Origin of the sequence: Paenibacillus shunpengii (assembly GCF_042684905.1) — a bacterium.
Taxonomy (GTDB): Bacteria; Bacillota; Bacilli; order Paenibacillales; family Paenibacillaceae; genus Paenibacillus; species Paenibacillus shunpengii.
This window is the reverse complement of the sequence record NZ_JBHUMJ010000002.1, coordinates 1,771,766-1,829,436: the sequence shown is the minus strand read 5'-3', so window position 1 is coordinate 1,829,436 and position 57,671 is coordinate 1,771,766. Positions and strand designations below refer to the sequence as shown.

The window sequence follows — 57,671 nt, the reverse complement described above, 5'->3', positions numbered from 1 at the left end:
TCACCATGGATGGAATGGCATTAGGCAGCATGATTCTAAAAAAGGTTCGACCAATACCTGCTCCGTCTACGTAAGCGGCCTCTTCCACTTCCTTAGGGATCCCTCTAAAGAACTGACGGAAGATAAAAATATACAAGCCTGCCTTAAGCGAATTGGCTGTCACTGCCGTAAGTATGAATGGCCAATACGTGTTGAGCAAATTTACGGGTTTGCCAGTCATAATGGTCATCAGACCCAACAGGTCAAAACTTTTCAAATTAAGGTATACCGGAATAAGAATGGTCGTAGGCGGGACCAGTATCGTCAGGATTACTCCTGCGAACAGCCAGCCGCTGCCCTTGAATTTCAAACGTGCAAATCCGTATCCTGCAAGTGCGCAGGATGCCGTCGTTAACAATGTCGTTGTGGCAGAGAGTGTAAAAGTGTTGAACAGCGTTTCCCAGTAGTCCATGACTTGAATCGCCTGTTTAAAATTCTCAATGGAGAAGTTCTGAGGAATCCACACAACTACCGCAGAATAAAGATCAACCTTATCCTTAATGGAAGTCGAAATTTTCTGGAATATCGGGAAGAGGATAACAAAGGAAAGTCCGGTAATTAGAACAAAGCGGATCATGACCCACAGCCAGCCCTTCCAGTGCTCCAGCGATAATAATCGTGATGTCTTCACGCGGGACATCCTCCTTTTTAATCTTGATAGAACACACGTTTCGAAAAAATAACCGTTACGATTATTAAAATGATAGCGATAGCCAGGAAGTAGACCCATGCCATGGCAGAGCTTAAGCCAAAGTCGAACTTAACGAAGCCGGTCTCCCGAATCAGTTCCGTCATGGCATTATTGGCAAATGAATCGATAATGGTATAGATTGCATTGACGAAGATCAACGGGCTGACCATTGGAAAAGTAATTTTCCAAAACGCTTCGTAGCCGGTTGCGCCTTCGATCTTCGATGCCTCATACAATTGAGGCGAGATGGTTTGAATGCCTGCCAGAAAGATCAGAATCTGTACGCCGGATTGACTGACAATCTGATAGATTCTATCTACCGCGCTGCTTAAGTACGTGACGATCCATTCACTTACACCTGCATCAAGCATCAATTTCTCCAGTTCCAACGTGCCGAGCGAGCTTCCGCCCGTGCTGTTCTGATTAACTGCTTCAATTAAACTGGTGCTCTCCAGTGACATAATAACGCCTGATGCCAGAATAACCGGCAGGAAAAAGATAGATCGTGCCAAGGCCCTGCCCCTGAATTTCTGATTCAGGATGACGGCAAGGAACAGGCTGAATATGATGATAAGAGGCACGTTGACAAGTACGTCTGTTACCGACTCAATCAATGCACGGTTGAAGCTGGTATTAACGGTGAGCGCTTGAATATAATTGACGACACCGGTGAATTGAATCGCTATGCCTTCCGCATTAGCCTGAATCGTACTCATGCTGTAACGCAACGAAGCCATTAGAGGAATGAAGAAGAACAATACAAATCCAATAAACCAAGGCAGTACGTAGATTACGCCCCACAGGGCTTTCTGCTGAGCATACGTGCGATTTCCCCATTTCCATTTCAGAAGTGTCTTCAGAGCTGCTCACCACCAGTCACGTAACTAAGAGCTTTTACGGTATAGTTCTCCACATCCACGGGGAAGTCATTGTAATTGACGATAGCAAACCCTCCGCCTTCATACGTTGTCCGAAATACGCCTTCCGCGAGGGATTCATGTGACTTCATTGAACGCCCGGCAAACGGAAGGTTCGCCTGATTGACCTCGTTGTAAATTTGGGCAGCTAGGTCGATCCACTGCTCATAATTTGACGCATAGAGGTGATCGTAATCGGTCTCTTTCACAACATGATTCGGGGCGTTGAACCAGGCAAAGTAAGGACTCGCTCCATATTCAATCAGCTTCAGGACATATTGTCTTGCGTTCGTATAGGTGGAGAGATTGTATGGAGTGCCGGTATAGCTGATGCTCCCATGCAGAACGAGCTGATAGAACGGAATCTCTTCATCTTCCAGCTTAAAGCGGCTGCTTGTCATAGGAGCATCTGTCAGGTCTGTTACATAAGGCAGCGCGTAGCCGTTTCCGCCATCCGCAACAACGGAGCCCGCCTGCTGTTTAATCTGTTCGAGTGCCTTGGTTACGACACTAAGCGATTGCGTTCGATCGAGCAGCTTCTTCGGATTCATGTCACTGTTCAACTGTTCTGCCAGATCCCTAAGAGAAAGTCCATCCATCGGAAGAGGAGCTGTATCCTTCAGCATCTCTTCCGTCAATTCGTCTAGTAAATTGGGAGAAAGCACATAGGATGGAGATCGATCCAAGTTACGCCGCTGTCTTGCCGGGTCCATAGGGTAGATGACCGCTGGTTCCTGTGTTAACGTTCGTGAAGCTTCTTTAGATGGTCTAAAACCTTTTTTGGATTGTACACTCAACATAGCAACATCCGGGTAAAAGCCGATCCCCGACTCTCGTGTAAAGGAGCTGAATTCGCGCATTCCCTTTTTCCCGCCAATAGCACGATCCACGTTAATGGAGTCCGGCATCCGATGATAAAGACCGTCATTAAACCAACCGGCATAGCGAACTTGAATGTTGGACACCTTCTTTTCTTTCAGCGCGGAGAGTATATTTTGAGCTTCGTCAAAAGTAGTTAATGCCTCCGTAGAATCATAAGGAATGCCTAATATATGTTGGCGAGTGGACATGCCGCCAAGCAGTTTAAGATAAAACGGAAGGCTGTTCTGCTCTCTACTGGTCTTGGACTCGGGCAGACCGCCCGTTTGCAGCAGATAATCTCGATAGAGAGAGGCCAAGCCCGAGTAAGATGCCTTCTCTGCGCCGACAAAAGCATACCGAACGACGAAGTCGGATGCGGTCGGTTTGGCCTGGAATTTCGGAAGCGTTCGTACCATGTCACTTGCCTGAAGCGTTACATCGCTCTTGTTCACCACATAGAAGCTCGGATATACATTGTTGTAGCTGTTTAGCTTGCCGCTAATATCAGCATTGACAACCGCAACAGCATCTCCTTCCTCAATAATCCCCAGAAAAGCTCCTTCTTCCCGAATCAGTCCAAAGACGGGCAATCTGGCTTTAGCTTCATTTGAGCTGACTTCGCGAACCTTCATTGTCATATCCGGGCCGTAAATATCTTGCTGATACGCAGGATACTGGACTTTGCCATTATTAAAATGAATCAATGCCCCAGAACCATCTGGTACAAATATGGAGCCTTCTTCATTTGAACCACCGGCTCCGAAATAATCCAGAACAGAGATCGTGTTAATCGGATATTCTTCTGGAAAATGAATTCCGGAGGAGGGTATACGTACAAGCAGATCCTCACCGTCCAGTTCATATTCCATGGTGAGCATGAACAGTCGCGGCCCGCTCTGCTCAAGCTCAATCCCATGCTCGGTATGGTCCTGTTCCAGATCTTCTTCCGTATAGCCGGCTGTCTCAAAGGCTTTTAAAGCTCTGGAAAGCTGAAGTCCTTGCAGCGCCTTATCATTTCGAGTGTAGATTCCTTCTTCCTTGTCTTCTGTATAACCGATTTTTAATGTACGCTGCCCAGCGCTGTCGAGCTGGGAGAGCAGCTTCTGCTCAAATCGTTCTTTGCTGATCTTCACTGGCAAATCTTCAATGGAGCGTTCAGTGCTTCCGAATTGATAATGAACCTGAACTCCGTTATCAATCGCTTCATAACTTACCTGCTTGTGTCCAACACTATCCGTGTAAGAGTTTACGGAACTGCTCTGACCCAGACTGTTAAAGAAGCTGAGTCTTGTTTGCGATGAGAGAAGATCTTTGTTAATCCCGGTTGCGATTCCGTCCTTGTCACGATCAGCTGGGTTGCTTCGCCATATTTGACCGCTCTGTTTGTGAAGAACTGCAATCTCAGCAGTCTCTTCGTGAATGAACAGCTGAAGCGAATTATTCTGGGCGATTCCAAGCATGCCTGAAAGACGAGCATCGCTGAAAGACGATATCAGTTTTTCTCCGGGAGGCAGGGAGGGAACCTCAGCTTGGTCAACAGTAGTCGCAGTCTCACGGACCTGCGAAGCTGGCGAGATTTGACAACCACTGAGAAGCAGACTGCCAATGAGCAGCATTCCGCTGATTCTTTTGGCTACGGCATATTTCATTGTATATCTCCTCCTTCCTTAGCCCCGAAGCACTAATTCCTGATAAATAGTTACAACAAAGGAAACGATCTGCTGTACAAGGCTAAAGAACAATAGGCACAGAAATGCCATAAAGGCCATAGCAACTAGGGTGAGCAGCATCGTCAGCACCGTTTTGGCCGGCGTATACTGGTGGACTGTCATATTTCCCACGAATAACAGATATAACGTCCAGCCGACTGCAAGTGCGTTAGAGAAGTAATAAAATGCAGTTTCCTGTGCGGAAATGACGAGACTCAGCCAAATCCATGGAAAATGAATGAGAAACAGCGGGACCAGTGCAAAACACGTAGACATAAAAATTTCAGAGAATTTACCTTCCCCGTCCATAAGCGTGGTTAAAGACCAATTGGCAATACACCAGAACAGCACCGGAATAATGACATATACCATTTCAAGCAGGCTGTTCAGATACTTCGGATTGTTGAAGTTAATGAGGAAACCGCTGTACTGGGCATGCAAAATTTTGGTGATAACCAAAAGTACTAGAATGAGGTATGCAATCAGCAGTGTTGTTTTCTGATTCCGTTCGTATTTCAGTTCCCAGTATCCATTGAATGGATGAAATATCAGATGCATGGGGTACTGATATAATTGCTTACTTGACGTCTGCATTCGCTGTCCTCCTTTTTTGTCTGCGAACAATGATGACGGTGACAAACGCAGCTGCAGCCAGGAATAAACCAGACATCATCCATGAGAAATGCTCACGCATCAATTCTTTGCGAAACAAAAGAAAAGCTTTGGAATAGCCTTGGCGCTCCATACTCCGCTTAAAGTATTGCGCAGAATCCTCATACTCCTTCTGGCGAAGCAGCGCTTTGCCGATTCCCGCATAGGCATACTCCAGATTGGCATTCATCTCAGCAGCTTTGGCAAACATGACCGAGGACTGATCTTCGTCGCCGTTATAATAACTGCGTACCGCTTCATGCAGCGTGCGCCCGTACTCCGTCGTTTGAAAGACCGTAATCTCGCCGAGCGACTTATCGAGAACGAGCATGCGATCGCCCGAACGTTCCAGAGCCACAGGTGTATTGAACTGACCCCGTCGGTTGCCAATACCGCCAAATATATGGAGCAGATAACCGTCGCCATTGTAGGTGAATATTCTTCCCATGTTGGAATCCAGCACGGAATACATGTCACTATCACCAACATCAATATCAATCAAGCGTGATGGTCCGGCTTCGTTGGTGTACACTAGATCGCCCTGAGGCGGCTGATAGCCCTCTCTGCGCAGGATGTCTGTTCCCTGTGCATTCAGCTTCTTGATAGAATCTTTACCGCCATCGCCGCTTGTGGCATAAATGAAGCCTTCTTCATCCATATCTAGATTGGTAAATTCCGTCGGGGTAAACATGACCATCTGACTGCGCTGCTCACGGGTAGCGAATCGTTTCCACAAATACTCCACCGGATCAACCTGAACCCTGTTTGCTCCGATAAAGGAAGAGAAGGTGCCATCGGCGCTGAACTCCATAAATCCATCAAAAACGCCTTCGGCCATGACGTAGATTCGTTCCCCCTTGTCCATGACGATCCGTAACGGTTTAAATATAAAATCCGTCTTTAACAGATCCGATTTCGGTTCAGCCACAATCTTAACCAGTTGCCCTTCCTCATCTAGATGTACAACCCGGTGATTATCTGAATCGGCGATAAGCAGGTGACCTTTATTCGTAACGTACAGCCCCTGGGGATTATTAAAATATTCTTCCTTGCCTTCCTGTTCAAAGGAGTCAATTGTTCTCACCAGCTTGAAAGTGTGGTCCATTTCAATAACCCGGCCATTGCCAGAATCCAGTATAAAGACGTGTTGATTCTCTGTTACATGCATATCGCTCGGTTCTTTGAAAGGGACCGTGTTCAGCTTCTTGCCTGTGATGATTGCGGTTGCCTCATATGCCGCTGGAGCTGGAACGGTATCGCCCCAGTAGGAATAATGGTAAGCATCTGAATTGGTGTCTGCACTTACGTAGGATGCTTCTTGACTGAATAACAGGAGGCAGACTATGCCCAAGATGATCACTTTATGTTTTTTCCATATGCTTTTCTGCACGTCGCTGCCTCCTTTCTACTCCTTCATGCCCGAAGTGGCCATGGTCTGCATGACGCTGCTCTGGGAAATGACGAATAGGGTGATGGGTACAATCATGAGCAGTAAGGCAACAGCAGCCCCAACTCCCGCTCTTGCTATCCCTCCCTGAACAATCTGACTCAGTGCATAATGCAGCGTTTTGAGATTTTCACTGTAAATGAAGCTCCCGCCATCCGTGCCCCAGAGCGCAGGGAACTGCAGAATCATGAGCGTAAGCCAGGCCGGTTTCACATTGGGCATCACAATGCTCCAGAAAATTCGGTATTCACTCGCTCCATCGATCTTGGCTGCCTCCAGCAATGCATTAGGAATTTGCTCCATAAACTGCTTCATTAAGAAGAGTCCTAACGAGAAAGCGAGCGAAGGCACGATAATGGATGTATGCGTGTTAATCCAGCCAAGCCAGGACATGACCATGTAGTTCGGAATCGACGTTACGTGAGGAGAGAACATCAATGATAGAATGACAATCGTAAACAGCACTTTTGACCCGGGAAAACGATATTTGGCCAGCGGATAAGCTGCTGCAGAAGCAAGGAGAATATGTCCTGCTGTTCCCACTAGCGTTATAAGCAGCGTATTCGCGATATACCTTGATAAGGGAACCCAGGAGTTGCCCATCAGATTAATCAAGTCTGTAAAATTCTCCGTCGTCGGATTATTCACCCAGAAGCGCGGCGGAAATATAAACAGCTCATCGAGTGGCTTAAAGGCATTGTTTACAGCATAGATTAGCGGGAGTATCATGAATGCTCCAAACAGAGCCAGCAGTGCAAATAACATCAAGCTAACGGTAAATGACCGGTTAAGTCTCTTCGGCATACCAAAGACGCCACGTACTATGCTAGTCATTGTCATTCACCTATCTTTCTCAGCATTTTTTGCGTCATCACATTCGTTCCCAGCATAAGTACAAAAAGAACTGTAGCAATGGCTGAAGCGTATCCCATCTCGAAGCGAATCGTACCAAAATCCATCAAATGAGTGACGACCGTATGCGCCGCATAGTTTACACTTGGGAACCCTGCCAGCGCGATCGAAATTTCTGCCACAGCGAAGGATGCCGTAATCTGCATCACCGCACCAAACATCAGCTGCGGTCGCATCGAAGGCAGTGTAATGTACCATAGCTCCTGCCATCGGTTTTTGATCCCATCCACGGTGCCGGCCTCAACAAGCGAACGATCAATATTTTGAAGGCCTGCAATAAAGGCCAGGAAGCTGGTCCCTAGACTGAGCCATAGCTGCACAATAATGACGATGGTCAGCACGTACCTTTCGTCTGCGAGCCATTGAATGGGTTCCAGAATAACGCCAAGGCGCATCAGGAAACCATTCATGTATCCATAGCTGTCACCAGAGAAAATAATAAGCCAGATGAAGAAGACGTTTCCCGATATGGATGGAGCATAGAAGACCAGCGTCATCACCGCCCGAATCTTGGGGGAAAGTTCATTGATAATCCAAGCAAACAAAAAGCAGGCGATATAACTGACAGGGCCCGTAATTACTGCAAAAAGCAGTGTGTTCTTCAGTGCAATCAGAAATACGTCATCGTTCAGGAATAGCCGCGAATAGTTCTGCCATCCGATAAAACGCGGCATTTCCAGCATATTGAAGTGAAAGAAACTCAAGGCAAGCGAAATGCCCACCGGTATGACAGTAAACATGAAAAAGATGATCATGAACGGTGCCATCAATACGTAATAGTGTCTGCTGAGGTATAAATCCCGTTTCAAAAGGGACCACCAGCCCACCTGACGCGTATGAATGGCAGGAGCGGCTGCCGTCTTGGTTGTTTTGGCTTGCAACCGTTACCCTCCCTTCCTTCTATTTCAGATTAAATTCCTTGCGTTTAAGCTCAATCTCTTCATCGATATACAGTACATAGTCCGACAAAGCCTCACGTGGATTTTCACTGGCGTTGACGACCTTGCGGAAGGCATTGTCAAGATGCCGGCCTGTAAAATAACCTCCAGGAAGCTGTGGGATACCTTTCACCCATTCCCACTGCTTTTCCAGGTTTTGATAATCTTTCACTGGCCAAGGCAACTGCTCCAAGGCTTTGATGTTAGCCGTTGGATAACGGGCAGCAGCCCCCATAAGGCCTTCCATTTCTCTTCCGTATTCGATCTGCGTCTCTTCATCGGTCCACCACTTCATAAATTTCCACGCAGCCTCCTTGTTGGCGGCATTTTCAAGCATCATCACTGCACTGGTACTACTCGCTACCTCATGTCTGATCGAACCATCCGGGAGTTGTGTACCCGGAACAATCGTAAAGTCCCAAAGGTTACGTATTTCCGGAGCCATGACGGTAAGCATGTTATATGTGGTGTAATCAGCAATTCCTATCGGCATCTCCCCGGTACGAAAACGGTTGGGGAAATCAGCCTTAAGCGGAAACTTATAATTGGTATAGAACTGTGTCCAGCGTTTAAAAGCATCCATCGAGATTTCCGAATCCAGCGCACTTTTTTTCTCGTCTTCGGTATAAAAGGTGCCGTCATTTTGGTATAAGAGCATGGCAAAGGTTGCATTCGGTACCAAATTGGCATTGTTCAGGGTATCATCAATGGGCAGATAGAACTCCATGTTATGCTTTTGCAGTACTGAGATGGTGTTATATACCTCCTCCCACGTCTGCGGCGGTTCCAGGCCAAGCTCGTTTAGAATATCTTTGCGGTAGAAGAGCATAGGAAATTGCTGCTGCTCCGGGAGTGCATACACTCCATCGTTGTAGCGGTAAGGTGTTAAGCCGCTTTCGCGAAACCTGCCCGAAATCTCTTCGAAATCCGGAAACCCACTTAGATCAGCTGCTGCATTTCTCATTGCATAATTTACCGGGATGTCTTCCCCCATTTGCATGGCTACGTCTGGTCCCTCCCCGGCGAGTGTTGCAGGCAGTAAAATGTTAGGCGGAACCAGACGCAATTGCACTGAAATATCGGTATCGGGGGTAAAGGAATCGTCAATCATTCCTTTCAGCACTTGTGCTTGATCTCGTCCGGTCGTAATCCACACGGTGATGGAATCTTTCTTACGCTCCACATTGCCAATGCTGTCGTAATCTTCGGTATAAGAAGCGATATATGCGCCCAGCTCGTGCTTGACCTGTTGAATGGCGGTTGCTTCCGCCTCCGGTAATTCCTCATCAGGCGGTGATACGACAAGGTAATCGATTGCAATCGGTTGTTCACGGACCATCAAAATCCAGGTGCCGAGACCACCTACATTGATTTTGAACGTATCCAGCCTTTTAGGTACCGTCTCTGGTCTAGCTGCCATATCCTCAAGCTGGACCACCATGGCATTTAGTACTGCGACCTTATCACTCTGCTCTCCCGTACTCTTTTCCAAATAGTCTGCAACCGAGCGAAGGGTATCTGCCTGCCGCTCAAAGACCTCGGTCATCTCTGGAATTCGCTGCTCCAACTGATAATCCCGGAGTGGATCCGGCTGATTAGAGGTGATCATCAATATTTTGCGATACATCTCGTTCAGTTCCAGCACACTGGATTCCACGGTTCTAAGCAGCGGAGCAATGTCCCCTAGCGTGACCGTTAACCGTATTCGATGTTTGCCCTTTTCAAGATGGAACTGATAAGGCTCATCCTCTTCGACACCCAGCGCGTGAGTTTGCCAAGTTGGGCTATAGTTAAACCTGATGCGCTTCATTTCCTTAAAGGGAACTTTGCCGTTAATTGTTAGACTGCGGGTGGCGTAGATCCCTCGTAATTGATCCTGCTTCACTTTGAACGCCATTTGATACAGCCCGTCTTCAGGTACATCAATTTCCCACTCGATCCATTCACCAGGCAGCTTCCAGTTCATACCACCAATGGCGTTCATACGAATTTTAGATGCGTGGTATGGCTCAAGCGAAGGACTAGATCGATCCGAGATGGGCGCAAGCGTCGGCGACGACTTACTTACCGCATCTTCCCCTTGTATCTTAAGAAGGGAGGCGCTCGATTTTTTTAGGCCGAGCGAATCATAGGTCTTCTCCAGCTCTTCATAGGACGGGACATCCCCTTCCTGGTACAATTCAATATAATCAATGGCCATGTTTTCTCTTAACGAAGTAAGTGATAACTGCTGGCTGCCCTTCTCAAAATAAAATTGATATGGCTCCTCGAAGTAGCCTGCACTATCCTTGAAGGAAGCAAGCTGCCATTCAGGCTGTTCCACTTGTCTCGGTTTGAGATCGTTTCCGCGATCATCCTGGCGTATGTTTTCTTCCCGATTTCCCCATACTCTGTCAAACAGGAGAGCGTCAGCTCCCCTGAAAGGAATTTCTCCGTTTATCTCAAGCCTGCGTTCGATCCCCGAGCTCTTACCTTCAACAGGATAATAATGAATGCGGATGTGATACAGACCACTTACCTGAACTGGAACATCCCAGCGAAGGGTTCCTCTTTCTGGCGTAATTACGGCGCTGCCCTCCAAGCCGGCATAACCTTGTACGACCTCGAACTCCCCGCCATCACTCTGAGCATACGATTCGCCTTCAATGCGAACCATTTCATCAGGTCGGGCCGTGTTGGCATGGGTAGTCAGATAATGCTCATAGCTGTGTTCATCCTCGCTGCCCGATACCGCTTCAAAATCCTCAAGCGCATGTAGCGTTCCCGGCCTGCGATCCTGCGATGGATATAGGGTCCATATGGAGAGCGCCAGGGCCAGGACAAGTACCACGATGAGTCCCTTATTCTTACGTGACCGCATGTTCCAATGTATCCCCTTTCCTTACTGCGTGTTATTTGTATACCTCATCAATTGCGGCCTGGAAAGGTGCCTTGTATTTCTCAATCAGGGTTGATACGGACACACCCTCTTTGAGCTCTGCATCAAAATCCCAATATGGTAAGGATGGGAAGGTGTTGTGGTCAAGAACCAACATGCCCTCTGCCACCATTCTCGCATTATTGATATCGGCTTCATCGATCAGATAGGTCTCCAGTGTGGATTGTTCAGGGTATTCATAAATGGAATCAATTTCATTAATTTTCTCCCAGATGTACATCAACTGTTCCGGATTCTCCACAGATTTCGGAATGGTCAGAGCTTGATAACGTGATTCACCTGAATGATAGGCCGAAGCGCTAGGTCCTTTTGGAAACGGCAGAAAGCCGATGTCATAATCTTGCATATCTGTCATAATACCTTCAACCTCATACATGGCACCTGCATACATGAGCGTATTACCTTGGCGGAAGAATGTGGCGGGCTCTGTCCAGTCACCGCCTTCAGAAGCTCTGCCGACCTTCTCTGTTGCCAATTTGGAGAGGAAATTCAATGCCTCTTTCGTCTTAGGATCTTCCAGGTTCTGTTTATCCTCTTTTGTCAGAGAAGCTTCATTGGAATACAGGATCGGTTCGAGCAGGCCCGTTTGTGCCAATCCCCAGGTATCGAGCTTGCCATCGTTATTTCGATCTTGATTTGCTTGCTTGGCTACGTCGATAAACGTATCCCAGTTCCATTCATCTGTATCCACATATTCTTGCAAAGGCTTTAAGCCGAGCTCCTGCATTAATGTACGGTTATAGAATATCCCATTGATGAAGGAGGACTTATCCTCGGTAAATCCATACCCCTTGCCTTCATATTGCATGTACTCCTTAGTGGTTTTCTGATTAAATACCTTGTCATTTTTGATATACTCATCCACCGGCCACAGCAGATCCTGCTTGGTCAAAGCCGGTATAGCGTAGTCTTTGCCCAGTCTTACAATATCGCCGAGCGGTTCCCCTGCCATCAGTGAAGCGACCACTTTCTCTTGATACTCCCCGAAATCAATCGAAATATATTCAATTTCGAAGTTATGCTTCTTCTTTAATGCTTCCAAATTCTCAATCCGTTGAATGTTATCTGGGTTGTTATCTGGGATTTGCATATCCCACCAGGCAACGACTTTAATTGTCCTTCCCCCCAAGTCAAAATCCATCTCTGGTGTCGACGTTTCGTTCTTTGATTCCTCTTCGGTAGGTGTTTGTTCTGCAGGTGGAGATTGTTCTTCTTGAGTCGTCTTCGTCTCCGGTTCTGGCTGCGCGCTGGGAGCAGGGCTGCATGCTGTAATCAGCAGCATAACCGCAAATACCAAAATCATTAACTTAAGCAAGTTTTTTCTTCTCATCGTCTTCCCCCTGTTATCATTTGCTCTCAAGTTTATCTCTTAAATGAAAGCGCAAACAACCTGACGAAATACAGATGTTTATCCTGGCAGATTATAGATAGGTGTCCTAAACCCGGAACAGCGGGAGGAATGAATTTCCAATTGGTAAAGAAATGCTTATTCAACAAAAATAAGCATATTGTATGCGCTTTCTTTAATTAACATAATAGTTTTAAGCTATATTTCAGTTGATCCATGGATACCTAATTCAAGAGAAAGTGAGGTATTGCTTCGTGCATCAAATTCTACTTGTGGATTACAGCCGTTATTTGTACAAAGAGCTGGAACAACTTCTACACCACAGCCAATTCCACTATACAATCAGAGATTGTGTATTCTCCTCTTCTGCTGCCCTAGCTGCAATAACGAAGAAAAATTATTCTGTCATTGTCGTGCATACAGAGCGTTGTGACACCGCTGGTTTATGGTTATGCCATAACATACGCAAGATCAGTCAAATTCCGATCCTCCTGATCGGTGGAAGGGATCACTTTAGACTTGTACGTAAAGCATTAACTTACCAGGTGAATGATTATCTCCCTTTTCCCGTCAGTCTCACTTCTCTGCTTCACAGTTTGCATGGGCTTAAAACCAAGCTGGATACAGAGTATGCAATAAATACATCACCTCTTCTTCACCCTATGGATATGAGAGGCAAGCGAATGGATTCTTGTCATGTGATACATGTCGTCAAGAGCTATGTGAGGGAACATTTATGTGATGACATCACGTTGAAGAAAATCTCCGACATGCTGCATTTCAACTGTGCATACCTTGGACAAAAGTTCAAGCTGGAGGAAAAGATGTCTTTCAATGATTACATGCTGCAGCAGCGAATGGAGAAGGCAAAGCTCCTCTTGTCATCTACCCGTCTGCGAAATTATGAAATTGCCTTAGAGGTAGGTTACAAAGATCTCGATTGGTTTTATAAAAAGTTTAAAGCGTATACCGGATCAAGTCCCAATGCCTATAGAAGACAAACGATCCACACCGCCTAGAATCAATTCTCCTTTCCTATAGGACTCCCGCGTCATCAAAAAAAACCACAGGGTTGCCCCCGTGGTTTTATTAATTAATGTATGCTGCTCTCGGTATTCAACTAACCTTATCTAGCGTATTAACAGTGATTCACGATACTCCTGAGGGGTCATGCCCGTTAGTTTCTTGAAGAGGCGTGTAAAAGAATGAGCTGCCTCATAACCCACTCTTATCGCAATTTCACGTATCATAAGATCCGTATTCTGAAGCAGTTCCTTCGCTCTTCTAATTCGGCAGTCGTCAATAAACTCAGACAAGTTTGTCCCCTTCTCTTGCTTAAACAACCGTGACAAGTAGGATGGGTTAAAATGATGAAGCTCAGCCAGTCTCACAAGCGAGAGGTCTTTTTCAAGATTCTCCTCAATGTAACTGCACAAGGAACGGATCGCAACATTTGAACCTTCCTGTTCATTCGATCTCTTGAAGTGAACCAATTCTTCAGCTGCATGATACAAGTATTGCAATGCATCTTTCCTACTGGTAAACTCTCCTAAATGAAGTAAGCTTCGTTGATCTTCAATATTCTGTTGAATTCCCCACCGATGGATCGTCGAGTGTAATAGCAGCGCTAGATTATAGTAAGTTTCCATGGCTCGCTCCATCGTAATATCGTGCTGCAGCAATTCTCCTGCAAGCTCCTCAAACATGTCATAGAATGGCTGGATACGTCCCGTTTCCAAATATCCAGACATAAGCTCAATCTTGCTTGATATCCGCAGAGGTTCTTTTGTGAATCCAGTTGAAGGAGCTGTGTGATTGTCTGTTAGCACCATGGATATGTTATCGCCTGTATTCATCCATTGAAGCAATCTTAAGCGTTCATACTGTCTAGTGATCTCAGAAAAACGGCAACTTCGCCCGCTTAATGTAAATGCGATGGATACGCCAAGTGAAGCCATGCATGCATTCTGCACCAGCTCCAGTGTACCCTCAAGGAATTTTACTAAGGCATTGTCCGCCGTCCCGTCTTCACGTTTCGTCTGAAGCAGCCAGATCATATCACCATAATGGTCTGTAACACTAGCGTTCACCGCATGCTCTTGCATGAACGAGGATCCAATGATCCGCACTGATTCTTGAACTCGTTCCAGATCAGAACTCGTTTCAAGCGGGGCGTTTAATCGACCCAAGACCATATAAATTGGTCTGGCAGCCTGCAAATCAAGGTTTCGCTTGTTCAATTCATCTTGCAAATCGTTTGAAGTACATGTAACAGCGGTGCTATCCTGAAGAAGCCTGCGTACAAATTCCTCCTGCCGGATCACTGCAAGTTGAGAGGTAACTTCGCGTGTTTGTTTAACCAAGTCTAGCATACTGTAACTCCGACGAATCTCTTCCAACACTTCTTCAACAACAGACATCACCTTGTTATATCCTTCCGTTTTGAGCAAGTAACGTACATTGGGTAGCTGCAGGGCTCGATAGGCATAATCAAAATCACTATGTCCTGTCAGAAAAATGACCCGGCATGTCGGCCAATAGTTCTGAATTTGTTCTGTAAGCTCAAGACCACTCATACCCGGCATTCGGATGTCCGTCAAAATGATATCGATTCGAGTACGCTGCATCCAATTCAAAGCCTCCACTGCAGAATAGGCCTTGCATACGTCAAGCTGGTCTGGCATAAGCCTGGCAAAGGTTTCATAAAGACTATCGGTGATAATTTCCTCGTCATCCACAATTAAAAGTCGATACATCCGTTAACCCCTTCCTTCGCTCGGATTCGAATTGTGACTTTCAATCCCTGCTGCTCACCTTTTGCTAGGAATAGGCCGCATCCTTTTCCATATGTGAGTACTAATCGTCTATGGATATTCATTAATCCGGTCATTTCCTCTGAGCCATCGTCTTGTTCTAATCGCTCTTGGAGACTATGAATATGGCCATCATCCATTTCACTCCCGTTGTCTTCCACCGTAATCTCGGCATATTCATCTTTGAGGTTAAAGTGAACGATAAGAAGACCCATGGTCGTTTTCTTTTCAAGACTGTGCTCATAGGCGTTTTCAATAATGGGCTGTATGATAAGCCTCGGCACCTGCATATGTTCCATCTCAAGCGGTAAGGGTCCAAAATCAACCTCAATCCGCCTGGAAAATCTCAACTGCTGGATTTCGGTATATATTCTTGAATGCTCAACTTCTTCTTTCAACCTAACATGGTCTGTTCCGTTCCGGGTAATGAATCTGAAATATTCCCCAAGCATGTTAGTAAACTCTTCAATACGCTCTGTTTCCCCTGTTCTTGCGAGCGAATTAAGGATAAAGAAGCTATTGTATAAAAAATGAGGATTGATTTGCGATTGAAGCTGTTTTAACTCCGCACGCTGCATCATCATTGTTTTTTTAAAATCCCGGTCAATTAACAATTGGAGATTTTCTATCATCTGATTGAATCGGGAGTAGAGGAAGCCGAACTCGTCTTTACGATGGTGTACGATAGGAATATCAAGCACACCTGCCTCCATTTTTTTAAATCTTTTGACCAAAAGAAGCAAAGGGATGTGTATTAGCTTGTAGCTTGAATAGAGAAAGGCTGTGATCGCAACGATTGACGTTATTGCAAACAACCAGGCCCAATGATAGAACTTGCTTAGGGGTCTGGTTACAATTTCTTCCGGTATATACGAAGCCACGGACAGGCCGAGAGACTCCAAATGGAACTGAGTAACTTTATACCTATTTCCATCCACTTTCATCCAATCATCGTCAGCTGAGGCCTTGGCACGATGCTCTCGGTAATTTGAAAGAATCACATCGCTGTTTGGCTGCTTATCTGTAATGGCATGTCCCGTTATGTCCTCAACTAGAAATGTAACGCTCTCTGGGTACAAATTAAGCCTAGATAGTTCGTTCTGAAACTGCTCTGTATCCAGCTCCACTTGTATCACAAACAGCGCTGGTTCACTTTTCATACCTGATAACCGAACGGCACTTAAATTCATCGTGTTATCTTTTATGGTAAATCGTGTACCTTTTCCCTGCTTGCCTGAACTGAAGTATTTATACGAACTCTCATTGAATTCATCGACTCCCATAGTGGATGAGATGCTCTTACCGACTGCAGGGATATGAATATTAACATTTTTGATGTAAGCACTGCTGTTCTTAAAAGCCGCCAGTCGTTCCGTTAAGTAATTCAACGTGTCACGTCGTTCCACCTGATCCATTATATCCCATAGAATCGCGAGCGTATTAAGTTTACGATCTTCAGCAATATTAAATTGCTGGAGCTCGATCCATTCCATTTCCCTCTTCAACTCGACGACATACTGGTTTAATCCTCTTTCTGCGGATAAGGATATTTCCTGGCTAGCATTATCATAGCTCCAGTTATACAGGTACACGCCTAGAAGAATAAGTGGGAGTACGAAAGCCAGGTAAGTGATGACTAATCGTGTGAATATACTGCTAAACCTTGATTCAGCAGGTATTTTCAATGCATTCACATCCAATGCAAAATTGTAGGAATATTTCTTCGTAAGAATATGATATCAATTATGCTTAATGCTCCTGAGTCACATGGGTTCTGAACCATGAGTTAACTTCCGCCGAGATCTGATCTCCCCCCAATTGGAGCCAGTTCTCTACAAACCGATCAAACTCTTCTATAGGCCTTCCGAGAATGATGTTCATATAGGCCTCAAGCTGAAGGTCACGGAGTATGATCTGCCGATCAACCATCGTATCTGTCACTCCGCCTGTGAACTGATCATACAGCAGTTGATCGTTCTTCTCGTACGAATCTGCTATGCTAAAAGCACCGGAAGGCCCGTAAGTTTGTTTCCATCCCCAGCCGCTATCTACACCCTTCGAATCGTAGGCAGCGATTCGCTTGTGAATTACAAGAGCTTCATCCTTTAGGCCTGTGAAATCTCCTGTAATTCTGGCATCACGAATTTGCTTGTATGCATCGATATTTTTGTTTCCGGGGAATGGAGTTACAGGAGATAACTTCCATACCGCTCGGGAATCATCGTTGTAGTAGGTCTCATACTCTGCATGTTCGCCCCAATTCGTGTCGAGATGAAGATTCATCATCTTCACTACCGCTTCTGGATTAGAGAATCCTTTTCTTACGGCAAAGTATTGCCCTGTATTAGATCGAAGCGGAACGAAGAGGCTTCTTCCGGATTCCGCTACTATGGGATAAGCCTGCCATTCAGCACTTGTATCTGTACTCCGGCTGCTCTGAAGCATAAAAGAAGTCCATTGTTCCCCATAGAGCATGCCGATTTTGCCATCCTCAATCAGACGCAGCTCCTTGCTTCCATTTTTGTATCCGAAATCCGGATCCAGTTGACCTTCAAGATACATAGTCTGCAATGCTAATAGAGCTTCGCGAACTTCCGGTTGTATCCCGCCATAAACAAGATTGCCTTGTGAATCTTTAATCCATATATTTGGATAAGCCCCGTATCCGGCTATGAAGCCCTCAGCCCCCATGACGGGATCCCATAAATGATTCGTCAGCGCCAATCCATAAGTATCCTGCTCACCATTTTCGTCGGGATCAAGTTCTGTAAACGCTTTCGATATTTGGAGTACGTCTTCCATGGTTTCAGGTGGCTGCAAGCCTAAACGATTTAGCCAGTCCGTTCTAATCCACAAGTATTGCGCAGTTTCAATGGATGAAGATGATTCTGGAATCGCCATAAGTTTACCGTCAATGGTGGCAGCGTTTAATGCTCCACTTCCTTCGGCTTCCAATATATCTTTTGTAAGCGGAGAAGCATACCTCTGATACACTTCAGTCAAGTCTTCAATCAAATCGGCGTTGCTTAATTGCCTAAGCTGATAAGGATTGACTTTGACTACGTCCGGGAAACGCCCAGAGGCGAGGGAGACCCCCAGCTTCTGATTGTATACATCTCCGCTTGCAATCCAGTCATAGCGAATCTGAATCCCTAATTCTTCCTTGTACAAACGAGTCCAGCGATTATCCAGCAATGTCTCACCAGGCAGCTCACTAATCATTTGTTGAAGTTCATCTTCCATTTCTCTAACAAATGAAACCTCGATGGGAGGAGCGTACTTTTCTAATCCATCAGATTCTAGAATTTCCGGTACATCTGACTGTGATCTGTGTTGTTCTATACTCCTCCCGTTGTGATTTGCTGGAATGCACAGAACCAAAAAGAGAATGAAGATTCTTCCAGCTATATCCTTCCATCTCCTATTCAAGACGACATTCCCCCCAAATTCTGTCGGAATGACCATTTCACTATGCTGCATCATCTACATTGTACAACAACTTACACCTATTGAGTACGACCCAAATCATCATTCAGGATAGAATCCTGCTCTCATGAACTTATGGCATGATTACGCTGTATTCAAAATTTGAAAAGTCTGCTCTGCCTCCAATTACCTCTGTTGAATAGATAAACAAACCAATCCGGCAACCCATAAAATGATCCAGCTTGTAAATCATTTTGTGGGTGATGCCTAAGCTTCTCCACTCCGTCCCATCCAAATAGGCAAAAGAGCATTCGTCTTGATTATCTACAAAATGACCGTAGGCTTTTAATGCAACCACTGGATCAGCTACTGGAATACGCGCATACTCCGTGGCAGGATTCTGATCAATCAAATTGCCGAATATACTTGAGTCCTCACTGCTTCTAGCATGCATGACCAAGTAAAATTGGTCTTCCTTCTTCGTAAGGGCGATCATACCGTATGTACCGATCAGGAAGCATATCCCAGCGTAATCCCCGTTATTCAGACCGCTCCCATCAAGCGTGACGGCTGCTTCACAAGCAGGCCCCATTGAACGCTGGGTCAGCGTATTTACGGCAAATGTCAGATTCGGACTGATCTGGCCAGTCCAGACCCGATAAACTCCCGGTGTGTCCGTTACAGACCAGAGGTTCTCATTAGGCGTATGATTCCATTGCCAAAAATCACGAAGTCGTATTCTCTCATCCTCACCAGTAACATAATGGAATGAATCGCTTCCTATCAGAGGCTTGTAACAATGCTCTGGTCTGGTGCTCTGGATATCTATTAGCTTCGGTGCTTCGTTCTCAAACTCTGGAACACCGTTATTAAAACGAAGTGGGACCAATACAGGGATGCGGCCAACAGCTCCATGATCCTGAAACAGCATCGAATACCAGTCACCATCTGGTGAATCTACGATCCCTCCTTGTGCTATACCGGAATTGAAGTACCCCATATCATCATTGAATACGTCTCCACCAGAAAAGCTTCCTTCCAGAGAGTCTGCCATATAATAGGCCTGTGTCCTCCGTCCCGTCGCCTTCGTTATGTGAATTAAAAACACGTAATATTTCCCATTGATCTTATAAAAATGAGCCCCTTCATAACCGAGGTGATAAGGCTGCTTTTCTTTTACAATGAGGCGCTGTATCCCGTCTGGCTTAGGTCCTCTCAGATCAGCATTTAATTCGGTCAGATAGATCTCGGCATTGCCGTGCACAAGATAAATCCGGTCATCTTCGTCAAAAAACAAGGAGCAGTCATGATAAAAACCATCCACATATTGCTTCTTCCATGGGCCCAATATGGATGTAGAGGTGTACAAATATGTCTTTCGCGTATCATTAGCGACAAAGATGACGTAGAACTTTCCTTGATGATACCTGAGGGATGCGGCCCACATGCCTTTGCCATAAATATGTTGACCGTTCTGGAGCTGCTGTGCGGGAGTGCTGTCCAGTTCGTCATATACATAGGTTGCTATCTCCCAATGGATCAGGTCATACGATCGAAGGATGACACAGCCCGGCATCATATGCATGGTTGTACTTACCATGTAATACGTATCTTCTACGCGAATTACGTCAGGATCAGGGTAGTCAGCCCATATAATTGGATTCGAATACATACTTTCATAACACCTCATTTTATTCTAATTTAGAAATCCACTTGACGTTGACCAACTACAAGTGCTGCAATAAACAATAACCTTCTCTGCACGTATCGCCAAGGCAGAGAAGGTTATACTTTTCAATGATGCGTTACTTATTTCTTCATCAGTTCGTGGGCGCAGCTATTCCCGCAACACGCTGATAGGCTTCTTTGGGGCGCTGCTTCTCATCAAACAAGAACGGCCAGTTTTTCCGTCCCGGGACAGGGAAATCATCCAGCCAGGTATAATTATCAGCTGCCCCCCAAAATGTGACGGCACTGATGTGTTCGCGATATTCATGAAGCAGACGGAAAATGGATTCGTATCTCTCTGCCTGCAGCTCTAACATGTCCTTCGTTGGATGAACCAGATCCGTACGTCTGTCTTCGAAGCGAAATACAGACACATCGAGTTCAGTAAGCTGAAGCTGCAGCCCGAGCTGTGCATACCGTTCAATTGCGGAACGGATATCGTCCAGAGACGGGGCGTACAAATTCCAATGTGCCTGCAAACCGATCCCATGAATCGGCACCCCTTGATCCAGCAGCGAACGAACGAGTCGATAGATGCGTTCCCGCTTATGCGGATTGGACTCGTTATAGTCGTTGTAGAATAACAGGGCTTTTGGATCTGCTTCATGAGCGAATTCGAACGCTTTGGCAATGAAGCTCTCTCCAGCGATATCGAGCCATCTGGAAGACCGCAGATATGCGCTCTCATCCTTCTCATCATCAGATATCACTTCGTTAACGACATCCCAACCGTAAATGACGTCCTTATACCTGCCAACTACAGTCTGAATGTGAGAGCGAAGTCTTTCCATCAACACATCACTCTCTACCAGACCACCTGATTCATTCTCGAACAGCCAATTTGGTGTCTGGTTATGCCAGACTAATGTATGGCCGCGGAGCGCCATGTTCTGTTCTCTCGCGAATGCCGCTATGATGTCTGCATTCTCGAACGTGTACAGATCCTCCTGAGGATGCACACTAGAGAATTTCATTTCATTCTCTGCCGTTAAGCTGTTAAAGTGGTATTTCAGTAATGAACGCTGGCTCTCGATTGTTCTCGGATTCACTGCAGCTCCAATGTGGAAAGCATCCTTGTACAGTGTCTTTAATGGTACCTCTTCTCGATAAGTGTCCATGATTCCCCTCCGTATATTGCTGAATGAATTCACCATCCCAGCTTACCTGTACTAACGCCTAAGTGCTAGATCACATACTCGAACCAGTCAAAATATGCAGGGGTGCGGCTTACCTGACCATTACCAGTGGCATATAACCCGACTACTGCGCCAGTGAAGCACATCTTATGCACAAAGTCTTCTGGAGATATTGCACGAGCAGAGCCAGCACCCAAGTCCATCCAGTTCATTCCGTCTGCCGAGCAAGATAGCTGGTATCCCGTTTCTGTTGACTTGATTTGGAGTACTAGCTCCTCCACTTCCGTCTCGCTCTCATGCACGAATTGTGACTCTCCACGTACCGTCAGTCGGGCAAAAATCATTCTGCGACCTTCCGACTGTCTAATGCCGAGTTCATAATGCGCATCCTCATCCCGACGGATACACAGACCTGCCTCTTCACCATCGGCAGCCGGAATGAACGACATCGAAGCTTTGAATGTGGCCTGAAGATGCTGCTGTCTTCGCCCGACAAAAGTAATCTGTCCAACATCACTGAGACTTGCCTCTTGGCCATGGAGAGTAAGAAAACCAGGCTTTTCCGAAAGAGAACAGGTTCCTTCTGACGGGTTGCGCACGGACATCCAATGTGACCCCAGCTCTTCATCAAAGTCATCCCGGCCCTGCGTGATCGCTGATTGGATCTCCAGTTTCGAAGGCTCAGTCATCGGCAAGCGTTGAACGACCATATCGAGACTTACCGTTCCTTCATTGTTATCAATGTGCGGCCAGCCATCATTCCAAATGACCGGTGCAAGAAACGTTTCCCGTCCGAGCACACTGTATCCGTCTTCGGTCAATCGAACACCAAGGAATACCGCCCACCAGTCGCCATGATGATCCTCCACTAGGTCGGCATGTCCTAGATACTGGATGGGATGATCCAGATTGCGGTGGGTTAGAATGGGCTCAGGATAGCGTTCGAACGGACCATAAGGATGATCGCTTCTGCCAATGATTTCACGGTGCTCCTTAGCCGTTCCGCCAGATGCAGACATCATATAATACTTTCCATTAATTTTGTACAGATGCGGCCCTTCAGTCCATGGTCCACCATCCCCATGCCAAACAACTTGAGGTGAGGAAAGTGCTTCTCCGGTCTCAATATTGATCTCGTACTGAATGGCGTGAGAATCGTAATCCGCTCCTTGCTGGGCTGTAACATATACTTTGCCATCATCATCAAAAAACAAGGATGGATCAATACCGCCATAAGGAATACGGATTGGATCAGACCACGGTCCGGCTGGGTTCTTAGCCGTAACGTAGAAATTACCGATACCTCTTACATCTGTCGTAATCATATAAAATGTGCCTTTGTTGTAACGAATTGCAGGGGCATAGATTCCGTCCGAGCTCTTTTGATCGGTCAAATCAAGCTGGCTGACTCGATCAAGAACGTTACCGATTTGCTCCCAATGGATTAGATCCCGGCTTCGAAAAATCGGCACTCCGGGGAAATACTCGAACGAACTACACACAAGATAAAAATAATCTTCCGCCTTCACGATACTTGGATCCGGATAAAAACCGGGAAGGATCGGATTTGCGTAGCGGATTGTTTGTGATTGAAGTTGTGGCATTTATTCTTTCACGCTCCCGACATTTAGTCCAACGACAAAGTGTTTTTGCATGAACGGATATACGAACAAGATCGGCACCGAAGCAACAATCGTAATTGCAGCGCGAATCGAAATCGGCGTTACCTGGGTTGCATGCTCCATCCCTATACCATTGGCTACTGAAGGATTACTGTTAGCATTCATACTTGAGGATAACAGCTTCATTAACTCATATTGGAGTGTGCTCAGCTCTTGAACGGAAGAAGTATAGAGAAAAGCATCAAACCAGGAGTTCCAAGCACCAACTGCGACGAAGAGTGCAATGGTTGCGAGAACCGGTTTACACAATGGGAATATAATTCTCCAGAAAATCTTAAAGTCTCCCGCACCATCTATTTTCGCTGATTCAATCAAACTTTCAGGGATGGTGTATATATAAGTACGGATAACGATCAAGTTGAACGCACTGATCATTGAAGGCAAGACATACACCCAGAAGGAATTAATCAAGTTCAGGTCCTTAATCAGGAAGTAGCCTGGGATGAGCCCTGCATTGAAGTACATGGTCAGAACAAAGATGGTCGTAATTGATTTACGGAAAACATACTCACGGCGACTCAGCGTGTAAGCCAGCATAGAGGTTAAGAAAATATTAAGCACAGTTGAAAGAACCGTACGAGCAACTGAAATAAGAAAAGCATTGTAGATTGTACCTGATGCAAACACAGCTTTGTAGTTCTGCAGCGTGAATTCACGAGGCCATAAATATAGACCACCGCGAATTGTGTCGTTCCCTGCATTAAATGAAACGACAACCGTGTTCAGGAATGGGTACAATGTAACCATAACCAGCATAATCATAAAGATAGTATTGAAAGTATTGAACAAAAGCGGTTCGATTCCCCTGCTGCCCGGACGACGGACAGAAAGAGGTATCGTATTTCCTGAACCAGACAATGGTGTTTTTTTCATGATTATAACAGCCTCTCTTCCCCAAGCCGCTTGGCGGTCCAATTCGCTAAGAGCAGGATTGTAATGCTGACTACGGTCTTAAATATTCCTCCAGCAGTCGCTAATGAGTAGTTGCCTTGTGCAATGCCGTATTTAAGTACAAAGATGTCGATCGTTTCAGACCAGTCTACAACCAATCCATTACCTAACAGGTATTGAACCTCAAATCCTGCTTCAAGAATATGACCCGTTTGCATAATTAACAGAATGACGATCGTAGGCTTAATACCCGGCAAAGTGATATTCCACATTTTTTGGTAGCGATTTGCTCCATCAATATCGGATGCTTCATACAACGCCGGATCAATGGATGCGATAGCTGCCAAATAGATAATTGTGTTCCAACCGACTTCTTTCCAGATATGTGAACCCGCAACGACGCCCCAGAAATACTTTCCTTCCGTCAGCCATAGTATGGGCTCATTAATTAAGTTCAGCTTCATTAATATATCGTTGACAATGCCATCAGAAGCGAGCGATGTAGCCACAATGCCCGTAACAATGATCCATGATAGGAAATGGGGCAAATAAGAAATCGTCTGTACTGTTCGCTTCCACATGACCTTTTTGATCTCATTAAGAAGAAGTGCCAGAATAATCGCAGTAACAAAGCCTAAAATTAGGTTGATAATACTCATGGCTAGCGTATTTCGAAGCACACGCAAGAAATTATCATCTGTAAACAAAAACTCAAAGTGCTTAAACCCTACCCAGGTTTGCTGTGAAAAGCTTCTAGCAGGCTTATAATCCTGAAAAGCCATCGTCCAGCCCCAAATCGGCACATAAGCAAAGGTGATAATGTAAGCAAGCAGAGGAACAGACATCCATATTAGCTGTCTCTGTGCTTTAATGTTCTGCCAGGTCATTTTCCTAATCTTCCGTTTTTTCTTCGGGTTGTGCGGATCGGTTCCCACTACAATTTCCTCCATAATATCAAGCTCCCTACCCATCTTTATAATTGATCGAAGAATGAAAGGACAATTTATCTACTATGATTTCAACAACGGCTTATAACCGTATTTCCTAACAAAATCAGGAAGGAAGAATAACTTCCTTCCTGACGATATTTCGTTTACTTCACTGACCAGTTCTCAATTCTCCATTTCAACACTTCATTGATGCGGTCTTCATATGTCTTGATATCGAGCTTCTGTATCTCGGAAACGTATTCATTCCAAACATTATCAAATTCTGATGTATTGGCAGCCAAAATCGCTCTTGGCAAATATTTGGTAGACAATTCATTCAGCTTTGTGTTCGCAATTTTAGCTGGAGAACCTTCAACAAGGTCAACAGACCATGCCGGGTAATAAATTGGATTCTCTGGCGGATCACTGAAGAAATCTACATAGCTGTTGAATCCGTAAGCATCTAAAACTTCCTTGTCAAACGGTCTCAGACTGGCTTGATATTCTTCTGGCTGATTACTTGCCGAGGTTGCGTTACCATCGCTGAAGTATCCTTCCATCTTTGGTGCAGTTGCATAGAATGCGTCTGCTTTATTGGCCAGTTTCCATGTAGCATCAGCTGCGTTGTCACGCTGTTCCTGCGTCTTCATAAAGCGTCCATCATCATTGACGTAATAGTCCTCGCCCTCGATACCCCATGTAAGTGTTTTTTGCCATTCTTCTTCCATAAGCTTATCGAGCACTTTGATAATTTTGACAGGGTCTTTGGCACTCACTGTAATACCAAAACCATTATTGAGGTTTAGAGCTGCGCGGTCACGATAATAGTCTTTTATACTGCTATCATAAACCAGCGGGAAGCCCACATAAGTACGCTCAATTTTGCCTTGCGTGATAAGTGAATCTTCTGCGCTGCCAAAGTTCCAGTGTTGATCAAACATACCAAGTACAGCTCCGCTGGACAGTTTGGCCATATACTGATCATAGTTCTGCGCAAACGCTTCCTTATCAAGCAAGCCTTGTGCATTGATTTCATTTAGCTTCTGATAGTAGTCTTTGGCATAATCCTTGTCAGCAAAAATCTCTGCTTTACCGTCTTTTACTACCACACCGCCATCGTTCGGATGACCGATTAGATGCTGCGGCGGATTCAGCAAGCCCCAGTTCTTCCAATCATAGTTGAGAACCTCAAAACCGATTGTCGGCTGGCCATCAATGGTCGGATATTTCTCTTTGTATTTTGCGATCAAATCAAAATATTCTTCCAGCGTTTTCGGAGTAGGATAACCAAATTCCTTCAGAACCGCTTTTTGAATCCAAAAGGCTGGTCCGCTGTAGTAGGTGTCCGCCACTTCACCGTTGTATGCACCGTAGTTAGGCAGGTAGTAGATATGTCCGTCATTTGGATCCTTCATTTGATTCCAGTACTTTTCGTAATGCTTTTTCAAATTAGGTGCGTGTTCCTCAATCAGATCTTCAAGCGGAATAACAGAACCTGCCGCTGTAAGCTTGGTATCCGCAGAGATCAGATCTGGATAATCTCCACCAGCAATCATAACGCCGAGCTTTTGGTTCTTATCACCAGCCAAAAATTCAAATTTGAATGATACGCCCAGCTCTTCCTTCATTTTCTTATAGATCTTGTTATCAGCGGTTGGCTGCTGCCCCGCCTCGTTCAGAAATACCGAGATTTCTATCGGATTGTCGGGCCCCACCTCACTGCCTTCCTCTCCGCTCTCTGATTCGTTTGCACCGCCAGAACATCCGGCCAGCACAACGCTCAATGACAGCAACAATGTTGCTCCTGCGCGGAAAAATCTCTTTTTACTGTCCCCCATAAAGCACCTCCAAAGTTTGATCCTGCCTTAATGTAAGCCCTTTCAATTGAACAATTTCATTATAAAATTATCGCTATTAAGAAACTATATTCGAATTAAAGCTATTTCCGAGAAAAGCTCAGGTCTTCTGGTGTAAGTTTTAATGAAGCTCATTGGAGATGTTTTTCTTATATTCATTAGGAGACGTACCCAGTCGTTTCTCGAAATGCTTTAGAAAATGATGATAGCTGGAGTAACCAACCTTTTCCGAGACCTCGCTATTTTTATACTGATTCGTCTGTAGCAGCCGGCAAGCTTCCTTAATTCGAAGATTATGAAGCAGTTCATTAAACCCGATTCCATTTTTACGTATCAGTAATTGGCCTAAATAGGCAGGATGCATAAAGAAATGTTCCGCCAGCTTCTTAATCGTTAATCCCTCTCGGTAATGCGCATGTATATAATCATTAATATCTTGTACGATTCCTTGTGCTTCGTACGCGTTCTCCTTAAGTAAAAGCTCGAAGCAGACTCTTCCGCACGATTGAAGCATTACAATCAAATCGTTGAAGGTCAGCAGAACTTCATCTAGATTCGGAATGTCGAACAGAAGGCTGGAAGAGGATTCTGCATCCTCTCCTAGTTGAACCCCCATGTATGCTCGAATTTCATGAAGCACGTATATTACAAATTTACGGGCCTCGTCCGGGTGAACCCGCAGCTTGCGAAAAGATTGTTCAATAAGCACCACAACGGACTGGTAAGCGGAATGATCAATAAGCTGAAACGCTCGAAGTATTTTTTCCAGTAGCTGCACCTGATCGTAATGCCATTGAAATGCAACATCCTTGAGCTCCTTATAATCCATAATTAAGGTCTTATCCGCTTCATAAAAAGCATGCAGAAGTGCTTTCTCTGCTGCAGCTCGGGAATGGCTGATACGAGTGAGAGAGGATTCGGCTTCTCCCATCGCCATAAATACACGAAAGCCCGCCAGACGGCGAGCCAGTTCCTCCAATCGCTTTTGAACAGTGTCTCCTGTAACCAGGACTTTAAGGTCAACATCCTCATATACGATGGAAACCAGATTATACTGCAAGCGAATCATATACATGGCTTTAGATCCGTTCAAGCACTCCTCAGCAATATTGCTCCACCGCGCATAATCTTCCCAAGACCCTTGAACCAGACATACATTCCATAGATCTGAAGACTGTGATAGAGACTCGAGCAAAGAAGTTTCCTCAGAAGATAAATCTTCACCTATCAGCGCTTTCTTCAACATCAAATGCTCCTTCTCTCTCCGAGCGACCTGGCCAATATAGTTCTGCTTCTGCTCCTTCATCAGTTCTTGTCCCATTTGACGGATCTCCTGCTCCGCCTGTTCCTCATCAAGCGGTTTTAGTAAATAATGGGAAACTCTGTATTTTAGCGCCTTTCGAGCATAATAAAAATCGCTGTAGCCTGTAAGAATGATGAATTTGGTTGACTGATGACCTCTGCGTCTCCATTCCTCAATCATCTCCAGGCCATCCATAACGGGCATGTGTATATCGACCATGACAAGATCTGGCCTCAGCTCCTCCAATTGCTTCAAACCTTCGGCTCCATTTGTGCAGACTCCACACACCTCGAAGCCAAGATTTTCCCATGGAATTAATAACTGCAGGCCCTCAAGAGCCAAAGGCTCATCGTCAATTAGCAGCACTTTAAATTCCATCGTCCAAGCCCCCTTTTTCTAACTGACGTTCCAGCAGCTGCAATGGAATTTCAAAGGACACCTCGGTCCCTTCTCCGATCCTGCTTACCAGATTAAATTTCACTTTATCGTCATAGTACAATTCGAGGCGACGATATACATTACGCAGCCCAATATTGTAGCCTCCGCTCTCTTCCTCACTCCGCATATGATATAGAACTTCTTGCAGCCGGTCTTTGTCCATACCCCTGCCATTGTCGAATACAACGACACGAAGATGGTCACTTACAATCTCCGCTCGGATCTTCACACAGCCAAGTCCTTCTATCGCTTGTATACCGTGTTTACAAGCGTTCTCTGCCAGTTGTTGTATACTCATTTTCGGTATTTTATAAAGTTTTGCCTCATCACTGATATCAATGTAGTATTCAAATTTATCCCGGAAACGAAATTTCTCAATCCCCAAGTACATGATTGTAAAGCTCATTTCCTCCTCCAGCGTGACCACATCGTCCTTCCAATTCAGTAGACGACGAAGCAGCTTGGACAGATCCTTAATAATATCCTTGACCTCCACATAATTATTTTTGGTACTAACCACAAGGAGTGCATTCAACGTATTGAATAAAAAATGAGGGTTCATCTGACTTTGCAGCAAATTAAGTTCAGCCCGGATGCGCTCAGTCTCTTGGCTTCGTTGCTGAATTTCTAGCTTGTATACATCGTTGATTAATGACTTAATTTGAGCAGTCATCATATTGAAATTGCGAATCAAATGACCAATCTCGTCTTGCCCGCCGTCTATATTAATCAGCTCAAATTTCTCATTCCCCACTTTTCGCATGTGCCTTGATAGTCGCTTCACCCGATAATTATAGGAACGGAGCATAATATAAATGAAAATAGAAGTCACAAGGGTAATAATCCCCGCTAGCATTCCGAAATAGAGCTGCATAGATAACATGGCTTGTTTAACGCGTGTTTCCTGAGGCACACCAATTAACTTCCAGCCTTTTACATAGCTGGCTTTGCCTATCGGAACAATATGTATGTCTTTTTCTTCCAAATTACTTATATCAAACAACGCATAGTCGTTATCCACCTCGCCATGATATTTGTCATCTGCAGAGACGATGATTTGATTCAAGTCATTAACTAGATACAGTTCCAGTGAACTTTTTTCTCTTGCAAGCACGTCATAGAAACGATTAAGGTAGAAATCAATGCGTACCAGCTTCTTATAAGAATTGTGCGCGTAATAATAGTCCATTTTTTCAATGATGCTTAAATACGAAGCGGTAGCAGCACGGTTATTAGCTGCCTGATCACGATATGCGAGTACTTTTAGAGATTTATCCGCTGCTTCCCACTGCTTATACCAAGTACTAGATCGCATTGTACCATCCAGAACATAATAGTCACCGCCTGGTACAATAGTTGGATTATCCGTGTAGATGCCAATGCGCTGAATTTGATTATTGGTCGGAATATAGGAGGTCACCCGGTGGCGAAGCAGATCATCAAATGTGCTGTAGAAATCTAGCTGCCCATCGTAGACCCGATCCATGGATTCCGACATCAGCTTGTCCGTAATTAAGGCATGACTGACAGCAATACCGCCGTCAATCATCGTATGAATGTCCTTCCTTGCCCTCTCCAATGATATCTGCAAATTATGCTCCTCCCGTTCCTTGATCAGCTCTGACATACGATCCATGAACAAGTAATAGCTAGCAAGAATGGGAAGTAAAATTCCGATGACATAAATCAGCATAAATTTGTAATTTAAAGGAATATCATTCACAAAGCTGCGGAATCTGAATTTTCTGAACATGTTTATTATCGCCGTCCTTCAGTCATGCTTCATAACCTTTTAATACCCTATTGTAGTTTTCTATATTGCGATGGTGCCATTCCAGTCATTCGCTTGAACTGACTTATAAAATAATCAGTACTCAGATAACCCGAATGCACGGCAACGTCAGCAATGCACTTACTGCTTTGACGCAGTAAACGTTTTGCCTCATCAATTCGCTTATCATTTAAATACTCCCGAAAACTCTTGCCCGTCTGCTGTTTAAATGCTTGCCCTAAATAGTTGGCGTTCATATGAAATTTCTGTGCTAGCTCCTGAAGCCGCAAATTTTCTCGAAATTCCTGATTGACATACTGCTCTACTTGAAAAATGGTGCTGAATTCCTTTCGTTTCCGTTGTTCCTGAATTTCCTTCACAGCCGTGCGGCTTAACATTAGACCGTACTCCAGAAACCTAGGAAATGAGTTAATCCCAGTGATGTCACCTGCCTCATTCTGAACTTGCTGTATAAAGGCGTCTACATTCCCCTCCAGTTCATTCAACTGTTTCAGAACGCCCATTTCAAGGGCAATCAATTGAACCCGAACGTATTCGATATTTGACACAGTCAGCTCAGATTGGGGATTCGCTAGCAGCGCTTGCACCTTTACTTCCACCTTGTCCGTCTCGCCTGACAAAATGGCTTCCATAAGGCCTGCCAAAGCTTGTTGATTTACTTTAGCTAGGCCATCCTTCGGTGGTAAGTCTTGATCGCGAATAAAACCGGTTTTATATTGATAGCGCTTCCATTTAAGCGCAAATAAAGCTTTTTCATATGCTGAGCGCATGGCGCATGCTCCGCTTGATTGATATCCAAACGCCACGATAATTGAGGCAAGGTTCGCATATATCTCAAACAGATTTCTGCCGAGCTCCTCAAGCCGCTTCAAGGAATTATCAATGTCGACAGCAAACAATCCTATATTTCCTTCGGAATCCGTAAAAGGTATGGAGCATCGCGTTCCTGCAAAACTTTGTAAGTGTTGTTTAACATCTCCCATATAGTTATCCGTTGAAATCAGAAGACAAGCCATGTTCTCATGACCTTCCATTTGTAGTGTTCGATTCACTTCGTCTTGCAGTTCACTGCTGTCATCCCCTTGAAGCAGGCGATTGAACAAAGAATTTACATATAACGCATGCTCACGATGATAAGCTTCTGCTGAAGCGTGCTCCTCCACAATTTTACGTCCGATTACATCTAATACGGCTTCAATCTCCACTTCATCAATCGGCTTGAGCAAATATTCCTCTACACGCTGATTCAGCGCTACTTTAGCATACTCAAAGCTGTCATATCCGCTTAAAATAACAAATTTGGGCGGTCTGTCCATTGTTTTTTTGGAACGTTCTATTAATTCAAGGCCACTTACAGAAGGCATGTGAATATCCGTGATTACGAGATCCGGTTGAAGATTCTCAATCTTGGCCCAAGCATCATTCCCATTCTCGGCCTCCCCGCAGATTTGAAAACCGAATTTATCCCAATTGACCATGGTTCGCAAACCTTCGAGTACCCAAGGCTCATCATCCACCAACAAAACATCCATCATTCATGATCCCCCCTGCCATTGAATGAATATTACATCCCAATCTCCATTTAAGCTAGTTGTATCTTATAATTATCTAGGAGCTTTTAACCAAATTACAACAAACAATACTTTATATAACGTCCAAATCTTTACTAATTATAACGAATAAGGATATCTTCGGGAAGCACCTGCTTAACATATAAAAAGATCAGCCAGTATCACTGGCTGACCTTATCTACTAACACGGTTTAATTCTGTGCTGAACGTTTCCTCCCGCAGAACCCCCTATTGATCCGTTCCTTCGACGGGATCGACAACAACTTTTCCATCCGCATCCAATAAAGGGGTAAGCCCGCTCCCTTGTGGATTCCATACATGAAGATAGTTCACACCGGTTTGACGATCCACCAAAATATAGAGTAAGCCATGCTGATAATTTTGTACCAGCTTTTCATCAAAACGTTTATCCTCTTTTTTACTAAACATTATCTACCACTCCTTACCCAGATTATATAATACTATCGTTCAGAAATTCAGATGGTTAACGATCCAATCCGTTTTTCTTATATGCATACACAAATACGACAATAGAAATGATGAGCCAGCCGGTAAGAACACTAATATCTCTCAGATTCCAATGGTAACCACCATTAGCAAATACACTGTTGGTAAAGTTCGTCAAGACACCTGTGTAAGTATAGTTCAATATGGCCGACAAATCTTCATGGAACAGCTTGACTGCAGGGACAGAAGTCAATATTACGGTAATTGGCATCGTCATTAGTGCCGTTTGTGCCTGGTTATTTGCAAATATTCCAATTATATATCCAATAATCAGGCTTATAAAGCTGGCAGCTGTTGTCATCAACAAGAAGCTTCCAAACTGCACCTCCGCGAATGAAGTTCCACTCACCGGAATCATCAGAATGTTAACGATAATGAGAATAAATAAGGGCGGCAGCAAAGTCCCGATGAGATACTCTACGCCGTTTACCGAAGATGTCATGAGTACTCTTAGTGTATTTTTTTCTTTTTCTTCTGCGAGTGGACTGCTGCTCATTGAGATGCCAGCGATCGCGATATTAAATACAATCCCAAAGCTTAGCACAAATGCATTCGTTGAGAACGTCATCCCCTCACTGCTTACGTCTAAATCCGGTAATAAACTTCGGGTTGCAAACACAAAGCACAGGGCAAGAATAGGTGCTAATATAACACCTGTATTATTGATAATAGTCTGAAATTTCATTCCTGTAATGGCTCTTATTTTTCTTAATGAAATGCTCAATGTAGTTCCCTCCCTGTCAATTCCAAGAAGACTTTTTCAAGTGTCGGTTCGTTAGAATGTATCGTAACAAGCTGATCATCAGCCATCCATTGATTTATTTTTCGGCCTGTTTCTTCAGAATGCGGTAGTGTCAGCTCCCTCTCATCCTTTAACAAAATGTGATAACTCTTATTCTGATTGTACTTGAGACATAGTGTTTTGGGGGTTCCATACTCTACAATCAGACCATCATTTAGCAGTGCAACATGATCACACAAAGTTGATGCTTCCTCCATGTTATGGGTCGTTAGAAAAATAGCAGTTCCATTCTCTTTTAACTCGATTAGTAATTCATGTACAGAAATCGCTGTACTCGGATCTAACCCGCTTGTAGGTTCATCCAGAAAGAGCACCTTCGGCTGATGCAGAATCGCTCGTGCCAGAACTAAGCGCTGAGTCATGCCCTTCGATAATCTGCCGGCGAGTTTACGCTTGTGCTCAAATAAACCAACTCTCTGTAGAAGAGAATCTACACGTTCTTTCTTAACCCCCAATATTTTAGCGAACAGATTCAAGTTGCTGTACACCGTCATTTTTTCATAAATGCCACTATGATCTGTAACCATACCCATCTGTTCATAAATACGTTCATTCATTTGCTCAACAGGCTTTCCCAACACGATGGCTCTTCCTGAAGTTTGTGCTAATTGTCCTGTCAATATTTTGATTGTCGTTGTTTTCCCTGAACCAGAAGGTCCAAGAAAGCCAAAAATTTCTCCCGACTGAACTGAAAAATCGAGCCCTTTCAGCGCAGACTCGTTTTTGAATTTTTTGGATAATTGTTCAGCGTAAATTACAGTGTTTCTGTCCATTCGCTCTTCTCTCCTTCGCAAATATTGAAAAATAATGATGTTGTCCTTCTGTACTCTAATTTATCGAATGGCAGCAGAAAAGTCGTAAAATAACGCCGAACGGTAATGCAAACTGCTCAAATGTAACAAAAAGAGGCCGAAATGTACTCATTCCAGCCTCAAATGTACTCTAAATTTCAATTAATTGTTTCATTTCCTCCAGCCGGCTGCGGGAGAGGGGAAGCTTCACATCCGAATTCCCCTTCAAGATTAAGGTATAACTATTTTTAGAATAACTGATCAATTCAGACACGCGTTGCAAATTCACTAAATAAGATCGGTGACAACGGAAGAAACCAAATTTAATTAACTTCTCTTCCAGCTCGTTCATCGTTAAATCCGTCGGAAAGTAATCATCATCGATGCGAATATTACTTACACTGTTGATGCTCTCAATATAATCAATTTCGTCTGGACTAAAAAAGATGGTCTTATCTGCCAGCTTACAGCTGACCTTGAATACATTGTTTGGTGTAAACTTAATGCTCTCATTCAATTCAGATGTAACAGGGGTCGGTTCATTGACAAGGTCCGTTTTCTCAAGCCCCATCAATCGGTTATATCGATATATATCACGACTTAATAGCAATAACTCTTCTATAGAGTTGGATGTAATTAAGGTGGCCGTATGATTTGAACGAAGATACTCCAATGCCGTTAAATACAGCTCAATTCCTTCGGATGTTAGATTATGGAGTGGATTCTGAACTAAGATCAAATCTGCACGAAATAGAAACATGCGGAATAAACTGACTCTTTTCTTCTGGTCTTCTGTCAATTTGTTAATCTTTGTCCGCCAAACATCAGATAGAGAAAAATCGGCAATATACTCTTCTAATGAATGAGGGAATTCGGCAATTTGTTTAAAAAACGTTAAGTAGCTGTAGACAGTCAGTGTATCATATAAGCCATCATCCTGGATGGCTGCTAGAATGGAGCTCGTTTCTCTTCGAATCGAGCCACTCGTTGGCTGAAGCTTCCCTGAGATCAGGTCAAACAGCGCTGAACTTTCTTCATCCGACATTTTAATGCCGATATGTGAATCGCTCTCGATAACGAGTTCTATATTTTTTAACACCGTTCGATTTTCTACTTGTTTCATTACTTTTTCTAACGAGATCAAGGTCATTCAATACACACTTTCTTTTTCGTATTTTAGGAATTATCTTAGTCCTAAGAAAATCTAAGCCTCCCTCACTTTATACACATCACTCATTTTACCAGCCTGATAGTAAGGATATTCAAGCTTCTGTTGTACAAGATGTGCGGTTTCCTTATTTGTAAGCCACTCGATGAGATATAAACCCAAATCGATTGAGGCCGTCACCCCGCCTCCGGTAATTACCCCTTCATCTCTAACGACACGTGCTTCAATAACTTCCTCGCAGTACGGAGCCAATAAATCATATGCCGAAGAGTTCGTGGTAGCTCTTTTTCCCTTGAGAAAACCTGCCGCTCCTAGTAATAATGCGCCTGTGCAAACAGATACCTTATACGGAACATTCTCGGCAGTCCGGATCCAATCGATAAAAGCCTTGTCATTCCGGAGTTCTCTCGTCACCATTCCTCCAGGGACAAAGACCAGATCAAACTTCCCTAGATTCGGACTAACTTCATTCACCCTCATCGTGAGTCCCCGATCATCTGTGACTTCTTCCCTGTCCGCACAAAAGGTCCAGGATACGTTCTCTTTCGCCTTTAATATGCCTAACCAGGTGATAGCCTCGTAAAATCCAGTGAAGTCCATGCTTGTCATGCCGTTGAACAGTACAAATGCGATTTTCATTTGTTCACCAATCCTTTTCTCATTTGTTTAACAAAAAAAGCATTTGATGTAAAATCAAATACTGTAGTAGACAGACGCATATCCGATATGATGATTATATCAATGCTTGAATTAAACTCAAACACATGATATGAAAATAGACATACACCAATCCCCAGCAGTCTAATACTGCGCCAACGGAGGTCATGTCATGATACCTTTTTATGAGATTCGTGCTGGTGATTTGATTATTAAACATAATGCGAGACAGCTCACGTTTCCTGCTCATCTGCATGGACATATCGAGATACTTTATGTTTTTAACGGTATACAGCGTATACAAATAAATGAAAGCGCATACGAAGTGCATGAAGGCGAGGCAGCGTTAATATTGCCGGACATTGTACACAGGTACTATAGAGTTGGACAGGATCCCGCAGACGCCATGCTGATTATATTTAATCCTCGTATACTTGGAGGTCTTTTTCCTGATCTGATTCAATTTCAACCGGCTACACCTTTAATATCGAGCGCCAATATTCATCAAGATGTAGTCTATGCTCTTAATCAAATTAATAACAGCGAGGATTTTGCCACAAAATTGGGGTTTACTTATATCATCATGTCACATCTTCTTCGCCAAATCGAACTCACTGAGAGGCCGCGAATACCTGTCCAGGACATGTCTAAAAAAATCATGGAATACTTAGCTAATCACTTTACCGAACCGATTACACTAGATTCCCTTGCTTCTGAATTCTCTGTCAGCAAATACTATATCTCTCGCATCTTTTCGGAAAGGATAAAAATGAACTTCCGAAATTATCTTGCCCTTCTCCGTGTCGAATACGCTTCAAAGTTGATTCGTACCACAGACGCATCCTTTACGACCATTAGCAGCAATGCTGGATTTGATAGTCAACGAACCTTTAATCGAGTATTTCAGAGCATATACGGCATGACGCCGAGAGATTTTAGAAATAACGTTACAAAATACCTGAAATGAATCAGCATGAATAAATCAAAGGAGTGCCTATTAAGATAGGCACTCCGGCACTCCCTTACTTCGATTAATGTAATCAGTGTTCAACAGTCACGGTTACAGTCGCAGTGGTTCGATTCCCGGCATAATCAGCAGCCTCATAGGTTATTGTATACACACGTCCTGAACCAGCGCCTGAACGCTCTGCCCTTAATTCAAATTCATAATCTGATGTACCATATTCTGCTCCTTGAATATCATCATTCGTGTTCCCGTCGCCTTTTCCGTTGTCAGGTTCATTACTGGTAATAGATACGAGAGTGATGGAGGCTATACCAGATTCCTCATCGGCTGCGTTAGCAGTCACTCGAATATTCTCCATTCGATGCCCTCTTGCCTTGAGGACAGGCTTATCTACTTCAAGCTGCAGAACAGGAGGCACTTCATCCTCGCCGATGACAAATTCGATCTCATAGATTTTGACGCCTCCGTCCTGAGAAGTTACATGGATAACCGCACTTCCAGGAACGTTCTCCGCTTGCTCGATCGAAATGACAGACTTCTCTGATTGAGCTGTAGCAGTAACGATTGGGATCTCGCTTTGGGCTTCCAGCTCAACTTGGTAAGCAGTCACCTGAGGATCAAAATCAGGTATAGCCACACCATCCACATTCAATGCTTCCAGCTCCCGATTACTATTAGCCAAGTCAATTGAATCAACCGGGTTCCAGCCATCACTTCCACTCAAAATGTTAGCCGGCGTATACCATGCTGCCTCTTCAAGTGTTAGCTGCTTAGTCCAGCGATATCTGCTCTTCGGATTGGCTCCAGGTCCATAACTCGCATACTCGCCATAACGTGCAGTGGTTTCATTATTCACATTGCCCCAGTTATTCCAGCCTTCTGGAGAAATATGCTCACCAAGGTAGCTGTTCACGTAAATAACATTGGCATCAGCACGCCAAGGTCTTCCCAGTGTTACTCCTGTTATGCCTGGATCTGCTGTAATCCGGCTATTAATGAATACATAACCTGGCTTTCCTGCACCTGTAGAGGCAGCCGTGACATAACCATTGCGGAGACTATGGATGTCACTATTTTCAAATACGGCAGAAGCATTTCCAAAGATAAAATCTACAGTTCCTTCAATATAACTGTCCTTATAATAATGGCGTCCATTATTGGCATATAACGCGACTGCCTGGCCCGCATCAATGCCTGCATCGTTTTGTATAGTTAGCCGCTCCGCAGTGAAATCATTTGCCAATACCCTGAAGCTATAGCTGTTGGAAGTCCCCAGCGGGTTTCCATTCCCATCTAAGGTGCTGGCAGAGTCTCCATAGATCAGTATCGTGCCTTCTCTGCTTTCTCCAATGAAACGTAAATTGATTTTATCGGAAGGTACACTGATTTTCTCACGATAAATACCGTCTTTAATTTTAATAACCATCTGAGTTGGACTGTTACTTGGGACCGAATTAATGGCATCTTGCACATTAGAATATTGTCCGGTGCCATCTTTAGCCACTACAATCACCTGTGCAGGTACCTCCTTTAAGGTAACAGAGGAAGCTCCCTCCCCCACAGCGTTCGTAGCCGTAATAATATAGTAGTAAGGGATCCCATTCGTAAGTCCACTGTCCGTATAGCTTGTCTTGGTTAGATCACTTACAACCAGCTCATAAGGACCATTCTCTGAACTACTGCGTTTGATAGAATAGTATGTTGCCTCTGACACGGAATTCCAATTCAGTATCACACTATCGGCTGCCGGTTCTGTTGTGAATCCAGAAGGTGCTGCAGGTGTGCCGTCATTAGCAGATGGACGTATGCCTACGGCTGCTGATTCGAGACTACGTGTTTGATCGTTCACTGCAGTGACTCTGTAATAATACGGTACTCCATTCATGAGCCCGGAATCGAGATACGTGGATTCGGATACGGTTCTGATCAAATTATAAGCCCCTTCTGCAGTATCGGAACGACGCACTTCATAAGAGGATGCGCCATCTAAGCTCTCCCAATGGAGCTCTGCTCCATTAGGCAGTGGCGCTGCTGTAACCGTTGGTGTCGATAGTTGAGCTGTGGGTATTACCGTTACCGCTTCAGAATTCTCGCCTTCTCCTCCAATACTTACAGCAGAAATGACGTAATAATATGTGGTTCCATTATCCAATCCGCCGTCTCTATAAGAGGTCGAAGACACCTTCGATGCAACCGTCTCAAAAGGGCCTTCCGGATCCGTGCTTCGTTTAATCGTATAGCTAATGGCATGATCAACACCCTGCCAATTTAAATCAGCTTGCGTGCTTCGAGCCGAGATCGTAATTCCCGCGGGTGCATCGGGTCTGATGGCTGCCGAGGAAGGAGTTACCGTAACTTCATTCGAAGGACCGCTCTCTCCCGTTGATCCCACTGCTGTCACGACGTAATAATAAGTTGTATTATTCACCAAGTCCTCATCAATATAGGAGACATCAGTAATTCCACTCGTAACGGTTTCATACGGGCCACCTTCTGTCATGCTCCTCTTGATACTATAAGTAGAAGCGCCTTCAGCAGCTGTCCATTGGAGCTGGGCTTTTTCGTTGCCGGGTACTGCAGTGAGACCCTTCGGACTCTCCACCGGCTCTACATATACTTTAAGGTTGTCATAGTAGATCGTTCCTTTACCCGTTCCCGGCGTTTTGGTGGAAATCCGGCCTATTCCCGAAGCTGTCAGATCTGCTTCAAGTGGCGCATCATCCGCCACTAGCTGATTATCGAGGTAAATATCTGCTGTCTTCGCTGCTACGTTCGTCACTAATCTCAGGTTGTACCATTGATTATTAACTAAAGGATCGGTGAGTTTGTAATCTGCTCCATTCCTTTTGTAAACCAGTGTGTAATCCGGCTCCGCAACAGGTGCTGTTGGTTTGCGTAATTGAATGGATAATGCCGTCTTGCTGCCTGTTTCGTCTTGAAGATTGAGAACGGTAGAGGTACCTGGCCAGCCTGGAGAGGTCATATCCACTTCAAGAATAAACTTACCCTTCTGCGGGGCGAATTTGCGAAAAAATTCGGTACTACCAACCGCATTATCGTACAGTAAAAGGGCATGGTCTGATGCATTTCCAGTCGTATCGGAAGGAATATCCTTCACCACAACTTTATGATCCGTGTCCTGCGGATTTGGCATAAAGGTATATTCAGCTGGAGTTGTATCGATCGCTGCATCCTCGAAATTCTCATTAATATAATAGACCGTTCCCTGTTCTCCCTCTGGTGTAGCGCTCGCTTCCTTAGAATTAAAGCTTGTGCCGCTGCTATTTTCTGCCGTAACGATGTAATAGTAGGTCAATCCTGGTGTTAGGTCCCCATCGTTATAAGCATTATCGACAATTCCCGTAGCGACCTCTGAATAGGGGCCTCCTGGAATCTCGCTTCGGTACACTGTATATCCTTGTGCCGTTGTAACTTCATCCCAGTTAAGTTCAATTGATGTCAGCCCAGCGGTCGCCGTAAGTCCTGTAGGAGCCGTTGGGAAATCCGCGGCCACTGGGTTTACCGATGCATTGGAGAATACCGACGTATTATACTTGCTGTTGTCGTCATCCGCCTTGGAGGCGTCAACCGCCAGGCCAAAATAAACGGTCTCCCCCATAGAAATAGTAGCAGAATCAACGACCTTCCAATCCGTACCATTCTCTGAGATGAGTGATGTGAATTGGTCCCCAAGCCGAACGATTTTAACCCAATATGGAGTATTAATAAAATGCTCCGGCTCCTCTCTGGTCAATGGTTCACCCTCCGTGTTACGGGACATGACGATGCTCTTCTTACCATATTTGACATAAGAGACGAGCAGTGCAGCCATTTTAGCATTGGATTCCAGATTTTCGCGGATCATAACTCCCGCTTCTGCCCCATCATCAGTACCTGTAATGCTCTCAACTCGAGCCACAATTTCCCCATTGCCAGTCAATTCCTGATAAGCAAAATGAAAATGGTCCTCTTCCCCGTCAATATCTCCTGCAGACTTCAAGGTTACATCTGTATCTGCTTGTCCGAGCTGAGTATGGCCGGCAATTTCAGGTGCACCTATGTCTTCAGATTGCCATGGACTTATATCTCCCGGCTTATTCACATGAACCGCTGCATTACTTGATTGTGTGGAAGTCCCGGAATCATCAATCGCTCGTACCGTTAGAAAATAGGTTCCATCCTGGACATTCTCCCAGTTTAATGAATAAGGTGCAGTGAGGTCCTCTCCAAGCTTGATATCATCTTGATAAAATTCCACCTTAGAAACAGTACCATCCGAATCAGAAGCGTCAGCCTGAATCTCCACCGTCGCTCCTTCCTCCACAATCGTGTTGTCTGCAGGATAGCTGATCGAGACAGCTGGATTTATAGATCCATTGCCAACGATCCCGTTTAAGTACATCTCAAGATTCGTATACCCTGATGAATGGATACCATTACGGTCCTCTGCATTAGACGGATTGAGTCCGTGTGCTAACTCCCACTCGTTTGGCATGCCGTCATGATCATCATCTGCGAGTGTAGATACAGCTTCTTCAAACTCAAGGTATCCACCAACTTCTTTTGGAGAATTGATATGCTTCCCTGACCGGTTCTTCACATCGTGGACGACACGAGCGTCAATAGCATCCCTTCGTGGCAGAACGGCTCCTGCCTCTTGGAGCACTCGTTCATAAGCGGTCTCAGCAGTGTCTAGATTAATCGGATTCGGCATGGATACCGCCGTATTCAGCTTCGAATCCGGATTAGCGAGTTCCCCTACTCCGAGCCAGTTATTTGCAGTTACCTCAGGTGATCCGTCCATGATGTTACCGTCTACATATAGGCGAGTGTTCGCACTGACATCAAGGAAGATTTGATCTCTTACGGACCGATAAGTATTGGGACCATATTTATAGTAGTTATTTCTTAGATTATAATTGCCTTCCTCGCCGCCATAAGCGGAGAAGAAGCCCCAATTATAAATGATATTATTAGAAGAGTCTGTGGGGAAATTCGGCGATCCGGCAAATCTCGGATTACGGCTTACATTATGGGCGATCAGATTATGATGAAATGTTGCATTGTTGCCGCCCCAAATACCTGCATAACCGTGCCTGCCTTTTTGATGGGAGGTCATTAGCATACTCTCTGATATGATGGACCACTGTACTGTCGTGTTCTCATTGACATACATACTGAGCACTTCATCTACCGACCAGCTGAATGAGCTATGATCGATAATGATATCCTTGTGATATCGGCTGCCAAAAGCATCATCCTCGCTGGGATATCGATCTCCAAGCCTAAATCTCATATATCGAACAATAACATTATCTGCCTCAATCGTTGTTGCATAGTCAGACACGGTCACACCTTCACCTGGTGCGGTCTGACCTGCAATTGTTAGATTTGAGCCTGTAATTTTAAGCGGTGTTTCAAGATGAATCGTTCCAGCAACCTTGAACACAACCGTCGTATTATCTCTGCTGACTGCTTCCCTAAGTGAACCCGGTCCGGAATCTGCAAGCGTAGTGACTTCGTAAACATCGCCTCCTCTGCCACCGGAAGTATACATTCCTCCACCTTCCGCTCCCGGAAATGCCGGCAGTCGTTCATCTTGCACAGCCGGTGCTGTTTCTGCAGATGTAATGCCCGTCAATGAAGTCATGAGCATAGATGCGGCCAGTATTCCTGACACTATTTTTTTCATAAGCTTCCTCCTTTAAATTGCAACTTCATCATCTGCCTGGTTCATTTCTTTACTTGTTCAATATAATCACCCCTTTCAAGGGCTATCTGATCCAATTATGAATACGCTATCAAATCATGAGATTAGAATGATGCCCGAACCGTTAAGAGAATGTCACACTGTTCGGGCATCATTGATTGCACATGCTATTCTCTTTTCTTAATTGTTTACCGCTTTATAAGCAGCTTCGTATTCTGAGATGATCTGATCTCCTCCGCTCTTTCTCCATCTTTGAACCTGCTGCTTAAACTCATCCAAATTGATATCTCCCAGAATATATTTATAGGTCGCATCTGTAATGATTTTTTGAAGCTCAGACCCTTGTGAGGAATAGGTATCAGACTCTAGCGAGTATAAAGGGTTGAGTACAGCAAAGGTGGCGTTTTCTTGAATGAGCTTTCCAGCCTCTGTTTTCAGCGGATCATTATCGTGAACTTCATAGCCGGGCTCCTTCGGTCTGGAGGACGCAAACGGCTGCACCTCCTGTTCCCACAATTTTTGATTAGTAATGGTAACCGATTTATCTTCATTCATTGAATAATGTATACCTTCAATACCATAAGTCATTAGCGTGTACACTTCTTCAGACATTACATCGTTCACAAATTGAAGAATTTGCTTCAGCTCCTGTTCGTCCTTTACTTCCGATTTAGGAAAAGCTAGGAGTCCTCCTACCCCATTACTCGTTGACCAGATGGCACGATCACTTTCGTTTCCTGTAGATGTGATATCGTTTACCATGACAAGCTCCATGTTGTCCTGAACCCCTTTGGCAGAATTAAGCAGGTTTTTAGAGTCAAAAAGAGCCCCAACATAAATGCCTGCTTTCCCTTGGGAGAAGCCCTGCTGTTGATCTGATTTGGCTGTCACTGCAAAGCTTTGATTAATGTAACCGCCTTCATAAAGCTGTTTCATAAAATCCATCGTTTTCAAATAACCTTCTGTTTCGAACTCGGGAGTGACCTTGCCATCATCGCTGACAGCCCAGCTGCTAGGTGTTCCAAAATAAGATCCGAGCGTCTTAAATGCTCCGAAGACGAGATCACTTCGATCGATAAAACCAGTCGTATCCTTCACACCATTGCCATCAGGATCTTGTTCGGTAAATGCTTTTGCCACTTCCATTAGCTCATCTGTCGTCTGTGGTACAGACATCCCTAACGAATCGAGCCAATCCTTACGTAAGATCACACCGTTTCTTGCCACATCCTTTTGCATCGGAATACCGTATAGCTTTCCTTCAATAGACGCTGAATTTCTCATATCCTGTGAGATAGCTGCCAAATTCGGGAATTCATCCAAGTAGGGACTAACTTCCCAAAAAACCCCCGCTTTTAAAGCATTACGAACCGATGAATTCTCCAGCATCGTGAGTGATACAATGTCGGCTAAAGAGTCAGAGGCAAGCGAGGTATTGATTCGCTCTTCTTTTGAGGAATCGGGTACCCAAGCAAAATCAATGTTTGCCTGTGTTACTTCTTCGATTTTGCTCAGCACAGTATCCGTTGGAGGCGATGGTGCATGCAAGATATTCATCCAGCTGATATTTACCATACCGTCTTCATTACTCGATGACTCTTGAGCGGAATTTGTTTCACCGCAAGCGGTTAACAACAGCGAGCCGCATAGGATCAGTGCCGCACACTTCATCAACTTCGTATTCATTGGAACTCCCCTTTTCTTAATGGATAATTAATTGGATTTTATCATACGAGGAGCTGAGAAATTGGACATAGAACAATCAAAATTGGCCAAAAATTGCGCTGTAACGAATCCAGTAACTTGACATCATTGTTCTCTTAATACCTATAACAACAAAAAAAAGTGGAAGTTCGAAAGAGTTTAATCTTTCCGAAGCTTTCACTTTTCAGGTACGACTATGCTAAGAATCTTCTTAGCGCACCAATCAACAAATCATGATCCTCTTGATCAGGCAAGCCCGATACCGTAATGGTACCAACTTGTCCTATTTCGTTAATGATGAGGGGAAAACCACCGCCTGCAGCTACATATTCAGCAAATGGAAGCCCATAGTCATTTTCAAGATTCTTTCCTTCTTCACGCAATTGCAGAGCCGCGTGCCAGGAGCTCATACCAAAATGCTGGACGACATTATTTTTCCGACGAATCCATTGCTCGTTATCGGCCGATGTACCCTCCATCGCATGACTGAACAGCCTCTGGCCGGATCGATATATTTCCACCGTGATGCTCTTATTCACTCTCTTGGCTTCTTCGATAATGGTCAAACCCAATTCCAATGCGGTTTCGTTCGTAAAAGAAGGAAAACGCAGCTCCTCTTCCTCGAGCTTCATCTGATTAATTCGTTCACTGATTTCCAGCATGCTCATCACTCCTCATGAATTATTAAATATGTATTTGGGTATGGAATGTAATATCTAAGAAAATCGTATCACGAAGAGCTGCTTTTGTCCCAGAGAAAATTTTTATTACAGGATCATACTATTAGAATGAAATTTCTATCATCATTTATAAAACAGATTAGTTTACATAATGTTTATTACGAAAATGACGAAAGTTCCTTATTAGTTATGTATTTAAATGTTATTCTTGATTAGCTGTGGAAGATAAATACCATTTTGTACCCTTCTATGACGGCTCCCGCAATCTGTTCTACATACCCCCGCCTCCCAGTTCAACGTAAAACAGTGTGACCTTCTATAAGATCACACTGTCCAAAAAATACATATCACATTTTTAAATTTCTTCCAGCTATTTAGATTGATCCTCTATTTATTATTTATGCCCAACGTCTGTGCTAGACCCGCAACATCAAGCCCATCCACACTAAAGGCACTTCGCACAAGCTGAGGAAATACGAATTCATCATATTTTCCTAAATATGGCGCTTCCTCCGGCTTCAGTAACAGGCTGGGGTCCTCAAGATTTAACAGCTCTTCGCTAATTGCATGATGCATGGTTATCGGATCTGTTTTGCCGGAAACGACCATATAGTAAGGCTCCATAGGCACGATAGATCGTAAATTCAATCGCTGGGATAAATTATGCTTAAGCAGCCGCTCCAAGGTACGAAACTGCTTGCTCCCCGCCCATGGCAGAATGAAGAGAGAATCTCCTCCCGCAGGTATAATCATGCTGTTTAGTAGTCCACTTTCCCGAGCCAGTCTTCGAGCTCGCTCAAGCCGATTAACTGCGCCTGCAGCTAGATATGAGTATATGGTGCTGCCGGCCAAGACCTCTCGCATCTTCTGCATGACTTTGGTGTGGATATCTCCTCCTGCACCGAGCCATAGTGTATCGACCTTGCCCTTAGCTGATTTGACATACAGTGCTTTGTGCTTCACATCAACCTCTTCGACCTTCCAGAGCTTACCTGCTAGAGAGAAACAATAGCCAGGAGGCGGTACTGTTGTAATTGAGCCGATTTCTTCCGACCCATTATATACAACATGCTCCTCATCATCCTTGAAGACTGCGTAGAACCGGTAATTGTTCACAATCTTCTCGCCGCCCAGTCCGATGATCAGGCTTCCATCCTCTGTGCGCTGAATATGATCCGTCTGTAGTAGATACGTAAGAAATTGTTTATATTCATTCGTGGAAATCTCCCTGAAGGCAGGCAGCGTAAGCACATGTCTCGCAAGCTCTGCCGGGGTCGCTTCCCCCATACTTTTTAGCGTACTCATCGTCTGATGATACAATACACCCACGGGCTTCTTCCGAACGTCCACAGGTTCTACCCACTTGTCCCGTAGATACAATTCGATCACAGCTATAGCACGCAGCAGTGTCCACGGCATCCGAGCAGGAAGCTGTGCTTCTTCATCTTCTTCCTCAGGAATGAGAAACATCATCTCAGACGCCTGATACTCTCTACGGCCAGAGCGTCCAAGACGCTGAACGAAGCTGGAACTGCTGTACGGCGCTCCGAGCTGAATGACTCGCTCCAGTTCACCAAGATCAATGCCAAGCTCCAATGTAACCGTCGCAGCAGCCACGGCAGGTCCCTGTCCTGTCTTCAGTGCAGCTTCGGTTTCTTCTCGCAGCATGGCGGAAATACTGCCATGATGGACGTGGAAAATATCGCGCTGCTCTCGTTTTGCAGCGATCCGTCTTAGCTCAAGCGTAGTTAGTTCTGCATCTGATCTGCTGTTGGTGAACACGAGTGCTTTCTTCAGATGAGTTACATCATATATGAATTGATGATAGGCCTGCTTGGCCAGCTCTAACTGCTCTGCCTGCTTCTCATCCCGGGCATCCGGCAGGGAGAAATGCTCAACAGACAGCCTCAGCTTTCTTCCTCCTTGTGGAGAAATCACTTCAGTGGATATTGCTGTTCCTGCACCAAGCCATCCTGCAGCCGATTCATAATCGCTTAAGGTTGCCGACAAGCCGATCCGACGCGGCGAACAGGAAGCCATCCGCTCTATCCTTGTCATCTGACTCAGAACCTGTATACCGCGATCGACTCCCATAAAGGCATGAACCTCATCGATAATAATGTATCTTAAATCATGAAACAGAGCGGGAATCGCATTGGGCCGATTCATAAGCAATCCTTCTAATGATTCCGGCGTAATTTGCAAGACACCCGAAGGCTTCTGCATCAGCTTGGTCTTCTCTGCTTGCGAAACATCCCCATGCCAATGCCATACCGGTACATTACCTTCCTTCAGGAGATCGCTTACGCGCTCGAACTGGTCGTTAATCAGCGCCTTTAACGGTCCGATGTAGAGTATCCCTACGGATTCTGGAGGATGATTATACAGCTCTGTTAGTGCGGGAAAAAAAGCGGCTTCAGTCTTCCCCGAAGCAGTACCCGAAGCAATCAGCAAATGATTCGGTGTGTCAAAGATAACACGGCACGCTTCCACTTGTGCTTCACGAAGCGTCTCCCACCGCTTCTTGTATATAAATTCTTGAATGAAGGGAGCCAGACGCGTAAAAGGATTAGGTGTCCGGTTCATGCTCATAGGTCAAACTCCGCGAGAAAGTCATCCAGATCATCTGAAGCGCGTTCTTCCTTAGATGACACGGATACGGACCCAGATCCGGTACGATTTTCACTCTCCTGTGCACGGTCAGACAGCAGCTCTTCAAAGGTCGTTTCTGGATGCTGATGCATCGTATGAAGCAGGTCCATGAAATCACGGATCACTTCTCGTGTCGTCAGAAGCTGTTCTGCTCCCAATCTGCCCACTGCGGCCTGCATGAAGGCTATCAGCTGCTCATTGGACAGCTGAGCTTCATATTGGAAATGCATCGCGTGAATCTCACGCAATTTTTGCAGCAGAATGAGTATCTCCTCATTCGACAGCATTTCAAGCTTAAGAATGGGAGAAGTGTACGTCTTTAACAGGCCTCCGCCATAACGACCGTCGATTAGACGAGATCGCAGTGCTTCATAGCTGAACAGCCCTCTTCGTTCATCCTCAACAAACTGTGGCGTGCCTCCCATGTATATGCCTAAATGCTCTGCTTTGCCCTGCATCGTATCGTTAAACATCGTCAGCAGCTTCTCGTAGTTACTGTGCCGGGATATACTGTTCGTAATCTTGTACAGGTTTACACCTTCATCTATAAATAACAGCAGTCCCTTGTAACCAATCTTGGCTATAAACTCGCTCCACAGCTTCATATAATCATACCAATTGTCATCATCTATAATGACAGATACGCCGAGCTCCTTGCGGGCTTCCGTCTTGGTCGTATATTCACCGCGCAGCCAGCGAAGTGAAGCACCCTTGAGATCATCATCCGTCAGCTTGTAACCGTTCCAATAAGCAGCGAGCACCTTGGCAAAATCAAATCCATGTACCAGGTTCTGCATTTCATTGGCAACAGCATAGATCTGGACCTCAACCTTCTGGGTGATCGCGGGATCATCCGGCTTAAGTCCGAACTCTAGCATCAGATCCTGCTGAATCGCAGCGATCCATTTCTGCAGTATAGCCTCCAGTGCGCCGCCATCTGGACGGGTCTTGGTGGATAAATGTGTCATTAGTTCCCGGTAAGTGGCCAGTCCCTGCCCTTTAGTACCGACCAGACGACGCTCCGGGGACAGATCCGCGTCAGCAACGACAAAATCTCGGTCCATCGCATAGTTGCGGATCATTTGGAGCAAGAAGCTCTTGCCGCTTCCGTATCTTCCCGTAATCAAACGGAAGGCTGCGCCGCCTTCGGCAATATTGTCCATATCTCTCAAGATCGATTCGACCTCAGGTTTGCGCCCAACAGCAATATGTTCAAGTCCGACTCTGGGGACTACGCCTGCAGTTAATGAGTTTACAAGCGCCGTCGTCAGACGTTTTGGAATTTTCAATGATTTCATATTTGTTATTACCCCGTTTCATTCTCCGGAACATAGCTTGTCCAGCATACTCATATAATCTTCGACAATCATGTCCTCATCAATGATCAAGTCGCCGATATGCTCCATTGCGGCTTCATTAATCTCCTCAATCAGCACAGCGGGCATGGAGCCTGCTCTGCTGGCAGCAGCCTGCAGCGCTTGTTCACCATGGATGTTCTTAAGTGCGAACAAAATTTCGAGATGTGTATGCTGTAAGCTAGCGGCAAAATCTCTCCATTCCTCATCAAGCTCTTCCACGTTCCATACCACAGCAGGCTGCTCTTCCACTTGATTCTCCGCAACAACAGCTGATACGGGATTCACTTCTTCAATTTCGTCTACAGATAGAGGAGCAGGTGCATCAAAGTCCATTACGGCCTGAATAATCTGCTGTCCTTCTGACTCGCGCTTTAAGGAAGCTGCTTGGGAGCCGCTATGTTCCAATAATCTGTTATGTCCGCTATGTTCAATCCGTGCCTTACTGGAAATATTCACTTCCTGTTCTTCATCATCTACGCCAAGCATCAGCATATTTCTTACCTCATCAGATTCACGTGCTAAGCGCTCAAGCTTTCGCTGATTGATGTGGATCTGCGGCTTAACCGCGCGGGCTGTTTCAGCTTTGAGGGCGTTCATCTCTTTTATCAAGTAGCGTGAGATAAGCTCCTCCACCTCTTGTTCAAGTTCAATCCCTCTTAGTCGGCCCTTGAACCCTTTCAATTCGCGCAGCTTATTCTCAGTGAATCGCACTAGCTGAGTGATATAAGCTCTTAATGGCTTATACTCGCTGATCGGCGCATACTCGACGGTTATCGTTCGTCCGTAGATGTCACTATCATATAGTGCACTCTTGAACAGCGTCCGTTTCACACGCCGGGAGTGAGGTTCAAAGCGCTGGATCAGCCTGGCTCCATGGGATCTGTATAAATATTGATCAACAAGGGCAATGACCTTCGGAGTAAACCTCGTCATCTCATATCGACCGCTCTCGATATAAAACCGGCTTCGCTCAGGATCAAAATCCAGCATGAAAAAGAGGTTGTCCCAAGACAGCTCTACCGGTTCAGCGGTAAATCGCCGTTTCCATTCCAGCTCCTTCAATTCATTCGACATGCTGCGAGGCAGCTTCTTATTCATAGGAGGCGGAACATAACCCAGCTGATGCAGGGCTGCAAAATCATAGAGCCATTCTCTCATGTAGTTGTCCATCTTCGGATGATGTTTACGGTAAGCCTGCCACACTTTATTTAGCTGGTCCCAGCCATCAGACGGGTCAACCCAGCCAATTCCGTTAATAAGCTCGTATATATATACAAATAAATAGGACAAATCCGTCACTGGATAACGGCAGGCCCGCACTTCTGATCTCCAGTAAAAATACCACTGATATTGCTCAGTTCTCATCTGATCATAAGTGGGCCAGTAGCTGTGAAATGGAACAAAAGGAACCTGCTCAGCACAATACTCAGCCAGTTCTTTGGCTGTATGTACAAACTGCTGCTCCCGTGATATATAACGAAAATCCTGCTCCCAGTTCACTTGCGGTACGGTGTTCTTAGGGGCATAGATCTGACGAACTGATTCACTATGGGGAACTTCCTGCACAGCCAGGTTATTGTACCGATTAAGTCCATCATCCTGCACTTTACTGAGCTCTGTATAACTGCTCTTAGATGGTTTCTCAGTCGCTGCTTCCTCCCAGATCAGAACATCTGGAATGTCCAGGTCATCGATATGAGAATCCAGGGATCGTTTATATTTAGCATCACTAGTACCTGCGTTGTTGTCCTTAATATCTGTAGAAATTGCTTCACTTGGAGCAATTGGAACATCCCTTTCATTTCCTGACAGATCAAATTCGGCAAACCGGATCTGATCGTTGTTACTCATAGGACATACCTCCCTCCATCACAATTTAGATTATAACACTTGAAGGAATTGAGCATCTATCCCTGCACAAAAAAGAGAAGGATTCTTGAGTTCGAATCCTCCTCCTAGCGTGAGAGTATTATTTCAGTTCTGTACTCTGCTGTGTCTCTCTTGTATATTCCACAAACTGAATTCTTTTCATCACTTTGCGGATTCCTTTCGGAAGAAAATAGGCGACAGGAAATGCCAGCAAGAAAGCAATACTCCAAGAACGCATCCATATCATTAAGAAGGAATCATGGAAGCCGTAATTAATTGACATCATGACAAATGACATCAGACATGACATTCCAAACGCCATAAAAAATGTGAAAATAATCGTTTCGTACTTTTTATTAATCTTCATTATGTTTCTCTCCGTTGTTCTATAATCATATTGCTCAGGACACTGCGTTACCGCATAACGATGTATTTTATCAGTAAGAATGCAGTTCGTCAATCGTTAGGTGTTGCTCATATTCTTTCTTTGACCGCTTGAATGAACGCTGCCGGATTCTCTTTAACAGTATAAGGATAAACGCCTTGCTGTGTATGCAGATATAGCAGTCCATCCTTCTCGCCCACCTTTTTGTAGGATAGATCAAATACTTTATCCAGTGGAAACTCCCGATATTTTGTAACAATCTTATCCGAATAAAGAATCAATTCACGCTCATCTGCAATGGTCTCCATACGGATACCTTCAATTTTACGTAACATTTTATAATAGGCCTGTGTGGCAAGCCTCTCCATATTATTCACTCCTTGCTTTGAATGATAATGCAGCTTGAATTACCCGATCTTCGTGAGTCTTTTTACGATGACTTCGATTACTATTCATGATAATCTGTTATCACAGTGAAGTAAAATCCTCATAAGGAGTGATCATGTGAATCCCTTCTCACCCGACATGTTAAGAGACAAAGTCATTATCGTTACGGGAGGTGCTACCGGCCTCGGCCAAGCCATGAGTGAGCAATTCGCAGAGCTTGGTGCCAAGCTCGCCATATGCGGAAGAAGACAGGCGGCGCTGGATCAAGCGGCTGAAGTATTTCACTCAAAAGGTCAAGATATCTATGTACAATCCTGCGATGTAAGAGATCCTGTTCAAGTGAGTGAATTTGTGAAAGCGGTTTATTCTCATTATGGTAAAGTTGATATTCTCGTCAACAACGCTGCAGGCAACTTCATAAGTCCAACCGAGCGATTGTCTCATCGGGCAGTAGATTCAGTTCTTGGCATCGTTCTGCATGGTACCTTCTATATGACCCTTGAAGTCGGCAAAAAATGGATTGAGCTTGGCCATCCTGGAACGATGCTGAACATTGTAACGACTTATGCTTCAACGGGATCAGGCTACGTAACCCCTTCTGCTGCAGCTAAGGCAGGGGTGCTTGCCCTTACTCGTTCACTTGCGGTAGAATGGGCACCTTATGGAATTCGTCAAGTTGCCATTGCACCGGGAGCTTTTCCAATCGATGGTGCAGACTCAAGACTCTCTCCCACACCGGAGCTCCAGCAGCAATTGATTGACCGTATCCCTATCAAACGCGCTGGCAGTAAGGAGGAGCTTACTCATCTGGCAGCCTTTCTTGTATCAGACTATGCAGGCTTTATTAACGGTGAAGTCATAACGATTGATGGCGGCGAATGGCTGCAGGGAGCAGGACAGTTCAACGGGTTAACAGAAGTATCGCATGAACAGTGGGATGAGCTTGCCAGAATGACACGTAAAGGCAAATAGAATAAGGACACCTATTTTGCTGATGATCATCAACAATAGTAGGTGTCCGTTTATATTAATTTATGATTTGATAACTTCTCCGCCCATATAAATGGTAGAGCTGTATAGTCGCTTCGTTTGAACTAAAGGCTTCGCTCCCGGCATAACAGCAATAGAATCTGCATGCGATGAATAGATGCGAATCGTATCACCATCGTAAATTGCAATTTGCTCCCGGCCGTTACCTAGAAAATCGGCATGCCCTACATAACCATCTACCGGAAAGGCTGTAACCACATTCATATCACCGTCATAGAGCGTAGGAAATATACCCCCTCCACGTCTATAAGCTAGTATGTAATCCATCCCGCTCTCATCCCAGCCGCTGATAGTATCAATAATGGTGAGCCAGCCGTCTGTTTGACGATGCTCCTTCCATATTTCTTGACCGTTTGCATCCAGCATGAACATTCCATCCTTGCCTTTAAGGCCTGATTTGCCATCTCCGCGAATGATCCGGTCCAGCCCAGCAATCTGAAGCCCCGGCAGATCCTCTCGGAATCGTCCAAGTGCAATATGCTGGGATTCAATAGAGTCCTCATATCTCCATACTTCTGTTCCATGCTTATCCATCATCACCGTTACGCTGCCGCCAATGACAATCTCCATCTCTCCATCCCCGTTTACGTCCCCTACCCATATACAATCTGCATGATCAGACAAGTCCTGACAGCTCCATAGTACGTTTCCGGCTGAATCCAGCAGATCATACCCTGCCATGACTTCGTCTTTACCATCACCATTGATATCGTAAACCCACGGGAAGTGACCGGGATTCCCTTGATACGTCCACAGCAGTTCAAAATCGGAATTTAGCGCCCATATTTGATGATAACGATCTTTGAGCAATAGATCCGTTGGACGATCATTTCCAGACAAATTTGCGATAATAATACAGTCGTGCGCTTCCGGAGAGGGAAGATCATAGACCTGTCTGCTCTCTCCAGTCGTCCCGTCAATAATATGAAACTGATCATTCATCACACACAGGACTTCCAGCTGTCCATCACCGTCCAGATCATACACTTGTGCAGGATAATCCGATCCTTGTGTGCCTGCATCCATATCCGGAGTTCCTCTTTGCCAGAGCATCCGTCCCTCCAGATCAAATACCGTGATACACTGCACCTGATGAGGAATATACCTTACATCCTTGCGGTTATCCGGCTGAATCATAACCAGTTCCAATCTTCCATCGTTATTGAGATCCCCGAATAACATTTTACAGTTAGGACCAGCTGCACTCGCATCAACTGTTGCAAGGCAAACCGGCTCTGATTGCTGAAGTATCATGAGTGGTCCTCCATATCAATGAATGTAGTGTAGATAAGCGTTTACATTGTACAGCATAAGGGATCACGATCTTTCCATCAATTGGACTTTTTTGTATAAGTGCTTTTGGGTATGGAATATATATCCTGTTCATGTTATATTCACTCTGTTCGTCAAATTTCGAGTATTTTTGTCATATCCTTAGGAGGCCTCATGTTTAAACTTCGTACCGTTCTTGTCTTTGCATTCACTGTAATCGTCATTATGCTTACTTTCATTCTGGGATCAATACTTAGCCATCGTGCCGAGAGCAGCCTCCAGAAGGAGATAGGTCAATCACTTGCGAACATTGCCTATCAGATGTCGGACAAGCTGGACAATTTTATGTGGTCAAGGCAGGGTGAAGTCGAAATGCTGGCCGCTACATATACACTGGCTCAGAATAACGAGATTTCCGCAATCCAAAATTTAATGGGACAGCTTCAAACAAGCTTCCCTTCTTTCTCATGGGTAGGTTATATGAATGTGAAGGGAGATGTGTTGGCAGCGACAGATGGAATTCTGGTGGGCGCAAATATATCTGAACGTCCTGTCTTCAAAGAAGGAATCAAGGGCAAATTTATTGGAGATGTACACGATGCTGTACTGCTGGCTAAGCTTCTTCCCAATCCTACCGGAGAGCCGCTGCAATTTGTGGATATTAGTATGCCGGTAATGGACCGTGACGGTCAGGTTAAGGGAGTGCTCGCTGCTCACCTTAGCTGGGAATGGTCTAGAGAGGTGGAGCGGACGATATTGGAGCCTCAGCAGCAGCATACGCAGGATATGGAGCTGTTCATTGTAAGTAAGAACGATAACACGATTCTGTTAGGGCCCGATGATATGGTGGGTCAACAACTAGACATTCAATCCATTCAAAATGTGCAAAACGGTCAAAATTCATGGGAAATTGAAGAATGGCCCGATGGACAAACATATCTAACCGGCTATGCATATGGAGATGGATATTTGAATTATGAGGGTCTCGGATGGTCCGTACTGGTCAGACAGCCTGAAGCCACAGCCTTTATTGGTCTTAACGAGCTGACAAGACAGTTTATTATGGTAGGGGCAGCCGCCGCCCTCATCTTTGCTGCGATTGGCTGGTTATTGTCAGAGCGAATTACAAAGCCGATCCGGGGAATTACCAATGCGGCAAATCAGCTGAGACAAGGTAAAGATGTGAAAATCCCGGTATATAAAAGTTTCTCAGATATGCAGATTCTCTCCCTGTCTCTTCGCAGTCTGGTCGATACACTGGTTCGGACAGAAACAGCGCTGGGTGATATGAAAAATCAGGCTCATCGGGATCAGCTTACAGGCTTACCTAATCGGGCAGCCCTGGAGATTTATTTGGAGAATACCATTATGGATCTGGATCCGGAGCATGAGGCGTTATCTTTTATGTATTTGGATTTGGACGGCTTTAAGCGTGTTAACGATACTTTGGGACATCAGACAGGTGATATTTTATTACAAAAAGTAGCAAGCCGCTTAAGAGAAGCCATCCCAGCGCGTGATATCGTTGTCCGCTTAGGCGGAGATGAATTTTTGATTATTCTGCGTTCGGGGAAGGATGAAGCGATGGACGCGGCGGGCATGATCTCTCATCGGATCATTGAATCGATCAACAGCCCTTTTATTATTGATCTCAATCATGTAACGATCGGCTGCAGTATGGGTGTATCCTTCTACCCGATCCATGACAGGGATGTGGGAAGTATAATTCGGCTTGCAGACGAAAGCCTGTATCAATCCAAGCAATCCGGAAAAAACCGGGTCACCTTCTATCAGGATGAAGATATCCGATCATCGGATGAATAGCTATGCAAAGAACCCGGCAGATGCCGGGTTCTTTGACACATCCAATACATTCGATCGTACCAACTCTATTCTCGCTTAACCATTTCCTTCTTCAATCGTTTAAATAGTGCGCTATTCCAATCTGCATTGGGCGATGTGTAGCTTGTTGATTAATAATTAGGGATTTGAGCGTATGCTTATCTTCCTTCGACATTTCCACAAATTCTGCACCGTATCTATACTCTGTATCCAGATTCTGATGATGTCTGATTATCGCATTAAGCCTGAATTTTCCGTCAAGATTCACACGGACGATATCCTTCTCCTGAATCGGAATCGGACTTTCGATGGAGAATAGCAAGCCTCCCAAGCTAATATTTTTAATATCACATTGCAGCCCTGGCTCAAATACAATCGGACTGGAGGATGCTTGCGGTAACAAAGACTCTAGACAAGAGTTCAAGTGCCTCACCGGTATGCGGACATCCTTCCGTCTATTCAGCATCTTTTTCTGTAAATTTGGTGGCAATATGCATAGAATCCGCTGCAGGTAGCTTGCAATGGGATAGGTATCAAACACAATTAATCCTTCATCAGAGTAGATCGTGATGCCCACCGAATTACCTAATGGAAACGGGATATTCTCCTCCACCTCAAACATCACTTCAAATACATCGCCTTCTATATAAGAGACACGCCCTCCAACCGAGCGGAGCTTACTCCGTACAACGACGACACAATCTATTAATGAGGCTTCGTTAATTTTATCTATGCTCATCATGTATTCCTCCTGAAATAGTTAAAAAGCTGCATTGAAAATACATCGTTGTGTGTTTTTGGAAAAATGATGATCAGAATTATTATATAAGAATATCAGAGATTTGAAATGTAGTTTTTTATATGAGCGAGCAAACCGAATCCGTTTCATCATCTCTATAGCTAGCTTCAAATTCAGCCCTGTATTAAAATTTATCGGTTAATGAGTCTTGTTCCGAAATACTTGCTGTTATCCCATAGGAAGACTTCAATGAAAGTAGAAAGAAGCAGGGCTCTTATTAAAGCCCTGCTTGTGAATTGAAATTTAATCTAAACTTCGGATATCGGAACAATTATGTTGGGAAAGAAATTGCGTTGAAGTTGGTATTATTTGCTGATACTGAGGTCACATTTGTACTTGTCGTCAAAAATCCTCGTACAGTATACGTGCTTGTCGCCGTTGCAGGAGCTGTATCTACATAAGTATTCGCAATAATAAACCGCTGAATTCCTGCGGTACTGCCGCTCCTAATAACGACCTGTGTATTGATCAAGGCTGCATCCCTGTATAATCTAAATTCCACTTGAACCGACCAATCCGCCGTTGTATCGACTTCTGCAGAGAGGGTGTAATCTATCTTAAGTGTTAGGCCTGCTGTAGTATCCTGTGTTACCGTGGCAAGCGTAATCTCTGTCGCTTCGGGCATTGCAATGGCTGCGGGAACATTCGCAAAAGTCAGCACAGGTGATACGGCAGTTGCACCCGTCGAGCCTGTAGCTCCTGTATCTCCTGTAGCTCCTGTTGCACCTGTTAGCCCCGTTACGCCTGTCGCTCCTGTCGGACCCGTTGCACCTACTGCTCCTGCATCTCCCGTTGCTCCCGTTGGGCCGGTTGCACCTACNNNCACCCGTCGCACCTGTCGGACCCGTTGCTCCTACAGCTCCTGCGTCACCCGTTGCTCCCGTTGGGCCGGTTGCACCTACTTCCCCTGCTTCGCCCGTTGCTCCTGCCGGACCCGTTGCACCTACTGCACCGGCTTCACCGGTTGCTCCCGTCGGTCCTGTCGCCCCCGCATCCCCGGTTGCTCCCGTCGGGCCGGTTGCACCTAACGCCCCTGCGTCACCCGTTGCTCCTGT

At 44.9% G+C, this 57,671-nt stretch carries 40 protein-coding genes and 1 pseudogene (1 of these 41 cut by a window edge); 4 read left to right on the top strand and 37 right to left on the bottom strand.

All coding sequences use genetic code 11. The features are described 5' to 3' along the window. The 9 genes in view from ACFSVM_RS08525 to ACFSVM_RS08485 are tightly spaced (at most 58 nt apart) and all read right to left on the bottom strand, a layout consistent with a single transcriptional unit that may run on beyond the window. A protein-coding gene (locus tag ACFSVM_RS08525; RefSeq protein WP_379261432.1) for a carbohydrate ABC transporter permease crosses the window boundary here: on the bottom strand, positions 1-670 show its 5' portion. The gene continues 275 nt to the left of window position 1, outside the view; the window shows 670 of its 945 coding nt (coding positions 1-670); it begins with the start codon at positions 668-670; the stop codon falls past the left edge of the window. 17 nt (positions 671-687) lie between these two features. Further along, on the bottom strand, positions 688-1,590 hold the full coding sequence (locus ACFSVM_RS08520; RefSeq protein ID WP_090722512.1) for a carbohydrate ABC transporter permease: 903 nt from the start codon (positions 1,588-1,590) through the stop codon (positions 688-690). Beyond that, entirely contained in the window at positions 1,587-4,157 is a 2,571-nt protein-coding gene (locus ACFSVM_RS08515) for a DUF5696 domain-containing protein (RefSeq protein ID WP_090722514.1), read from the bottom strand. The genes ACFSVM_RS08520 and ACFSVM_RS08515 overlap by 4 nt, the downstream gene beginning before the upstream one ends. Positions 4,158-4,175: 18 nt before the next feature. Next, on the bottom strand, positions 4,176-4,811 hold the full coding sequence (locus ACFSVM_RS08510) for a YIP1 family protein (RefSeq protein ID WP_076310814.1): 636 nt from the start codon (positions 4,809-4,811) through the stop codon (positions 4,176-4,178). Further along, complete coding sequence (locus tag ACFSVM_RS08505; RefSeq protein ID WP_379261429.1) at positions 4,795-6,258, bottom strand: hypothetical protein; 1,464 nt, start codon at positions 6,256-6,258, stop codon at positions 4,795-4,797. Before ACFSVM_RS08505 ends, ACFSVM_RS08510 begins: the two co-directional genes overlap by 17 nt. 15 nt (positions 6,259-6,273) lie before the next feature. Beyond that, on the bottom strand, positions 6,274-7,155 hold the full coding sequence (locus ACFSVM_RS08500; RefSeq protein WP_379261427.1) for a carbohydrate ABC transporter permease: 882 nt from the start codon (positions 7,153-7,155) through the stop codon (positions 6,274-6,276). After that, entirely contained in the window at positions 7,152-8,069 is a 918-nt protein-coding gene (locus ACFSVM_RS08495) for a carbohydrate ABC transporter permease (RefSeq protein WP_379262937.1), read from the bottom strand. The genes ACFSVM_RS08500 and ACFSVM_RS08495 overlap by 4 nt, the downstream gene beginning before the upstream one ends. A 58-nt stretch (positions 8,070-8,127) precedes the next feature. Further along, the gene (locus ACFSVM_RS08490) at positions 8,128-11,025 is read right to left on the bottom strand and encodes an extracellular solute-binding protein (RefSeq protein WP_379261425.1); all 2,898 of its coding nucleotides are present in this window, start codon (positions 11,023-11,025) and stop codon (positions 8,128-8,130) included. Positions 11,026-11,056: 31 nt separating this feature from the next. Then, a complete protein-coding gene (locus ACFSVM_RS08485; protein WP_076310818.1) occupies positions 11,057-12,433 on the bottom strand; it encodes an extracellular solute-binding protein in 1,377 nt (458 codons plus the stop codon). A 272-nt stretch (positions 12,434-12,705) separates the two neighbouring features. Here ACFSVM_RS08485 and ACFSVM_RS08480 point away from each other — a divergent pair, with 272 nt between their 5' ends. After that, complete coding sequence (locus ACFSVM_RS08480; protein WP_379261422.1) at positions 12,706-13,470, top strand: helix-turn-helix transcriptional regulator; 765 nt, start codon at positions 12,706-12,708, stop codon at positions 13,468-13,470. A gap of 111 nt (positions 13,471-13,581) precedes the next feature. Here the strand turns inward: ACFSVM_RS08480 and ACFSVM_RS08475 are convergent, their stop codons facing one another. The 17 genes from ACFSVM_RS08475 to ACFSVM_RS08395 all read right to left on the bottom strand — a co-directional run bounded on the left by ACFSVM_RS08475 (position 13,582) and on the right by ACFSVM_RS08395 (position 35,923). Then, complete coding sequence (locus ACFSVM_RS08475; RefSeq protein WP_379261420.1) at positions 13,582-15,207, bottom strand: response regulator; 1,626 nt, start codon at positions 15,205-15,207, stop codon at positions 13,582-13,584. Next, a complete protein-coding gene (locus ACFSVM_RS08470) occupies positions 15,192-16,958 on the bottom strand; it encodes a sensor histidine kinase (RefSeq protein WP_379261418.1) in 1,767 nt (588 codons plus the stop codon). Before ACFSVM_RS08470 ends, ACFSVM_RS08475 begins: the two co-directional genes overlap by 16 nt. Before the next feature lie 55 nt (positions 16,959-17,013). Continuing rightward, positions 17,014-18,693: an extracellular solute-binding protein gene (locus ACFSVM_RS08465; protein ID WP_379261416.1), complete on the bottom strand. Its 1,680-nt coding sequence runs from the start codon at positions 18,691-18,693 to the stop codon at positions 17,014-17,016. 130 nt (positions 18,694-18,823) lie between these two features. Further along, positions 18,824-20,362 (bottom strand): glycoside hydrolase family 43 protein, encoded by a 1,539-nt coding sequence (locus ACFSVM_RS08460; RefSeq protein WP_379261414.1) that lies wholly within the window; start codon positions 20,360-20,362, stop codon positions 18,824-18,826. Between the two features lie 148 nt (positions 20,363-20,510). Then, positions 20,511-21,536 (bottom strand): endo-1,4-beta-xylanase, encoded by a 1,026-nt coding sequence (locus tag ACFSVM_RS08455; protein ID WP_379261412.1) that lies wholly within the window; start codon positions 21,534-21,536, stop codon positions 20,511-20,513. A 65-nt stretch (positions 21,537-21,601) separates the two neighbouring features. Further along, positions 21,602-23,158: a glycoside hydrolase family 43 protein gene (locus ACFSVM_RS08450; protein ID WP_379261410.1), complete on the bottom strand. Its 1,557-nt coding sequence runs from the start codon at positions 23,156-23,158 to the stop codon at positions 21,602-21,604. Then, entirely contained in the window at positions 23,159-23,998 is an 840-nt protein-coding gene (locus ACFSVM_RS08445) for a carbohydrate ABC transporter permease (protein WP_379262936.1), read from the bottom strand. It abuts the gene before it with no gap. Between the two features lie 113 nt (positions 23,999-24,111). Beyond that, complete coding sequence (locus tag ACFSVM_RS08440; protein ID WP_076310824.1) at positions 24,112-25,077, bottom strand: ABC transporter permease; 966 nt, start codon at positions 25,075-25,077, stop codon at positions 24,112-24,114. A gap of 143 nt (positions 25,078-25,220) precedes the next feature. After that, positions 25,221-26,894, bottom strand: coding sequence for an ABC transporter substrate-binding protein (locus ACFSVM_RS08435; protein WP_379261408.1), 1,674 nt, complete (start codon positions 26,892-26,894; stop codon positions 25,221-25,223). Positions 26,895-27,033: 139 nt separating this feature from the next. Further along, positions 27,034-28,593, bottom strand: coding sequence for a response regulator transcription factor (locus ACFSVM_RS08430; RefSeq protein WP_379261406.1), 1,560 nt, complete (start codon positions 28,591-28,593; stop codon positions 27,034-27,036). Continuing rightward, positions 28,583-30,406, bottom strand: a complete 1,824-nt coding sequence (locus ACFSVM_RS08425) for a sensor histidine kinase (protein WP_379261404.1) — start codon at positions 30,404-30,406, stop codon at positions 28,583-28,585. Before ACFSVM_RS08425 ends, ACFSVM_RS08430 begins: the two co-directional genes overlap by 11 nt. 47 nt (positions 30,407-30,453) lie before the next feature. Further along, a complete protein-coding gene (locus ACFSVM_RS08420; RefSeq protein ID WP_379261402.1) occupies positions 30,454-31,980 on the bottom strand; it encodes a response regulator transcription factor in 1,527 nt (508 codons plus the stop codon). A gap of 264 nt (positions 31,981-32,244) precedes the next feature. Beyond that, positions 32,245-32,445 (bottom strand): DUF6440 family protein, encoded by a 201-nt coding sequence (locus tag ACFSVM_RS08415; RefSeq protein WP_379261400.1) that lies wholly within the window; start codon positions 32,443-32,445, stop codon positions 32,245-32,247. A gap of 55 nt (positions 32,446-32,500) precedes the next feature. Then, positions 32,501-33,247 (bottom strand): ABC transporter permease, encoded by a 747-nt coding sequence (locus ACFSVM_RS08410; protein WP_379261398.1) that lies wholly within the window; start codon positions 33,245-33,247, stop codon positions 32,501-32,503. Further along, the gene (locus ACFSVM_RS08405) at positions 33,244-34,098 is read right to left on the bottom strand and encodes an ABC transporter ATP-binding protein (protein ID WP_379261396.1); all 855 of its coding nucleotides are present in this window, start codon (positions 34,096-34,098) and stop codon (positions 33,244-33,246) included. Before ACFSVM_RS08405 ends, ACFSVM_RS08410 begins: the two co-directional genes overlap by 4 nt. Positions 34,099-34,267: 169 nt before the next feature. After that, positions 34,268-35,239, bottom strand: a complete 972-nt coding sequence (locus tag ACFSVM_RS08400) for a LytTR family transcriptional regulator DNA-binding domain-containing protein (RefSeq protein ID WP_379261394.1) — start codon at positions 35,237-35,239, stop codon at positions 34,268-34,270. Between the two features lie 81 nt (positions 35,240-35,320). Next, positions 35,321-35,923 (bottom strand): DJ-1/PfpI family protein, encoded by a 603-nt coding sequence (locus ACFSVM_RS08395; RefSeq protein WP_076310833.1) that lies wholly within the window; start codon positions 35,921-35,923, stop codon positions 35,321-35,323. Between the two features lie 190 nt (positions 35,924-36,113). Here ACFSVM_RS08395 and ACFSVM_RS08390 point away from each other — a divergent pair, with 190 nt between their 5' ends. Continuing rightward, positions 36,114-36,908 (top strand): helix-turn-helix transcriptional regulator, encoded by a 795-nt coding sequence (locus ACFSVM_RS08390; RefSeq protein WP_379261391.1) that lies wholly within the window; start codon positions 36,114-36,116, stop codon positions 36,906-36,908. A 73-nt stretch (positions 36,909-36,981) separates the two neighbouring features. On the opposite strand, the gene ACFSVM_RS08385 is transcribed toward ACFSVM_RS08390, so the two are convergent. From ACFSVM_RS08385 to ACFSVM_RS08350, 8 genes are all read right to left on the bottom strand, one after another. Further along, positions 36,982-42,600 (bottom strand): pectinesterase family protein, encoded by a 5,619-nt coding sequence (locus ACFSVM_RS08385; RefSeq protein ID WP_379261389.1) that lies wholly within the window; start codon positions 42,598-42,600, stop codon positions 36,982-36,984. A 198-nt stretch (positions 42,601-42,798) separates the two neighbouring features. Continuing rightward, complete coding sequence (locus tag ACFSVM_RS08380) at positions 42,799-44,304, bottom strand: extracellular solute-binding protein (protein WP_379261387.1); 1,506 nt, start codon at positions 44,302-44,304, stop codon at positions 42,799-42,801. 212 nt (positions 44,305-44,516) lie between these two features. Next, on the bottom strand, positions 44,517-44,984 hold the full coding sequence (locus tag ACFSVM_RS08375) for a heme-degrading domain-containing protein (protein ID WP_379261385.1): 468 nt from the start codon (positions 44,982-44,984) through the stop codon (positions 44,517-44,519). A gap of 405 nt (positions 44,985-45,389) precedes the next feature. Beyond that, a complete protein-coding gene (locus tag ACFSVM_RS08370; protein WP_379261383.1) occupies positions 45,390-47,594 on the bottom strand; it encodes a DEAD/DEAH box helicase in 2,205 nt (734 codons plus the stop codon). Further along, on the bottom strand, positions 47,591-48,952 hold the full coding sequence (locus ACFSVM_RS08365) for an ATP-binding protein (RefSeq protein WP_379261381.1): 1,362 nt from the start codon (positions 48,950-48,952) through the stop codon (positions 47,591-47,593). Before ACFSVM_RS08365 ends, ACFSVM_RS08370 begins: the two co-directional genes overlap by 4 nt. 18 nt (positions 48,953-48,970) lie before the next feature. After that, positions 48,971-50,863, bottom strand: a complete 1,893-nt coding sequence (locus ACFSVM_RS08360) for a TerB N-terminal domain-containing protein (protein WP_090722539.1) — start codon at positions 50,861-50,863, stop codon at positions 48,971-48,973. Between the two features lie 118 nt (positions 50,864-50,981). After that, complete coding sequence (locus ACFSVM_RS08355) at positions 50,982-51,248, bottom strand: DUF2798 domain-containing protein (RefSeq protein WP_076310840.1); 267 nt, start codon at positions 51,246-51,248, stop codon at positions 50,982-50,984. 107 nt (positions 51,249-51,355) lie between these two features. Continuing rightward, positions 51,356-51,634: a hypothetical protein gene (locus ACFSVM_RS08350; RefSeq protein WP_076310841.1), complete on the bottom strand. Its 279-nt coding sequence runs from the start codon at positions 51,632-51,634 to the stop codon at positions 51,356-51,358. 136 nt (positions 51,635-51,770) lie between these two features. Here ACFSVM_RS08350 and ACFSVM_RS08345 point away from each other — a divergent pair, with 136 nt between their 5' ends. Continuing rightward, the gene (locus tag ACFSVM_RS08345) at positions 51,771-52,625 is read left to right on the top strand and encodes an SDR family oxidoreductase (protein WP_256209518.1); all 855 of its coding nucleotides are present in this window, start codon (positions 51,771-51,773) and stop codon (positions 52,623-52,625) included. 60 nt (positions 52,626-52,685) lie between these two features. Here the strand turns inward: ACFSVM_RS08345 and ACFSVM_RS08340 are convergent, their stop codons facing one another. Further along, a complete protein-coding gene (locus ACFSVM_RS08340; RefSeq protein ID WP_076310843.1) occupies positions 52,686-53,957 on the bottom strand; it encodes an FG-GAP-like repeat-containing protein in 1,272 nt (423 codons plus the stop codon). A gap of 192 nt (positions 53,958-54,149) precedes the next feature. On the opposite strand from ACFSVM_RS08340, the gene ACFSVM_RS08335 reads away from it, so the two are divergent. Continuing rightward, positions 54,150-55,799 (top strand): sensor domain-containing diguanylate cyclase, encoded by a 1,650-nt coding sequence (locus ACFSVM_RS08335; protein ID WP_090722540.1) that lies wholly within the window; start codon positions 54,150-54,152, stop codon positions 55,797-55,799. Between the two features lie 91 nt (positions 55,800-55,890). On the opposite strand, the gene ACFSVM_RS08330 is transcribed toward ACFSVM_RS08335, so the two are convergent. Beyond that, a complete protein-coding gene (locus ACFSVM_RS08330) occupies positions 55,891-56,559 on the bottom strand; it encodes a PilZ domain-containing protein (protein ID WP_090722542.1) in 669 nt (222 codons plus the stop codon). A gap of 721 nt (positions 56,560-57,280) precedes the next feature. Next, positions 57,281-57,671 (bottom strand): annotated as a pseudogene (locus ACFSVM_RS25800) (hypothetical protein); the annotation flags it as partial.

Coding starts and splice junctions, on each gene's coding strand:
- ACFSVM_RS08515 (WP_090722514.1), bottom strand. CDS start 4,157: ATGAAATATGCCGTAGCCAAAAGAATCAGCGGAATGCTGCTCATTGGC.
- ACFSVM_RS08510 (WP_076310814.1), bottom strand. CDS start 4,811: ATGCAGACGTCAAGTAAGCAATTATATCAGTACCCCATGCATCTGATA.
- ACFSVM_RS08500 (WP_379261427.1), bottom strand. CDS start 7,155: ATGACAATGACTAGCATAGTACGTGGCGTCTTTGGTATGCCGAAGAGA.
- ACFSVM_RS08490 (WP_379261425.1), bottom strand. CDS start 11,025: ATGCGGTCACGTAAGAATAAGGGACTCATCGTGGTACTTGTCCTGGCC.
- ACFSVM_RS08485 (WP_076310818.1), bottom strand. CDS start 12,433: ATGAGAAGAAAAAACTTGCTTAAGTTAATGATTTTGGTATTTGCGGTT.
- ACFSVM_RS08475 (WP_379261420.1), bottom strand. CDS start 15,207: ATGTATCGACTTTTAATTGTGGATGACGAGGAAATTATCACCGATAGT.
- ACFSVM_RS08460 (WP_379261414.1), bottom strand. CDS start 20,362: ATGTATTCGAATCCAATTATATGGGCTGACTACCCTGATCCTGACGTA.
- ACFSVM_RS08455 (WP_379261412.1), bottom strand. CDS start 21,536: ATGGACACTTATCGAGAAGAGGTACCATTAAAGACACTGTACAAGGAT.
- ACFSVM_RS08450 (WP_379261410.1), bottom strand. CDS start 23,158: ATGCCACAACTTCAATCACAAACAATCCGCTACGCAAATCCGATCCTT.
- ACFSVM_RS08445 (WP_379262936.1), bottom strand. CDS start 23,998: ATGATTATGCTGGTTATGGTTACATTGTACCCATTCCTGAACACGGTT.
- ACFSVM_RS08440 (WP_076310824.1), bottom strand. CDS start 25,077: ATGGAGGAAATTGTAGTGGGAACCGATCCGCACAACCCGAAGAAAAAA.
- ACFSVM_RS08435 (WP_379261408.1), bottom strand. CDS start 26,894: ATGGGGGACAGTAAAAAGAGATTTTTCCGCGCAGGAGCAACATTGTTG.
- ACFSVM_RS08430 (WP_379261406.1), bottom strand. CDS start 28,593: ATGGAATTTAAAGTGCTGCTAATTGACGATGAGCCTTTGGCTCTTGAG.
- ACFSVM_RS08425 (WP_379261404.1), bottom strand. CDS start 30,406: ATGTTCAGAAAATTCAGATTCCGCAGCTTTGTGAATGATATTCCTTTA.
- ACFSVM_RS08420 (WP_379261402.1), bottom strand. CDS start 31,980: ATGATGGATGTTTTGTTGGTGGATGATGAGCCTTGGGTACTCGAAGGT.
- ACFSVM_RS08415 (WP_379261400.1), bottom strand. CDS start 32,445: ATGTTTAGTAAAAAAGAGGATAAACGTTTTGATGAAAAGCTGGTACAA.
- ACFSVM_RS08405 (WP_379261396.1), bottom strand. CDS start 34,098: ATGGACAGAAACACTGTAATTTACGCTGAACAATTATCCAAAAAATTC.
- ACFSVM_RS08400 (WP_379261394.1), bottom strand. CDS start 35,239: ATGAAACAAGTAGAAAATCGAACGGTGTTAAAAAATATAGAACTCGTT.
- ACFSVM_RS08395 (WP_076310833.1), bottom strand. CDS start 35,923: ATGAAAATCGCATTTGTACTGTTCAACGGCATGACAAGCATGGACTTC.
- ACFSVM_RS08390 (WP_379261391.1), top strand. CDS start 36,114: ATGATACCTTTTTATGAGATTCGTGCTGGTGATTTGATTATTAAACAT.
- ACFSVM_RS08385 (WP_379261389.1), bottom strand. CDS start 42,600: ATGAAAAAAATAGTGTCAGGAATACTGGCCGCATCTATGCTCATGACT.
- ACFSVM_RS08380 (WP_379261387.1), bottom strand. CDS start 44,304: ATGAATACGAAGTTGATGAAGTGTGCGGCACTGATCCTATGCGGCTCG.
- ACFSVM_RS08375 (WP_379261385.1), bottom strand. CDS start 44,984: ATGCTGGAAATCAGTGAACGAATTAATCAGATGAAGCTCGAGGAAGAG.
- ACFSVM_RS08370 (WP_379261383.1), bottom strand. CDS start 47,594: ATGAGCATGAACCGGACACCTAATCCTTTTACGCGTCTGGCTCCCTTC.
- ACFSVM_RS08365 (WP_379261381.1), bottom strand. CDS start 48,952: ATGAAATCATTGAAAATTCCAAAACGTCTGACGACGGCGCTTGTAAAC.
- ACFSVM_RS08360 (WP_090722539.1), bottom strand. CDS start 50,863: ATGAGTAACAACGATCAGATCCGGTTTGCCGAATTTGATCTGTCAGGA.
- ACFSVM_RS08355 (WP_076310840.1), bottom strand. CDS start 51,248: ATGAAGATTAATAAAAAGTACGAAACGATTATTTTCACATTTTTTATG.
- ACFSVM_RS08350 (WP_076310841.1), bottom strand. CDS start 51,634: ATGGAGAGGCTTGCCACACAGGCCTATTATAAAATGTTACGTAAAATT.
- ACFSVM_RS08340 (WP_076310843.1), bottom strand. CDS start 53,957: ATGATACTTCAGCAATCAGAGCCGGTTTGCCTTGCAACAGTTGATGCG.
- ACFSVM_RS08335 (WP_090722540.1), top strand. CDS start 54,150: ATGTTTAAACTTCGTACCGTTCTTGTCTTTGCATTCACTGTAATCGTC.
- ACFSVM_RS08330 (WP_090722542.1), bottom strand. CDS start 56,559: ATGATGAGCATAGATAAAATTAACGAAGCCTCATTAATAGATTGTGTC.